This window comes from Streptococcus mitis subsp. hohhotensis (genome assembly GCF_000722775.1).
GTDB lineage: Bacteria > Bacillota > Bacilli > Lactobacillales > Streptococcaceae > Streptococcus > Streptococcus carlssonii.
On sequence record NZ_JPFZ01000007.1, the window covers coordinates 55793 to 113463 of the forward strand.

The 57671-nt window shown below is 41.6% G+C and carries 39 protein-coding genes (1 of these 39 cut by a window edge); 38 read left to right on the top strand and 1 reads right to left on the bottom strand.

Annotated features, from left to right (window positions below):
* The first annotated feature begins 12 nt into the window (after positions 1-12).
* From SK608_RS01330 to SK608_RS12030, 13 genes are all read left to right on the top strand, one after another.
* Complete coding sequence (locus SK608_RS01330; RefSeq protein WP_033675968.1) at positions 13-1830, top strand: acyltransferase family protein; 1818 nt, start codon at positions 13-15, stop codon at positions 1828-1830.
* A gap of 151 nt (positions 1831-1981) precedes the next feature.
* A complete protein-coding gene (gene nagA, locus SK608_RS01335) occupies positions 1982-3133 on the top strand; it encodes an N-acetylglucosamine-6-phosphate deacetylase (RefSeq protein ID WP_033675970.1) in 1152 nt (383 codons plus the stop codon).
* 161 nt (positions 3134-3294) lie between these two features.
* Positions 3295-4353 (top strand): zinc-dependent alcohol dehydrogenase family protein, encoded by a 1059-nt coding sequence (locus SK608_RS01340; protein WP_033675971.1) that lies wholly within the window; start codon positions 3295-3297, stop codon positions 4351-4353.
* Between the two features lie 150 nt (positions 4354-4503).
* Positions 4504-4869, top strand: a complete 366-nt coding sequence (locus tag SK608_RS01345; protein ID WP_004262492.1) for a DUF1033 family protein — start codon at positions 4504-4506, stop codon at positions 4867-4869.
* 75 nt (positions 4870-4944) lie between these two features.
* Entirely contained in the window at positions 4945-5886 is a 942-nt protein-coding gene (gene comGA / locus SK608_RS01350) for a competence type IV pilus ATPase ComGA (RefSeq protein WP_033675975.1), read from the top strand.
* Positions 5834-6850 (top strand): competence type IV pilus assembly protein ComGB, encoded by a 1017-nt coding sequence (gene comGB, locus SK608_RS01355; RefSeq protein WP_082242381.1) that lies wholly within the window; start codon positions 5834-5836, stop codon positions 6848-6850. The genes comGA and comGB overlap by 53 nt, the downstream gene beginning before the upstream one ends.
* Before the next feature lies 1 nt (position 6851).
* The gene (comGC, locus tag SK608_RS01360; protein WP_000738641.1) at positions 6852-7175 is read left to right on the top strand and encodes a comG operon protein ComGC; all 324 of its coding nucleotides are present in this window, start codon (positions 6852-6854) and stop codon (positions 7173-7175) included.
* On the top strand, positions 7138-7572 hold the full coding sequence (gene comGD / locus SK608_RS01365) for a competence type IV pilus minor pilin ComGD (RefSeq protein WP_033675980.1): 435 nt from the start codon (positions 7138-7140) through the stop codon (positions 7570-7572). Before comGC ends, comGD begins: the two co-directional genes overlap by 38 nt.
* On the top strand, positions 7535-7837 hold the full coding sequence (comGE, locus tag SK608_RS01370; RefSeq protein ID WP_000413380.1) for a competence type IV pilus minor pilin ComGE: 303 nt from the start codon (positions 7535-7537) through the stop codon (positions 7835-7837). Before comGD ends, comGE begins: the two co-directional genes overlap by 38 nt.
* Positions 7800-8261 carry a competence type IV pilus minor pilin ComGF gene (gene comGF, locus SK608_RS01375; protein WP_033675982.1) on the top strand — a complete coding sequence of 154 codons (462 nt, stop codon included), beginning with the start codon at positions 7800-7802 and terminating at the stop codon, positions 8259-8261. Before comGE ends, comGF begins: the two co-directional genes overlap by 38 nt.
* Positions 8239-8652 carry a competence type IV pilus minor pilin ComGG gene (comGG, locus tag SK608_RS01380; RefSeq protein ID WP_033675984.1) on the top strand — a complete coding sequence of 138 codons (414 nt, stop codon included), beginning with the start codon at positions 8239-8241 and terminating at the stop codon, positions 8650-8652. Before comGF ends, comGG begins: the two co-directional genes overlap by 23 nt.
* Before the next feature lie 32 nt (positions 8653-8684).
* Positions 8685-9272 carry a class I SAM-dependent methyltransferase gene (locus SK608_RS01385; RefSeq protein ID WP_033675986.1) on the top strand — a complete coding sequence of 196 codons (588 nt, stop codon included), beginning with the start codon at positions 8685-8687 and terminating at the stop codon, positions 9270-9272.
* A gap of 462 nt (positions 9273-9734) precedes the next feature.
* Positions 9735-19508: an accessory Sec-dependent serine-rich glycoprotein adhesin gene (locus SK608_RS12030; protein ID WP_160165260.1), complete on the top strand. Its 9774-nt coding sequence runs from the start codon at positions 9735-9737 to the stop codon at positions 19506-19508.
* Here SK608_RS12030 and SK608_RS12035 read toward each other — a convergent pair.
* Positions 19453-21297, bottom strand: a complete 1845-nt coding sequence (locus SK608_RS12035) for a hypothetical protein (RefSeq protein ID WP_265182485.1) — start codon at positions 21295-21297, stop codon at positions 19453-19455. The two genes, SK608_RS12030 and SK608_RS12035, sit on opposite strands and share 56 nt — an antisense overlap.
* 94 nt (positions 21298-21391) lie before the next feature.
* Between SK608_RS12035 and SK608_RS12040 the strand changes: the two genes are divergently transcribed.
* The 25 genes from SK608_RS12040 to gap all read left to right on the top strand — a co-directional run.
* The gene (locus SK608_RS12040) at positions 21392-21754 is read left to right on the top strand and encodes an LPXTG cell wall anchor domain-containing protein (protein ID WP_265182486.1); all 363 of its coding nucleotides are present in this window, start codon (positions 21392-21394) and stop codon (positions 21752-21754) included.
* Between the two features lie 799 nt (positions 21755-22553).
* Positions 22554-34019, top strand: coding sequence for an accessory Sec-dependent serine-rich glycoprotein adhesin (locus tag SK608_RS11955; protein WP_033675988.1), 11466 nt, complete (start codon positions 22554-22556; stop codon positions 34017-34019).
* 665 nt (positions 34020-34684) lie between these two features.
* Positions 34685-35638, top strand: a complete 954-nt coding sequence (locus SK608_RS01400; RefSeq protein WP_033675990.1) for a class I SAM-dependent methyltransferase — start codon at positions 34685-34687, stop codon at positions 35636-35638.
* Positions 35639-35689: 51 nt separating this feature from the next.
* Positions 35690-36880 (top strand): acetate kinase, encoded by a 1191-nt coding sequence (locus SK608_RS01405; RefSeq protein ID WP_000167762.1) that lies wholly within the window; start codon positions 35690-35692, stop codon positions 36878-36880.
* Between the two features lie 149 nt (positions 36881-37029).
* A complete protein-coding gene (rnpA, locus tag SK608_RS01410; RefSeq protein ID WP_033675993.1) occupies positions 37030-37401 on the top strand; it encodes a ribonuclease P protein component in 372 nt (123 codons plus the stop codon).
* A complete protein-coding gene (locus SK608_RS01415) occupies positions 37376-38200 on the top strand; it encodes a membrane protein insertase YidC (protein WP_004236733.1) in 825 nt (274 codons plus the stop codon). Before rnpA ends, SK608_RS01415 begins: the two co-directional genes overlap by 26 nt.
* 17 nt (positions 38201-38217) lie before the next feature.
* Entirely contained in the window at positions 38218-39207 is a 990-nt protein-coding gene (jag, locus tag SK608_RS01420; RefSeq protein ID WP_000260005.1) for an RNA-binding cell elongation regulator Jag/EloR, read from the top strand.
* 50 nt (positions 39208-39257) lie between these two features.
* The gene (locus tag SK608_RS01425; RefSeq protein WP_000932629.1) at positions 39258-39881 is read left to right on the top strand and encodes a hypothetical protein; all 624 of its coding nucleotides are present in this window, start codon (positions 39258-39260) and stop codon (positions 39879-39881) included.
* 130 nt (positions 39882-40011) lie between these two features.
* Positions 40012-41469, top strand: a complete 1458-nt coding sequence (locus SK608_RS01430; RefSeq protein WP_000452074.1) for a PTS ascorbate transporter subunit IIC — start codon at positions 40012-40014, stop codon at positions 41467-41469.
* Positions 41470-41491: 22 nt separating this feature from the next.
* On the top strand, positions 41492-41773 hold the full coding sequence (locus SK608_RS01435; RefSeq protein ID WP_000241466.1) for a PTS sugar transporter subunit IIB: 282 nt from the start codon (positions 41492-41494) through the stop codon (positions 41771-41773).
* A gap of 76 nt (positions 41774-41849) precedes the next feature.
* Positions 41850-42335 (top strand): PTS sugar transporter subunit IIA, encoded by a 486-nt coding sequence (locus SK608_RS01440; protein WP_001049925.1) that lies wholly within the window; start codon positions 41850-41852, stop codon positions 42333-42335.
* A gap of 16 nt (positions 42336-42351) precedes the next feature.
* Entirely contained in the window at positions 42352-43017 is a 666-nt protein-coding gene (locus SK608_RS01445) for a 3-keto-L-gulonate-6-phosphate decarboxylase UlaD (RefSeq protein ID WP_000166737.1), read from the top strand.
* A gap of 3 nt (positions 43018-43020) precedes the next feature.
* Positions 43021-43884 (top strand): L-ribulose-5-phosphate 3-epimerase, encoded by an 864-nt coding sequence (locus SK608_RS01450; RefSeq protein WP_000113590.1) that lies wholly within the window; start codon positions 43021-43023, stop codon positions 43882-43884.
* Position 43885: 1 nt separating this feature from the next.
* A complete protein-coding gene (locus tag SK608_RS01455; RefSeq protein ID WP_001077564.1) occupies positions 43886-44593 on the top strand; it encodes an L-ribulose-5-phosphate 4-epimerase in 708 nt (235 codons plus the stop codon).
* Positions 44594-44759: 166 nt separating this feature from the next.
* On the top strand, positions 44760-46433 hold the full coding sequence (locus tag SK608_RS01460) for a BglG family transcription antiterminator (protein WP_000242091.1): 1674 nt from the start codon (positions 44760-44762) through the stop codon (positions 46431-46433).
* A 111-nt stretch (positions 46434-46544) separates the two neighbouring features.
* A complete protein-coding gene (ulaG, locus tag SK608_RS01465; protein ID WP_033676001.1) occupies positions 46545-47636 on the top strand; it encodes an L-ascorbate 6-phosphate lactonase in 1092 nt (363 codons plus the stop codon).
* Between the two features lie 113 nt (positions 47637-47749).
* Positions 47750-49726 (top strand): transketolase, encoded by a 1977-nt coding sequence (tkt, locus tag SK608_RS01470; protein ID WP_033676003.1) that lies wholly within the window; start codon positions 47750-47752, stop codon positions 49724-49726.
* 125 nt (positions 49727-49851) lie between these two features.
* The gene (yajC, locus tag SK608_RS01475; RefSeq protein WP_000445811.1) at positions 49852-50151 is read left to right on the top strand and encodes a preprotein translocase subunit YajC; all 300 of its coding nucleotides are present in this window, start codon (positions 49852-49854) and stop codon (positions 50149-50151) included.
* 46 nt (positions 50152-50197) lie between these two features.
* Positions 50198-50641 (top strand): low molecular weight protein-tyrosine-phosphatase, encoded by a 444-nt coding sequence (locus SK608_RS01480; protein ID WP_033676006.1) that lies wholly within the window; start codon positions 50198-50200, stop codon positions 50639-50641.
* Positions 50628-51038 (top strand): MORN repeat-containing protein, encoded by a 411-nt coding sequence (locus tag SK608_RS01485; RefSeq protein ID WP_000429317.1) that lies wholly within the window; start codon positions 50628-50630, stop codon positions 51036-51038. The genes SK608_RS01480 and SK608_RS01485 overlap by 14 nt, the downstream gene beginning before the upstream one ends.
* Positions 51039-51337: 299 nt before the next feature.
* The gene (gene adhE / locus SK608_RS01490; RefSeq protein ID WP_033676009.1) at positions 51338-53989 is read left to right on the top strand and encodes a bifunctional acetaldehyde-CoA/alcohol dehydrogenase; all 2652 of its coding nucleotides are present in this window, start codon (positions 51338-51340) and stop codon (positions 53987-53989) included.
* A 123-nt stretch (positions 53990-54112) separates the two neighbouring features.
* Entirely contained in the window at positions 54113-55033 is a 921-nt protein-coding gene (locus SK608_RS01495) for a helix-turn-helix domain-containing protein (RefSeq protein WP_023945661.1), read from the top strand.
* Between the two features lie 199 nt (positions 55034-55232).
* Positions 55233-55916 (top strand): ABC transporter ATP-binding protein, encoded by a 684-nt coding sequence (locus SK608_RS01500; RefSeq protein WP_033676011.1) that lies wholly within the window; start codon positions 55233-55235, stop codon positions 55914-55916.
* Positions 55885-57186 carry an ABC transporter permease gene (locus SK608_RS01505; protein WP_200872039.1) on the top strand — a complete coding sequence of 434 codons (1302 nt, stop codon included), beginning with the start codon at positions 55885-55887 and terminating at the stop codon, positions 57184-57186. Before SK608_RS01500 ends, SK608_RS01505 begins: the two co-directional genes overlap by 32 nt.
* A 176-nt stretch (positions 57187-57362) precedes the next feature.
* Positions 57363-57671, top strand: the 5' end (the start) of a protein-coding gene (gene gap / locus SK608_RS01510; protein ID WP_000260687.1) for a type I glyceraldehyde-3-phosphate dehydrogenase. Its footprint extends 702 nt past the window's final position; only the first 309 of its 1011 coding nucleotides appear in the window; its start codon is at positions 57363-57365; the stop codon falls past the right edge of the window.

Genomic DNA, 57671 nt, shown 5'->3' on the forward strand with positions numbered 1-57671 from the left:
GAATAAACTCGTATGCGCATTAAATGGTTTTCCTTGATTAGGATTACAGGTTTACTTTTGGTACTCTTGTATCACTTCTTTCAGACCATCTTTCCTGGAGGATTTTTCGGGGTAGATGTCTTTTTCACATTTTCAGGTTTCTTGATTACGGCTCTACTCATCGAAGAATTTTCTAAAAATCATGAAATTGATTTGGTTGGATTTTTTAGGAGACGCTTTTATCGTATCGTGCCACCTGTGGTTTTGATGGTCTTGGTAACCATGCCCTTTACCTTTCTAGTTCGCCAAGATTATGTGGCTGGAATTGGGGGTCAGATTGCGGGTGTTTTAGGCTTCATGACCAACTTCTATGAACTTCTAACAGGTGGGAGTTATGAATCACAGTTCATTCCTCATTTGTTTGTTCATAATTGGAGCTTGGCCGTTGAGGTTCACTACTATATTCTATGGGGATTGGCAGTTTGGTTCTTATCCAAACAGGCTAAATCAAATGGTCAGTTGAAGGGGATGGTCTTTCTTTTATCTGCTGCTGTCTTCTTGATCAGCTTCTTCTCCATGTTTATTGGTAGTTTTCTAGTGACCTCTTATTCCTCTGTTTACTTCTCCAGTTTAACTCATGTCTATCCATTCTTTTTGGGAAGTATCCTAGCAACGATTGTAGGCGTTCGTCAGACGACTTCCCTCGTCAAGCAGTTGGATAGAATCTGGGATTTACGAAAGACCCTGTTGGTTTTTGGAGGAGGTTTTGGCTTCTTACTCATTTTGACCTTCTTTGTCAAATTTACCTATCTCTTTGCCTATCTTATTGGCTTCTTACTTGCCAGCCTTGCAGCCCTTGCTATGATTCTGGCGGCGCGTGTCTTACATGAAAAGACACATCATATACAGGAGCCAAAAATTATCAGCTTTTTAGCGGATACTAGCTATGCGGTTTATCTTTTCCATTGGCCTTTCTATATCATTTTTTCACAGTTGACCTCAAATCTTCTTGCTGTGTTACTGACTCTGATTTTTTCTTATGGATTTGCCAGTTTTTCATTTTATGTATTGGAGCCGTGGATTGCAGGAAAGAGCACACCTATTTTACAAACTCTTCGTCCCCTGCCTTATATTCACACAATCCTTGCAACAAGTACAGGAATCTTGGCCTTCATTGTCCTCTTAGTGACTTTGTTGGCACCACAAGTGGGAGCGTTTGAGACAGACTTAACTGTCAATGGCTTGAAGCAAGCCGCAACAAATATTAGCCAGACCAAGGTGATGACAGAACGAGCAGAAGCTGATAGTTTAGGGATTGCTGATGGTACTATGTTAATTGGTGATTCGGTGGCTTTAAGGGCAAATACAGCCCTGCAGACAGCCCTTCCTGGAGCACAGATTAACGCGCAAGTCAGCAGAACAACCAAGACCGCCAATGAAATCATGCTAAATAATAGCCAGAATAAATTTCTACCAAAGATGGTGGTTATTGCAACAGGTGTGAATAATCCTGAAAATTATAAGGAAGACTGGGACAGTATCGTGAAAAATCTTCCTAAGGGCCACCATATGGTTTTGGTGACTCCTTATGAGGGAGATAAGACAAAAGAGACCTATGCAATCGTTGAGAAGGCGGCTGCCTATATGAGAGAATTGGCAGAGAAGACACCTTATATCACAGTTGCTGATTGGAATCAAGTTGCTAAGGAACATCCAGAAATCTGGGCAGGTACAGACCAAGTCCATTTCGGAAGTGACACTAGTACTATTGAAGCAGGAGCAAAATTGTATGCAGATACCATTGCTACAGCCTTGCAAACAGCTCAAGACAAACCAGTCAAATCAAAATAACTTGTATTAAAAAGAGAAGAGTTGGAGAAATCCAGCTCTTTTAAAATATCTCCAGAAAATAGGTCTATACCATTTACAAATAAAAAAGAAAGGTTTATAATGTAATTGACATAATAAATTGTAGAATAAATCTTTTAAGGAGGTTAACATTATGCCTAACTATATTAAAGCGGATCAGTTTTTCTACCCACACGGAGTTCGTCGTGGTGGTTACTTGGAACTTGTGGACGGCAAGTTTGGAAAACATGTAGAGCAGATTCCTGAAGGAGCAGAGGTAATTGACTATACAGGTTATAGCATTGCTCCAGGACTTGTGGATACCCACATTCATGGATTTGGCGGTGTGGATGTCATGGATAATAACATCGAAGGAACCCTTCATACCATGAGTGAAGGACTACTTAGTACAGGTGTCACCAGCTTCTTGCCAACCACTTTGACATCAACTTATGAGCAATTGCTTGCGGTAACAGAAAATATCGGTGCTCGTTACCAGGAAGCAAGTGGAGCGAAAATTCGTGGAATTTATTTTGAAGGGCCTTATTTCACAGAGAAATACAAGGGAGCTCAAAATCCTGCCTATATGAAAGATCCTCGTATGGATGAGTTTCGTGCTTGGCAAAAAGCAGCCAATGGCTTGCTAAATAAAATTGCCCTTGCGCCAGAACGTGAAGGTGTAGAAGACTTTGTACGTACAGTTACGGGAGAAGGCGTAACAGTTGCTCTAGGACATTCAAATGCAACTTTTGATGAGGCTAAAAAGGCAGTTGATGCTGGAGCTAGTGTATGGGTACATGCCTATAATGGGATGCGTGGTTTAACACATCGCGAACTAGGTATGGTAGGAGCTATGTATGAGCTCCCACATACTTACGCAGAATTGATTTGTGATGGTTATCACGTAGATCCAAAAGCTTGTGAGATTTTACTTAAGCAAAAGGGGACAGAAAACATCGCTCTTATTACGGACTGTATGACAGCTGGTGGGCTTGAAGACGGTGACTATATGTTGGGAGAATTTCCAGTAGTGGTTGCCAATGGAACTGCACGCCTCAAATCGACAGGTAACTTGGCAGGTTCTATCCTCAAACTTAAAGATGGTATGAGAAATGTAGTCGAGTGGGGTATTGCGAATCCACATGAAGCAGTCATGATGGCCAGCCTCAACCCAGCTAAATCCGTTCATATTGACGATGTCTGTGGTCAAATCCGTGAAGGTTATGATGCGGACTTTATCGTACTAGATAAAGATTTGGAATTGGTAGCAACCTACCTAGACGGTGTGAAACGTTATCAAGCATAAGAGAGAAAGCAGAAGTTAGAGACTAGCTTCTGCTTTTTATCTATATTGCTTTACCGGTAAATAAAAAAGTTAAAAAAATCACAAAAAAACTTGAAGAAACAAATGAAAAGGCTTACAATTATGTTATAAATAGTACAAATAAAAAAACGGAGGAGTACTTTATGAAAGCTTATACTTATGTTAAACCAGGACTTGCTTCTTTTGTTGATGTAGACAAACCAGTTATTCGCAAGCCAACAGACGCTATTGTGCGTATCGTAAAAACCACTATTTGTGGAACAGACCTCCATATCATTAAAGGAGATGTTCCTGCTTGTCAAAGTGGTACCATTCTTGGCCACGAAGGAATTGGGATTGTTGAAGAAGTTGGGGAAGGAGTTTCTAACTTCAAAAAAGGCGACAAGGTCTTGATTTCTTGTGTCTGTGCCTGTGGTAAATGCTACTACTGTAAAAAAGGAATTTATGCCCATTGTGAAGACGAAGGGGGCTGGATTTTCGGTCACTTGATTGACGGTATGCAGGCTGAGTATCTACGTGTCCCTCATGCAGATAATACTCTTTATCATACTCCAGAAGACTTGTCAGATGAAGCCTTGGTTATGTTATCAGACATTTTGCCTACAGGATATGAAATTGGTGTCTTGAAAGGAAAAGTAGAACCTGGTTGTAGCGTAGCCATTATTGGTTCAGGTCCAGTTGGATTGGCTGCTCTTTTGACGGCTCAATTCTACTCACCAGCTAAATTGATTATGGTGGACTTAGACGATAACCGCTTGGAAACTGCTGTATCATTTGGTGCGACTCATAAGGTTAATTCTTCAGACCCTGAAAAAGCCATTAAAGAAATTTATGATTTGACAGATGGTCGTGGTGTAGATGTTGCTATCGAAGCTGTTGGTATTCCTGCAACATTTGATTTCTGTCAAAAGATTATCGGTGTAGACGGAACAGTTGCCAACTGCGGTGTGCATGGTAAACCAGTTGAATTCGATTTGGACAAACTTTGGATTCGCAACATCAATGTAACAACTGGTTTGGTATCTACAAATACCACTCCACAATTGTTGAAAGCTCTTGAAACTCATAAGATTGAACCAGAAAAACTGGTAACTCATTATTTCAAACTAAGTGAAATTGAAAAAGCATATGAAGTCTTCAGTAAGGCAGCAGACCACCATGCAATCAAAGTCATTATCGAAAACGATATTTCTGAAGCCTAGGTAGTAAAAAGATTTTGGAACATAAGCAAATAGAAATTCAGTCATCCATCAGATGGCTGGATTTTTTATCTGGAAATTAAGAAATGAGCATATTTCTTTCCTTGTTTGGCGGAATTGGTTATAATATACGGTACAAAGGAATGAATGAATATGTATCGTGTTATAGAAATGTACGGAGATTTTGAACCTTGGTGGTTCTTAGAAGGTTGGGAAGAAGATATTGTAGCAAGTAGAAAATTTGACCAGTATTATGATGCTCTCAAATACTATAAAACTTGCTGGTTTAGATTGGAACAAGAATCCCCTCTTTATAAAAGTAGAAGTGACTTGATGACCATTTTCTGGGATCCGGAAGACCAACGCTGGTGTGATGAATGTGATGACTATTTACAACAATACCATTCTTTGGCTCTTTTGCAGGATGAGCAGGTTATCCCAGATGAAAAATTACGTCCAGGCTATGAAAAACAAACAGGTAAGGAAAGGCACCGTTCTTGCCGTATGAAATTAAAATAGAGAAAAAGTAACTTTTTGGAGTTGCTTTTTTTATTTTTCCAAATCTTTGCGAATAGTATAGGTGAGGAGGTAAGTATGGTTCAAGAAATTGCACAAGAAATCATTCGTTCGGCTCGGAAAAAAGGGGCACAAGACATTTATTTTGTCCCCAAGTTAGACGCCTATGAGCTTCATATGAGGGTGGGAGACGAGCGCTGTAAAATCGGTTGTTATGATTTTGAAAAATTTGCGGCCGTCATCAGTCACTTTAAGTTTGTGGCGGGTATGAATGTGGGAGAAAAGCGACGTAGTCAACTTGGTTCCTGTGATTATGCCTATGACGATAAGATGGTTTCTCTACGTTTATCTACTGTAGGTGATTATCGAGGTCATGAGAGTTTAGTTATTCGTTTGTTGCATGATGAGGAGCAGGATTTGCATTTTTGGTTTCAGGATATTGAAGAACTGGGCAAGCAGTACAGGCAACGGGGACTTTATCTTTTTGCTGGTCCAGTCGGCAGTGGCAAGACGACCCTGATGCACGAATTGGCCAAGTCCCTCTTTAAGGGGCAACAAGTCATGTCCATCGAAGATCCAGTCGAAATCAAGCAGGACGACATGCTTCAGTTGCAGTTGAACGAAGCAATCGGGTTGACGTATGAAAATCTAATCAAACTTTCTTTGCGCCATCGACCAGACCTCCTGATTATCGGAGAAATTCGGGACAGCGAAACGGCGCGTGCAGTAGTTAGAGCTAGTTTGACAGGTGCGACAGTCTTTTCAACCATTCACGCCAAGAGTATTCGAGGTGTTTATGAACGCCTGCTAGAGTTGGGTGTGAGTGAGGAGGAATTGGCAGTAGTTCTGCAAGGAGTCTGCTATCAGAGATTAATCGGGGGAGGAGGAATCGTTGACTTTGCTAACAAAGACTATCAAGAACACCAGCCGACTAGCTGGAATAAACAGATTGACCAGCTTCTTAAAGATGGACATATCACAAGCCTTCAGGCTGAAACGGAAAAAATTAGCTACAGCTAAGCAAAAAAATATCATCACCTTGTTTAACAATCTCTTTTCCAGCGGTTTTCATCTGGTGGAGACCATCTCCTTTTTAGATAGGAGTGCCTTGTTGGACAAGCAGTGTGTGACTCAGATGCGCACGGGCTTGTCTCAGGGGAAATCATTCTCAGAAATGATGGAAAGTTTGGGATTTTCAAGTGTCATTGTCACTCAGTTATCCCTAGCTGAAGTCCATGGGAATCTCCACCTGAGTTTGGGAAAGATAGAAGAGTATCTAGACAATCTGGCCAAGGTCAAGAAAAAACTAATTGAAGTAGCGACCTATCCCTTGATTTTGCTGGGATTTCTTCTCTTAATCATGCTGGGGCTACGTAACTACCTACTACCACAACTGGATAGTAGCAATATTGCCACCCAAATTATCGGCAATCTCCCACAAATCTTTCTAGGCATGGTAGGGTTTGTTTCTCTGCTTGCCCTTTTAGCACTAATTTTTTATAAAAGAAGTTCAAAGATGCGTGTCTTTTCTATCTTGGCCAGAATTCCCTTCTTTGGTATCTTCGTTCAAACTTATCTGACAGCTTATTATGCGCGTGAGTGGGGGAATATGATTTCGCAGGGAATGGAGCTGACGCAGATTTTTCAGATCATGCAGGAACAAGGTTCCCAACTCTTTAAAGAAATCGGTCAAGACCTAGCTCAATCCCTACAAAATGGCTGCGAATTTTCTCAGACGATAGCGACCTGTCCTTTCTTTAAGAAAGAGTTGAGTCTCATTATCGAGTATGGGGAAGTCAAGTCCAAGCTGGGTAGTGAGTTGGAAATCTATGCTGAAAAAACTTGGGAAGCCTTTTTTACCCGAGTCAATCGCACCATGAATCTGGTGCAACCACTGGTCTTTATCCTTGTGGCTCTGATTATCGTTTTACTTTATGCGGCAATGCTCATGCCCATGTATCAAAATATGGAGGTAAATTTTTAAAATGAAAAAAATGATGACATTCTTGAAAAAAGCTAAGGTTAAAGCTTTCACACTTGTGGAAATGTTGGTGGTCTTGCTCATCATCAGCGTGCTTCTCTTGCTCTTTGTACCTAATTTGACCAAGCAAAAAGAAGCAGTCAACGACAAGGGAAAAGCTGCTGTTGTTAAGGTGGTGGAAAGTCAGGCAGAACTTTATAGCTTGGATAAAAATGAAGATGCTAGCCTAAGTAAGTTACAAGCAGATGGGCGAATCACGGAAGAACAGGCTAAAGCTTATAAAGAATACCATGCTAAACAAAATACCAGTCAAACTGTTGCAGATTAAGGCATTTACCATGCTGGAAAGCCTCTTGGTTTTGGGTCTTGTGAGTATCCTTGCCTTGGGCTTGTCCGGCTCTGTTCAGTCCACTTTTGCGGCGGTAGAGGAGCAGATTTTCTTTATGGAGTTTGAAGAACTTTATCGGGAAACCCAAAAACGCAGTGTAGCCAGTCAGCAAAAGACAAGTTTAAGCATAGACGGACAGACCATTAGTAATGGCAGCCAAAAGTTGACCGTTCCTAAAGGAATTCAGGCACCATCAGGCCAAAGCATCACATTTGACCGAGCTGGGGGCAATTCGTCCCTGGCTAAGGTTGAATTTCAGACCAGTAAAGGAGCGATTCGCTATCAATTATATCTAGGAAATGGAAAAATTAAACGCATTAAGGAAACAAAAAATTAGGGCAGTGATTTTACTGGAAGCAGTAGTCGCTCTAGCTATCTTTGCCAGTATTGCAACCCTCCTTTTGGGACAAATTCAGAAAAATAGGCAAGAAGAAGCAAAAATTTTGCAAAAGGAAGAAGTCTTGAGGGTAGCTAAGATGGCCTTGCAGACAGGTCAAAATCAGGTAAACATAAATGGAGTTGAGATTCAGGTGTTTTCTAGTGAAAAGGGATTGGAGGTCTACCATGGTTCAGAACAGTTGTTGGCTATCAAAGAGCCATAAGGTCAAGGCTTTTACCTTGTTGGAATCCTTGATTGCCCTCATTGTCATCAGTGGAAGCTTACTTCTCTTTCAAGTCATGAGTCAGCTCCTCATTTCAGAAGTTCGCTACCAGCAACAAAGCGAGCAAAAAGAGTGGCTCTTGTTTGTGGACCAGTTGGAGGCAGAATTAGACCGTTCGCAGTTTGAAAAAGTGGAAGGCAATCGCATTTATATGAAGCAAGATGGCAAGGACATCGCTATCGGTAAGTCCAAGTCAGACGATTTTCGTAAAACAGATGCCAGTGGACGGGGTTATCAGCCGATGGTTTATGGCCTCAAATCCGCACAGATTACAGAGGACAATCAAGTGGTTCGTTTTCGTTTCCAGTTCCAAAAAGGCTTAGAAAGGGAGTTCATCTATCGTGTGGAAAAAGCAAAAAGTTAAGGCGGGTGTTCTCATCTATGCAGTCACTATGGCAGCCATCTTTAGTCTTTTGTTACAATTTTACTTGAACAGACAAGCTGCCCACTATCAAGACTATGCTTTAAATAAAGAAAGGCTGATTGCTTTTGCCATGGCCAAGCGAACCAAAGATAAGGTTGAGCAAGAAAGTGGGGAACAGGCCTTTAATCTGGGTCAGGTGAGTTATCAAAATAAGAAAACAAACTTGGTGACGACGGTTCGTACGCCTAAGAGTCAATATGAGTTCCTATTTTCTTCAGTCAAAATCAAAGAAGAGAAAAGAGATAAAAAGGAAGAGGTAGCGACTAGTTCAAGCGAAAAAGTGGAGAAGAAAAAATCAGAAGAGAAGCCTGAAAAGAAAGAGAATTTCTAGCCAATCAAACTACTTTGTGCTAAACTAAAAATATGAAACATGATTTTAACCACAAAGCAGAAACTTTCGATTCGCCTAAAAATATCTTCCTTGCAAACTTGGTTTGTCAAGCAGTCGAGAAACAGATTGATCTTCTATCAGACAAAGAAATTTTGGATTTTGGTGGAGGGACGGGTCTGTTAACCTTGCCCCTAGCCAAGCAGGCCAAGTCTGTAACATTGGTGGATATTTCGGAGAGAATGCTGGAGCAAGCTCGCTTGAAAGCGGAGCAGCAAGACATCAAGAATATCCAGTTTTTGGACCAAGATTTACTGGAAAAACCCTTGGAGAAAGAGTTTGATCTCATTGTTGTTTGTCGGGTTCTTCATCATATGCCTGATTTGGATGCGGCTCTCTCACTGTTTCATCAACATTTGAAGGAAGATGGACAACTCCTAATTGCTGATTTTACTAAGACAGAAGCTAACCATCATGGATTTGAATTGCCTGAACTGGAAAACAAGCTAATTCAGCACGGTTTTTCATCTGTGCATAGTCAGATCCTCTATAGCGCTGAAGACCTGTTTCAAGGAAATTACTCAGAGCTCTTTTTAACAGTATCCCAAAAATCACTCGCCTAGTCAGGGAGTGATTTTTTAGGTACGACGGGCATGACGTTCATCTGAGGTGTGAGTCCTCCGTGGGCACCTGCTACCGGTGAACCAAATAGCGATTCCAAAGTCTGATTATCATGAGCTAGTAGAGGGAGGAAGGGATAGCGAAATCGTGGCTCTACGAACAGAAAGAGCATAGAAAGTTGTATACAGTTTTGAAGTCTTTTGCCTGTTTTACTAGTTTTATACCGAAAATATACACACTATCTCCGATATATATATATATATATATCAAATAAAGCAATTTGCTGATTTTATTACTATTTTTGGCGTGGTTCGATTTACGGAAATATCAATGTTATATAGCCTTATACATAGAATTGAATAATAAAAATTTTTTATAATGAGCTTATATTGAGTTGACTTAATATATTCAAAGAAGTAGAATATAATTAGGGAAAAATACCTTTTTAGAAGAAGGAGTTAAATATGTTTTTTAGAAGACAAAAAGGTGAATATAGAGAGACGGATCGTGTGACCCGTTTCAAGTTGATCAAGTCAGGTAAGCATTGGTTGCGTGCCTCGACCTCTCAATTTGGACTCTTTAAAGTTTTGCGTGGTGGTGTAGATGCTGCTCAGGTAACAACTGAAGTTATCGAAGAGCAATCAGCAAATACACTAACAGGATTGGATATCCTGAAAGGGATAGCCGCAGCAGGGACGGTACTTGGAGGAGCAGTTGCAACACAAACAACTGTTTATGCCAACGACGCTCTAGAAAAGACAGTAGAGTCAAATCAAACACTTGCGAATACAGACACAGTAACTTTGGGAACAGTAAAAGATCAGGAGGGGGCTCAAGCCGACAGCTTATCAGTTTCTGTCAGCCAAAGCCAATCCTTGTCTGAGGAAGCTTCCAAGAATGCAAGTAAGCATCTTTCAGAAAGTGAAAGCCAATCAGTAAGTACTTCCACAAGTGCTTCTGTATCTGCAAGTACGTCAGCATCAACAAGTGCTGTAGCCTCTGCATCTGCAAGTACATCAGCTTTAGTAAGTGCTTCTCAATCACAAGCTGGAGTAACTTCTGAACTTGCAAAACCAGTAGCATCAGAAACAGCTTCAAACAAAGAGACATCTGTTCGTAAGGAAGATGCAGCTAATGCGACAGCTGGCGCAGCTCTTTCAAAAGTTATCACTGAAAGCCTCGCATCTCTACAAGCAGTCGAAACTCGTTTGAGTCAAATCACATCAACGACTTCAAGTTTGGTGGATACGACGACAACAGCTGCCGTAGCGACTACAGTATCTGCTGAGAGCAACAAGAAAGCTCAAGAAGACCGCAAACGTCTATCTAAAATCTCAGCGACTATGGGTGAATACCTCGCTAAGTCTATCGGTCTGCCAAATACAGAAGCAGCGGTTGCTAAGGTTAATGCAGCTGTAACAGCTATCGAAGAAGCGCTGAAAAATCCGAATGCTGACTTGACAGATGTTATCAAGCAAGCTACATCTGCGCAAAACTCAATCGTTAACGCTGTTCTCCGTGCTAATAACGGTAAACGTAGCGCCTTAAATGGTAAAGCAATGGAGAGAGGGGCTAATTTTAGGGTTGCACCAGGTGGGGCAACTGAAAATGATCCTACCAGTGCAAATTATGGTTTCTCCACAGCTACAGTTGGATATGTAGTAACGAAAAATGATGCAACTGCCCATTCATCTGCAGCTCGCAATATATATAAAGAAGGAACCTATCTTTATGCTACGCAAGGGAGACAGGCGAATAATGAGCCACCGGGCAGAGCGAATGTTCCTACACGTGTTGAGGTTAGGACAATCAAGGATCAGGTGTATATGACTTCTACCAGACATGGAAATACGACCGATTGGGAAGTTACTTTCAATGATGGTGGTGAACAACACGATAATCCGTTTTTCTACTTTACAGTTCCCAAAGGGCATACTGTTACACATATGGAGGTCCTTAGAAAAGATAGTGCCAATGCTAAATGGCAAACTTTGGCTAATAGTAATGGACATCAAGCATTCTTAGATATAGATAAAGGAAACGGTAACTATCGCCCTGCTATAGGTAATGCTTGGAATAACCAAGGTGGTTATTATTATGACAATGTAGCTGGTGTCGGACCAGGAGGGGTAGGAAGAGGTAATCTTACGAGTCTAAGAGATTTTGCCTTTAATAATCCAGAAGTCTATTATCAGACAGATAAAATATCAGATATTACTAAAGAATCGGGAGATTTTGCCTTTGATAGCATTGAAAATGCTACAGCAAATATTTATGCTCTTCACCCTAAGGGAAGTCTCCAAAGAGGTGGTTATAAAATCAAATACACCACTACGAGTTCGGACGATACCAATGATTTTTATATGGCTGGATTCCGATCTTTGGAAAATTCGCGCCATAAAAATTACCTTCAAATGAATGGCTCGAATGATAGATATGTATTAAAATTGAAAAGTGGTATCAAAAACACTTTTTTGAAACATGGTAGATTGGGAGATTTAGTTAACGGGCCTTATATTGGTAGAATAGCCAATGCTTATGATAGACATACAAAGACAGAGACGGCTATCCCAGAGTTATCACCTGGTGAAACTGTTACTTATTCTATTAAAGGTAGGAGGGATAATTCTACTTGGATTCAATATCGTGGTAATACCAAAAGTGTCCCATTTTCTAAGGGAACAGCCGAATTGACAATATCAGTTCCTAAAGTTGGAACTCGTACGCTTCCATTTAGAATTGTTACTCAGTCTGATGTTTATGAACCTGTGATTGATAAGACAGTGACGACGGCTACTGTTTTAAAGGGAAAAAATATTAATCCTGTATCTGTTATCCAGCGAATTGATGATAAATCTCGAGATATCCAAGGATTTGCACTACCTGATGACATGAATGATTATAATCGGGAGATTAATGGAGGAGGAAACGCTGCTAGAGTTCTTCCAAACACCGAATCAGGAACAGGTAGTAATCTAAGTCGTTTAAACGTTAAGAATGTTGAATGGGTTGGCGGTAGTAACGAAATTGGTTCAGGAATAGGGGAAAATATGGCTGTTAAAGCCAGGGTTGATGGGAAAGACGTTTACTTATCTGTACCTGATAATATGGATATCTCACGACTGGGAGATGAACTGACTAATGCAGATAAGCAGGCGATTCTTAAGTACCATGATTTAGATGGAAAAGCACAAATTACTGGAACTAAAATAGGATTGACTAAGCAACTTAAGACTATTTATAAAGATGATGAGGGTGGCGACTCTGTCGATATCTCAGAAGTTTTCTTTGAAAATGTTGCTAAGGCTACGGCTACAGCTCCTCATGTCGATCCTAAGAGTGATGGTAGTGTAGTTGTTCGTCCTGAAGTAAACAATGATAGGGTAAATATATCCTATACACCGACTACATCGACGACCACTAACACTCCTACTCAAATTACGATTAAAAAATCTGGAACTGCATGGGAAAGTACTGATCCTCTTCCAACTGGGGTGACATTAAATAAAAGTAATGGTCACTTGACTATCTCTGAAGAGGCGGTTAAAGATAAAACAGATGTAACAGCTACATCTTATAACTTCAACTCAGATGGAGCTGTAACCAGAGCTACTGCAAAGGCACCGTATAAAGCCAAAACAGATCGCTTTTATGCCGTGGAAGGTGAGGATAAGAATCAACTCAACGCTCGTGACTTTGTTGTAGATGGTGATGGTGGAGCACTACCTCAAGGGACAAGTGTTAAGTGGAAAGATAGCAGCCTAGATTTATCAACTCCTGGTCAGAGAAAAGCAACCTTGCTCGTTACCAAAGGAAGTGAGACTAAGGAAATTGAGTATGACTATACGGTTCATCCAAAAATTAAAGCGAGAACTGAAAATGAAGTCACAGGTAAGTTCTTTGCATTTAAAGGAACGCAAGGATCAGACCTTGGTAAAGTCGGCGGAGGACAATGGGCTAATCCATATGGTAGAAATATAGAGGGATATACAAATCTCAATGATTTGAAGGCTGAAAGTAGAGAGGTTAAATGGTTCTATAAGTATCGTTTAAATGGTACAGATACGGAGAAAACAACTACTGTTGGCAGAGACACGTTTGGTGAAGTATGGTATACAACCAAGGAGAATAAAAGTTGGCCGGATCCTGTAAGTCACAAGACGACCTATACTGTGACAGCTGTCTATCCAACAGGTCGCTTTGGAGCTGAGTCGGATCCTACTCGTGCTTTGAAGAGCGAAACAACATTTGACTATACGGTAGTTGATCCGGTAGCTAAGAAAGTTTATGAGACAACAGTTGGGAATATAACTCCTTTGAGTGAGATTATTCAGGATCCAGGCAAGGCGATTAAGAATTCTAGGGATGGTGTGCCGATTCCAGATGGTCCGACAGCTGCAACTAAGACCACTTACAGCTGGGTATCTGCACCAGATGCTAGCACAGTAAGTACTCCAGGTATCAAAAAGGCAGATGTCACAGTTACCTTGCCAAAAGGAGCGCAAACTAAGGAAAATAGTCATGAAATCGTTCCTGTAACCATCAAAGTTAGACCAAACCCACCACAAATCGCAAATGATCAAGTGAAACTACAAGGTGGTCTGCCAAATCGTAGTATTACAGTGACAGATGTCATACCAGGAGCAACAGTCGCTTTAACCATTGGTACCGAAATCTTTACTAAAAAATCTACTGGAACAAGTGTGACATTTGAACAGTCTGATTTGAAACGGGTTACTGATACCAATAATGGTTTGTTGCCTACAGGCGATGTAACGGTTAAACAAAGTAAGGAATTTGATAATCCAGTAACAGGTCAAAAGGAAACGTTGGAATCAGATGTAAGAACAGTTGCAATTACAGCTGAAACTGAAAAGCCACATGTAAGCTACAAAGTCACAATCGATGGTAAAGAGCCTAAGAAAGATAGTAAGGATTACTACTTGTTCTACGCAGGTGATAACATCAAGGTTGAATTTAGCGCTACTGACAATAGTGGAAAATTGAAAAAAGTGACCTTTAACCAAGGGGCTAATGAGTTAACGAATTTCTTTAATGACACTACCAATACGTATGGAAGTGGTGATGTACCTAAAATCGAAAGCATTGTAAATCAAGATCAAACAACAAGGGCAACGATAGGTAAAGTTAAAGATGATTTAACATATGATTCAGGGCATAAATGGACGCGACAAATTAAGGCAGTAGATCCAAGTGGTAATGAAAGTGATACCAACCTAGCTGAAGCGAAATTTGGTATTCAACAAGGACGTTTGGCGGATAAATTCCGAGGGGAACAGCCAACAGATGCAGTTGTAGTTGCCAACCCAAACTCCTTGACAGAGCCAGAACGTGCTAAGATTCTTGCGGCAGTGAAGGCAGCTAATCCTAAAGATACGAATCGTATTAAAGATGGAGATGAAGGCTATAGAATATCAACAGATGGTACCGTAACAATCACTTATAAGGATGGTACTTCTACTACGGTTCCACCAAAGGTAAAATATGGTGTTGAGAAAGTAGCAGATAAGTTTTATGCAATTAGTGACGAAACCGTAGCAAGTCTAAATCCAAAGGATTTTGTTCGTGGAGTGGGGAATCAACCTTTACCAGCAGGAACAACTGTTACGTGGAAGAAAGGAAGTGAGCCGACATTTACTGTAGGAGAAAATCGTACTGCGAAGTTGGTAGTTACCTATCCAGATAAGCGTCAACAGCCGGATGAAATTGAGTATAATTATACTGTTTATGAAAAACTGCAAACATTCACAAGAAACGGATTTAAAGGCAAGTTTTATGCTTTTAAAGCCAATCAAGGTAATGAACGTATAACTGGTGGCAACTGGGCAAATAATGTTGGGCGTGATTCTTATTTGTATACCAATGTTGATAAACTTCCTGCAGGTACTAAATGGTCTTATAAATATCAGTTAAATAATACAGGAGAAGAGAAAACAACTCCTATCGCTACTGATAAATTTGGTAATGTATGGCATACCACTGTGGAAACAAATCCGGAAAATCAACCCACAAGCCACCATACGACATATACAGTAAAAGCGGTTTATCCTACAGGCCGTTTTGGAACTGTGTCATCTAGTAATCCAGCATTAACACGTGAGGCAACTTTTGAGTATACGGTAGTTGATCCAGTAGCTAAGAAAATTTATGAGACAACAGTTGGGAATAAGGCTCCATTAGCAGATATTATTGCTACCCCAGGTAATGCAATTGTAAATTCAACAAATAGTGTAACCATACCAAGAGATACAACATATGAGTGGTTAGATTTAGATGCTGATACTATCGTTTCAGCTCCAGGTGTGTATGTAAGAAATGTCAAAATGATTTTGCCTGAAAGTACTACGAAGCCAGAATCTGATCCTCAGTATGTTCCAGGTAGAAATAGTGAACATGTTCCTATAACGATTAAGGTGAAACCAAAAACACCACAAATCGCAGATGATCAAGTGAAACTACAAGGTGGCCTGCCGAATCGTAGTATCACAGTGACAGATGTGACACCAGGTGCGACAGTGACCTTGACGATTGGTAATCAGATAATCAAGAAAGAGGTTCCAGCTGGCGCAACAAGTGTTACATTTACCCCACCTATTAATCCAAGTTCACCGAATAAAAATAATGGTGAAATAGATTACACAGCCTTTCCTAATGGAGTGCTTCCCACAGGTGAGATTACTGTGAAGCAGGAAAAAGAAGTGACTCTCCCAGGTGGCGGTAAGGAAACATTAACTTCTGGAGTAACTACGAAAGAAATCACTAAGGAAACAGAAGCGCCAAAAGTTACTGTTAAGGTTCAAGTTCTTCGTGATGGCAAGTGGGTAGATGCTCCTAAAGATTCACAGGGAAGAAATAAAATCTATGCGGGTGACCAGTTCCGTGTTAGAGTTGAAACTTGGGATAATAGTGGAAAAGTTACTCATATAGAAGCTTGGAACAATGAGACTAATGAACAGTTGAACTATGTTACAAGAAATGTAATTGATCATTCTACAGGAGGGATTGCTAATCAAAGAACAAATAAATTAACAGATGCGTCTCAAGCACAGCCTTATACTCATAATTTAACGAGTGATGGAACTTATAATGCTAATCAAGTATTTAATCCAAGCAAAGATTATACTAATACTGCAACACCAGATAATGATGATACACCCAATATTTGGACACGTTTTGCAAGGGTTAAAGATTTGTCTGGCAATTTAAAGGTTGAAAAGTATGTCATTGTACAAGCTCCGTTGAGTGAGAAATATACTCCGAATTCTCCAGTAATTCAGGTGGAAAATCTTACTACACCAACAGAAGCTGATAAGAAAAAGATTCGTAAGGCGATTGAAGATGCGAATCCTAATATGCAGATAAAAACTGTCTCTGTAGGTAGAGATGGTACGGTCACAGTTACCTATAATGATGATACGACGGATATATTTAAGCCGAAATTATCTGACTCGGATTACAGATCGCAAAGTGCCTCAACAAGCGCGGTAGCATCTACCTCAGCAAGCACAAGCGCAGTAGCCTCTACATCAGCAAGTACTAGCGCCGTAGCGTCTACCTCAGCATCAACAAGTGCGGTAGCATCTACATCAGCAAGCACAAGCGCAGTAGCATCTACATCAGCAAGCACAAGTGCGGTAGCGTCTACCTCAGCAAGCACAAGCGCCGTAGCCTCTACATCAGCATCAACAAGTGCGGTAGCCTCTACATCAGCAAGCACTAGCGCAGTAGCATCTACATCAGCAAGCACAAGTGCGGTAGCGTCTACCTCAGCGTCAACAAGTGCGGTAGCCTCTACCTCAGCAAGCACAAGTGCAGTAGCCTCTACATCAGCGTCAACAAGCGCTGTAGCGTCTACGTCAGCATCAACAAGTGCCGTAGCGTCTACCTCAGCATCAACAAGTGCTGTAGCGTCTACCTCAGCATCAACAAGTGCGGTAGCTTCTACATCAGCAAGTACTAGCGCCGTAGCGTCTACCTCAGCGTCAACAAGTGCCGTAGCCTCTACATCAGCAAGCACAAGTGCGGTAGCCTCTACATCAGCGTCAACAAGTGCAGTAGCGTCTACATCAGCAAGCACAAGTGCAGTAGCGTCTACATCAGCATCAACAAGTGCGGTAGCCTCTACATCAGCAAGCACAAGCGCAGTAGCCTCTACATCAGCATCAACAAGCGCTGTAGCGTCTACCTCAGCGTCAACAAGTGCAGTAGCGTCTACCTCAGCGTCAACAAGTGCCGTAGCATCTACCTCAGCAAGCACAAGTGCCGTAGCCTCTACATCAGCAAGCACAAGCGCCGTAGCGTCTACCTCAGCGTCAACAAGTGCCGTAGCCTCTACCTCAGCAAGCACAAGCGCCGTAGCGTCTACATCAGCATCAACAAGTGCCGTAGCGTCTACCTCAGCAAGCACAAGCGCTGTAGCCTCTACCTCAGCATCAACAAGTGCGGTAGCGTCTACTTCAGCGTCAACAAGTGCCGTAGCGTCTACGTCAGCAAGCACAAGCGCCGTAGCGTCTACATCAGCAAGCACAAGCGCCGTAGCGTCTACCTCAGCGTCAACTAGCGCCGTAGCGTCTACCTCAGCGTCAACAAGCGCGGTAGCATCTACGTCAGCAAGCACAAGCGCCGTAGCGTCTACATCAGCATCAACAAGTGCCGTAGCGTCTACCTCAGCAAGCACAAGCGCTGTAGCCTCTACCTCAGCATCAACAAGTGCGGTAGCGTCTACGTCAGCAAGCACAAGCGCTGTAGCGTCTACCTCAGCAAGCACAAGCGCAGTAGCCTCTACCTCAGCAAGCACAAGTGCGGTAGCGTCTACCTCAGCATCAACAAGTGCCGTAGCATCTACGTCAGCAAGCACAAGCGCTGTAGCGTCTACCTCAGCAAGCACAAGCGCCGTAGCGTCTACCTCAGCGTCAACAAGCGCCGTAGCATCTACGTCAGCAAGTACAAGCGCTGTAGCGTCTACCTCAGCATCAACAAGTGCGGTAGCGTCTACGTCAGCAAGCACAAGCGCGGTAGCGTCTACGTCAGCAAGCACAAGCGCCGTAGCATCTACATCAGCATCGACTAGCGCCGTAGCGTCTACCTCAGCAAGCACAAGCGCGGTAGCCTCTACCTCAGCGTCAACAAGTGCGGTAGCCTCTACCTCAGCGTCAACAAGTGCGGTAGCCTCTACATCAGCGTCAACAAGCGCAGTAGCGTCTACGTCAGCATCAACAAGTGCCGTAGCGTCTACGTCAGCAAGCACAAGTGCTGTAGCGTCTACCTCAGCAAGTACAAGCGCTGTAGCGTCTACGTCAGCAAGCACAAGTGCAGTAGCCTCTACATCAGCAAGCACAAGTGCTGTAGCATCTACCTCAGCATCAACAAGTGCCGTAGCGTCTACCTCAGCGTCAACAAGTGCGGTAGCCTCTACCTCAGCAAGCACAAGCGCAGTAGCATCTACTTCAGCGTCAACAAGTGCTGTAGCGTCTACCTCAGCATCAACAAGTGCCGTAGCGTCTACATCAGCAAGTACAAGTGCCGTAGCCTCTACATCAGCAAGCACAAGCGCAGTAGCCTCTACATCAGCATCAACAAGTGCGGTAGCCTCTACATCAGCAAGCACAAGCGCAGTAGCATCTACATCAGCAAGCACAAGTGCGGTAGCGTCTACCTCAGCGTCAACAAGTGCGGTAGCGTCTACGTCAGCAAGCACAAGCGCCGTAGCCTCTACCTCAGCGTCAACAAGCGCCGTAGCGTCTACATCAGCATCAACAAGTGCGGTAGCCTCTACATCAGCAAGCACTAGCGCCGTAGCCTCTACCTCAGCCAGCACAAGCGCTGTAGCATCTACATCAGCAAGTACTAGCGCCGTAGCCTCTACATCAGCAAGCACAAGCGCCGTAGCGTCTACATCAGCAAGCACAAGCGCTGTAGCGTCTACATCAGCATCAACAAGTGCGGTAGCCTCTACCTCAGCAAGCACAAGCGCAGTAGCGTCTACGTCAGCATCAACAAGTGCGGTAGCGTCTACGTCAGCAAGCACAAGCGCGGTAGCGTCTACGTCAGCAAGCACAAGCGCCGTAGCATCTACATCAGCATCGACTAGCGCCGTAGCGTCTACCTCAGCAAGCACAAGCGCGGTAGCCTCTACCTCAGCGTCAACAAGTGCGGTAGCCTCTACCTCAGCAAGCACAAGTGCAGTAGCCTCACTTCAGCGTCAACAAGTGCCGTAGCCTCTACCTCAGCATCAACAAGTGCGGTAGCCTCTACATCAGCATCAACAAGTGCCGTAGCGTCTACATCAGCAAGCACTAGCGCAGTAGCATCTACATCAGCATCAACAAGTGCGGTAGCGTCTACATCAGCAAGCACAAGCGCTGTAGCATCTACCTCAGCAAGCACAAGCGCTGTAGCATCTACATCAGCAAGCACAAGCGCTGTAGCTTCTACCTCAGCGTCAACAAGTGCGGTAGCCTCTACGTCAGCCTCAACAAGTGCAGTAGCGTCTACCTCAGCATCAACAAGTGCAGTAGCGTCTACCTCAGCGTCAACAAGTGCTGTAGCATCTACCTCAGCGTCAACAAGTGCTGTAGCATCTACCTCAGCGTCAACAAGTGCGGTAGCGTCTACATCAGCAAGCACAAGCGCTGTAGCATCTACTTCAGCGTCAACAAGTGCCGTAGCGTCTACCTCAGCATCAACAAGTGCAGTAGCGTCTACGTCAGCATCAACAAGTGCGGTAGCTTCTACCTCAGCCAGCACAAGCGCAGTAGCGTCTACCTCAGCATCAACAAGTGCTGTAGCGTCTACATCAGCAAGCACAAGCGCTGTAGCATCTACCTCAGCAAGCACAAGCGCTGTAGCATCTACATCAGCAAGCACAAGTGCGGTAGCTTCTACATCAGCATCAACAAGCGCGGTAGCCTCTACATCAGCCTCAACAAGCGCAGTAGCGTCTACATCAGCCTCAACAAGTGCCGTAGCATCTACCTCAGCATCGACTAGCGCCGTAGCATCTACATCAGCAAGCACAAGTGCTGTAGCTTCTACATCAGCAAGCACAAGCGCAGTAGCGTCTACGTCAGCATCAACAAGTGCGGTAGCATCTACGTCAGCGTCAACAAGTGCGGTAGCGTCTACGTCAGCGTCAACAAGTGCGGTAGCGTCTACGTCAGCATCGACTAGCGCAGTAGCGTCTACCTCAGCGTCAACAAGCGCTGTAGCCTCTACCTCAGCATCAACAAGTGCAGTAGCGTCTACCTCAGCATCAACAAGTGCCGTAGCCTCTACATCAGCAAGTACTAGTGCAGTAGCCTCTACATCAGCGTCAACAAGTGCGGTAGCGTCTACGTCAGCATCGACTAGCGCAGTAGCGTCTACCTCAGCGTCAACAAGCGCTGTAGCATCTACATCAGCAAGTACTAGTGCAGTAGCCTCTACATCAGCAAGTACTAGCGCTGTAGCGTCTACATCAGCATCAACAAGTGCCGTAGCGTCTACCTCAGCATCAACAAGCGCTGTAGCGTCTACGTCAGCATCGACTAGCGCTGTAGCGTCTACCTCAGCGTCAACAAGCGCAGTAGCGTCTACGTCAGCATCAACAAGTGCCGTAGCCTCTACATCAGCAAGTACTAGTGCAGTAGCGTCTACCTCAGCGTCAACAAGTGCCGTAGCGTCTACCTCAGCATCAACAAGTGCCGTAGCGTCTACCTCAGCATCAACAAGCGCTGTAGCGTCTACCTCAGCGTCAACAAGTGCCGTAGCCTCTACGTCAGCCAGCACAAGCGCCGTAGCCTCTACCTCAGCCTCAACAAGTGCAGTAGCATCTACATCAGCCAGCACAAGCGCGGTAGCGTCTACCTCAGCCAGCACAAGCGCTGTAGCCTCTACCTCAGCCAGCACAAGCGCAGTAGCGTCTACCTCAGCGTCAACAAGCGCCGTAGCGTCTACATCAGCAAGCACAAGTGCTGTAGCGTCTACCTCAGCAAGTACTAGCGCCGTAGCGTCTACCTCAGCAAGCACAAGTGCCGTAGCATCTACCTCAGCGTCAACAAGTGCCGTAGCGTCTACATCAGCAAGTACTAGCGCTGTAGCATCTACATCAGCATCAACAAGTATGTCAGTTCCGGATAGTACTGATAAACCGAACTTTAGTTTGAGTGACAGTGCTTCGCAATCAACGAGTCTAAGCGTGTCAGTCTCAACATCAGTGTCTATGTCGACTTCGACAAGTACGTCGCTTTCAGGTTTAGCTTCTGAAAGTGCTTCGACGTCAATCTCGCTTGTAGAATCAAATGTTGGTCATTCGACTTCACACGTTGGAAATGGTGCCGGATCGACAGATAAGTCAAGACAGCAGTTGCCAAATACAGGTACAGAAGCTTCCAAATCATCTGTACTCCTAGGTGTTTTGACTGCTGTAACCGGTCTAGGTCTGATTGCGAAACGCCGCAAACGGGATGATGAAGAAGAAATGTAAACAATCTTTCTGTAGCAGACTTCTCTACGGATAGATGTTTGAAAAAGTGGCTGGAACAAAAGTTTGGCCCATAAGAAAAAGTGAACAAAACTAGTTTTCTGGAAATCAGAATTCAGTTTAGTTCACTTTTTTATTTTATGGAAAATTGAAACTACAACAGTACACAAAGGCTACTAAAACATTTCTAGAAATTAATAATCCTTTCCTGATCGGTTTGTTCATATCTTTTTTTCATCCACAATAAATAAGAAATCCTACAATCCCAATAATAAAAATCGAATATCTCATCCTTGCTTCAAAGGTAAGCTAAGGTTGCTATTTTTTAGCTATGTATGGTTCATCTATTCAATAAAAATATACAAACATCTTAGCGATAATGATATGAAACAAAATTAATTTTTTGGATTATGTATTTTTGGAAAATTTTTTGTTTAAAATACAATATAGTTAATATTATATTAAAATCAACCTCAAACAAAATACTTATAAAATAAACTATTTTATAATAATGGTTAGGAAATCGCATCCAACGTCTTGTAACAAAAATTTAATATTTCGGAATCTTGAAACATAAAAACGCTTAAAAATTGGACTTTGTTTCTATGAAAACGTTTAAAATGGTTATTTTTCTAATATTTATAAAAAACGGTATATTTGCCTATAATATCCATATAAAATACTTTTTTTTTAGGTAAAAATGTTTTGAAAGTTATTGAATTAACTGCATTTGAAGTGTATAATATAGATTGGTATTTTATTGATAAATACACATAAATTTAATTGGAAAGGAATCTAAAAAATGTTTTTTAGACGCCAAGAAGGTGAATATAGAGAAACGGATCGTGTGACCCGTTTCAAGTTGATTAAGTCGGGTAAGCATTGGTTGCGTGCCTCGACCTCTCAATTTGGTCTCTTTAAAGTCCTGCGTGGTGGTGTAGATGCTGCTCAGGTAACAACTGAAGTAATCGAAGAGCAATCATCAAATACACTAACAGGATTGGATATCCTGAAAGGGATAGCCGCAGCAGGGACGGTGTTTGGAGGAGCAGTTGCAACACAAACAACTGTTTATGCCAACGACGCTCTTGAAAAGACAGTAGAGTCAAATCAAACACTTGCGAATACAGACACGGTAACTTTGGGAACAGTAAAAGATCAGGAGGGGGCTCAAGCCGACAGCCTATCAGTTTCTGTCAGCCAAAGCCAATCCTTGTCTGAGGAAGCTTCCAAGAATGCAAGTAAGCATCTTTCAGAAAGTGAAAGCCAATCTGTAAGTACTTCAACAAGTGTAAGTACATCGGCAAGCGCATCAGCCTCAACAAGTGCTGTAGCGTCTACATCGGCAAGTACATCGGCTGTAACAAGTGCTTCTCAATCACAAGCTGGAGCAACTTCTGAACTTGCAAAACCAGCAACATCAGAGACAGCTTCAAACAAAGAGACATCTGTTCGTAAGGAAGATGCAGCTAACGCAACAGCTGATGCAGCTCTTTCAAAAGTTATCACTGATAGCCTCGCATCTCTACAAGCAGTTGAAACTCGTTTGAGCCAAATCACATCAACGACTTCAAGTTTGGTGGATACAACGACAACAGCTGCCGTAGCGACTACTGTATCTGCTGAGAGCAACAAGAAAGCACAAGAAGACCGCAAACGTCTATCTAAAATCTCAGCGACTATGGGTGAATACCTCGCTAAGTCTATCGGTCTGCCAAATACAGAAGCAGCGGTTGCTAAGGTGAATGCTGCTGTAACAGCTATCGAAGAAGCATTGAAAACTCCAAATGCTGACTTGACAGATGTTATCAAGCAAGCCACATCTGCGCAAAACTCAATCGTTAACGCTGTGCTACGTGCCCACAATGGTAAACGTAGCCATCTCAATGGTAAGCAAATGGCACGGGGAGTGCATTTGCTAGCTCGTAACCCACAGCTTGGAAGTAATGCTATTAACCATTTTGTAGAGGATCGTGGTAACGGGGAAAAGGTAACCTACTTGACTTCTGGTGAGAGTGACAGTGTGAAGGCTCGTGTTGAACACGAGACCTTTATGAAAGCCACTCCTAAGTTTGATAGCAACGGGAAAGTAACGTCTATCGTCTGGACAGTCATGACCAACCCTGCCCAAACAATGAATAGAACGCAAAATACGCAGTGGTTCCAGATTCCAACTGAAGTCAATATGCCGACTGAAATCTATAGAACGACATATACTAGACGAGTGACAGGACAAGCGAATGCTGATTTTGCAAATCTGCCTGTATCTAACAATCCTGCAGAATTCCCTACTGAGTATAAAAATAATGACAGAAATGGTTCTGTCGAAGTAATCCGTAATTTTGACAAAGTTTCTCTTAACAACGGAGACCAACAATTTAACTTGCTCAAAAAGGTTGCTGCCCACAGTACGCAGGGCTGGGGTGGAGTATATAAAACTCTCTGGGAACAACATGTTAAAGACAAGATTATCTGGAGCAATGACCCTAGAACGATATATAAGCATGTCGATGTAGGGGATCAGGGACGTGTCTCTGTCATGCGTTTTGAAACCACAGTTCCTACTAATGTTACAAATGCTCAGTTGAGAGATATGACCTTCCTCTATGGTCAGGGGACACAAGCCACATCTTGGGCAGGTTCTGCAGCTCATAAGAACCCATTGAAATTGACAGTGCAGCAGGCCTATCCGTTTGCAGCACGTGATGGTGGAACATATATCGTAAATCAGGTTGATGCACCATATAATACATCTGAGTTTAATAAGGCTGGATTGAAATGGTGGTACTCAAATAATGATCCAAACCAAGCCTATGTTGACCCTAACCAGTACTTAGTACATCCAGGTACCCAAGACTATTCTGGTAAAAAAGGACCAGATGGCACTAAGATAGAGTTCTATCAGGGAAATAACCTTGTTGCAAAAAATCAAATTGGTCGTACTCCGGGAGTATTTGAATACAACATCCGTCGTGTCTTCCCTAATAATGAAGGAACGCTAAATACACCAGTTAAGTTTGTTGTGAAACCAAAAACTCCAGAAATCACAACAACTTTACAAGAAAATGTATCGTCTCAAACCATCACGGTAGCAAATGCAACTCCAAACAAAAAAGTTGAACTTTATAAAAATAATACCTTACTAACGAGCACTACTGCCAATGCGCAAGGGGTTGCTACCTTTAGCAATGTCCAAATGGCAAATAATGATAGCTTTAAGGCTAAGGTGAAAATTGAGAACCAACCTTCTTATATTGAAAAAAATACAACGAAGAATTATGTAGAATCTGAGTTTAGTAATGCCGTCACAGCTCGCTTTACAGATACAGAAAAGCCAAAGATTACGACAATCGTAGCCAACAAGGGTGCTAAGGTAGATACTGCTAATCCTCGTAAGATTCTCGTTTATCGTGAAGAAGAGATTGATGTCGATATCAAGTTGACGGATAACCTTAAACGACTAGATAAGATCAAAGTTCGTGGCAATGGAGCCAACGCAACAGCTCCTAGTGGCAAATTTGAGACAAATGATATTGTTGATGATTCAAAACAAACAGTGATGAATTTCACGACAAATCAAAACAGACTTGGTCAAGAAAATAATGCAACGGATACACAACCAAGTGTTGTGAAATTGACAGGTCATGTCGGAAAAGCCTATACAGGTAATTCAGGTTCATGGACTCGTTATGTAGCAGGTTATGACCACGTTGGTTTGACAAATGATGCTGGTACGGACAATGATAGCAATGCTGCCAAAATCATAGTTGAATACCGTGCGCAAGCAGAGAAGTACACACCAACAGCTGCTACTCAAAACGTAGATATTAAAGCAGATGGTCGTGTTCGTTTTGATAATCCTGAAACTTATATCACCAACCGTTCAAGTCTCCCAACTAACGGAACAACAGCTGGGACTAAGACAACCTATGCTTGGGCTGATGCTGAACCAACAAACTGGACAGCAGGTCAACATACACGTGATATTATAGTCACTTACCCAGATGGTTCAACAGATAGAGTTACAGTACAGTTTAACGCTCGTGATAATATTGCACCGAATGTAACAGTTCAAGGGAAAACACTTCCTACAACTCGTCCTACTGAATCGGATGCACCGCTCTTTACAGTCTATCGTGGCGCTACCTTTAACCCAATCGTTAAAGCTTGGGATAACTCAGGTAAGTTGACTAAATTGCAGGTTAAAAATCTACCAGGTGGTGTGACATCAGGAAACTTTACCGAGCAAAATGGTAAAACAGAAAGCAACCAGTATTCTGGACGTCTGATTAATGGAACAGTAAATGATAATCAAGCGCTTGGTACTCACATAGCTGAAGTTGTCGTATCGGATGGAACAACTGAAGTAACTCGTTACATGAAGTACCGTATTGTTGATGTTGTTCCTAAAAACTTGGACACTAATGGTGAAGTCTATAAAAACATGGGTGATAAGCTTGGAGATGCCCACTACTATATTGGAACGACAAGCAATGGTAACCTAGAGGATGATAAATACTTCCCAGGTGGAATGAACTTCGATAAGTGGAAAAATGCTCAAAGGGGAGATGCTACTAGAGAAGACTTAATTAATACAAACCCTGGTAAATGGACTTACAATGCTATCGCTACCTTCCCTGATGATACAAAGGATGAAGCGAGTACAACTCGAACAACCTTTACACCGAGTGAAAAAGAAGTTCGAGTTGGATTTGTATTAAAACCAAGTAGACCAGAGATTACTCCTCTCCTAAACGGTGATGTGACTGTTGCGCCTAAAACATCTGAGACCACAGTCAATCGTATGGAAATTACTTATACACCAACAGGTTCTTCAACGAACAAGACCTTGACTGCTAGAAAAGCATCAAATGGTACCTGGTCCTTGAATGAAACGCCATCAGGTGTGACAATTAACCCTTCAACTGGTGTCGTAAGTCTCCCAGAGAGAGTGACTAAGGATGGTTCAACGCTTAGTGCATTCACTTATACGTCGGATAATCGTGCCAGTGATGAATCCTCAACTCGTTTGGTAGTAGATAAAGAAGCTCCAGTTATCACAGCGACAAATGGTACTGCTACAACAGGTGAGAACGTGGATATTCCATTGACAGTTGTGGATACGGGTGTTGGTCTTGCCGATACAAATGGTGTTGTGATTACAGGTCTTCCTGCAGGTTTGAGCTATTCAAATGGTAAAATCACAGGTACAACAACAGCTCCGGCGGGTAGTTATCCAGTAACAATCGTTGCTAAAGATAAACTAGGAAACTCAAATGCTAAGAATCCGACAAGGATTACCATCACTGTTCAAACTCAAGCAAGTAAGTACAATGTCACAACTAAAAACAATGGTAACTTCTATGCGGTTCAAGATGAAGATGTTGCGAACTTAATTCCGAGAGACTTCGTCAATGGTACTATTCCAGAAACAGCTAAAGTCACATGGAAAACAGCACCAACGACAGGTGATGTTGGTTCAGGGAAAACAGCAGTCCTTACCATCACTTACCCAGATCGTTCTACAAAAGACTTAAACTACACTTACCAAGTCTATCCAAAACTGGAAACTAAGACGAATAACGGTCAAACAGGTAACTTCCATGCCTTCAAGAACTATAACCGTATTGGTGGACATACTTCAGTTTATACAAATATGGGGGTTAACACAGGTTTCAACAACCCTGATATTCCTATGAAATGGGAGTACTCATACCGCCTAAACAATGAGGGTGCTGAACGTAAGTCTACAGGAAACAATCCAACCTTTAGTTCAGTTTGGCATACAGAAGATAAAGATCCTGAAAACCAAACACACAAGACAAGATACACATTGAATGCTACCTATCCAACTGGTCGTTTCGGTGCAGTATCTGCAGACAATCCTGCCTTGACAACTTCAACGCAATGGGATTATGCCGTTTATGAGTATACTAAAGCAAAAGATGTGTTTGAAACAACCCAAGGAGATCTTGCTGGTCTGGGTTCAATAGTGGAAACACCAAAAGATGCTACAAAACCTACAGATGGTCGTACAGAGGTACCAGAGGGTACGACATTCGTGTGGCATAATGGAGAAAAACCAGATAACACAACTGTTGCAAATCCTGGTTTTTCTATCCATCGAATAAGTATGACATTGCCGGGTGACTCAAGTAATACAGTGCATACACTTCCAGTAGATAGAGAAGTGAAGGTTCTAGTGAAAGTCAATCCTAAGACACCGGTTATCGTAGAAAATACAATCTCTGAAAAAGGTGGTTTGCCAAATCAATCTATTCAGATTAATAATGTTGTTCCAGGTGCAACAGTTAACCTTACAATTGCTGGTAAAACAATCACTAAGACAGCTGGACCTAACGCTACAAGTGTAACCTTTGATGCTACTGACTTACAACCAGTCTATGCAGCTAATAATGGTCTTCTTCCTGTAGGGGATATCACTGTTAATCAGGCAGTTACACGTCGTGATCCTAGCGATAATACAGATAAGGTATTGACCTCTGCAACAGCAAGTGGAACGATTACTCGTGAAACGGAAGCTCCAGTAGCTCAGGATACAGTTGTAGAAGTCTGGGATGAAAAGACGAAAACATGGAATGCTGTACCGAAGTCTACAGATGCAAGTGGTCTTGTGACACATACCTTCTATGCAGGTGATAAACTCCGCTTTACAACCAAGTTCACAGATAACAGTAGTAAGATTGCGAATACTGTCGTAAGACAAGGTTCAAACACAGCATCAGCAACAGATAACGTCCTACATAGTACTTGGGGAACTGCTGCGCCAAATAATATTACAACAGTTACACCAGCTACTGCAACATCACCAGCAACAGTTGTACAAGAAGGAACAGTTAGGGCTGATCTTCAACATACTGAAGGTCAACACGTTACTCGTGCCATTGTCGCAGAAGATGTAGTTGGAAACCGTTCTGAGGGAAGCCGCTTCCGTCTGAAACAAGGTAAATTGGCTGAGAAATACCCAGGTGTAGATCCAACGACTAAGTTTGTCGTTGCAGATGCAGCAAACTTGACACCAGAAGAAAAAGCGCAAGTATTTGCAGCGATTAAGGCAGCTAACCCACAAACAGATAGAAAAATTACAAACTACACTCAAAATGAAAATGGTTCTGTAACCATTACTTATGCAGATGGTACGACAAATACAGTTCAACCAAACGTTAAATATGGTGTAGAAAAAGTTTCTGATAGATTCTATGCTATTAGTGATGAAACATTGGCAGACTTGGATCTAAGAAAATTTGTACGTGGAGTAGGAAATAAAGCCTTACCTGATAATACGCAAGTCACTTGGAAAACAGGAAGTGAGCCAACGTTTGATGTGCTTGGAGAACGTACAGCAACCTTATTGGTGACACATCCAGACGGAACAACGGATGAAATTCCTTATAACTACACAATTTATCCAAAAGTTGAGACGCATACAAATAACGGTTTGACAGGTGAGTTTGAAATCAATAAAGGCTGGAACCACATGGGTGGCCATACTCAAGTTTATACAAACTTGAATGATCCTGCCTTCCCTTCAGGAACAAACTGGTCTTATCGTTACAACACAGAACAGGGCGCTACAGAAACAACGGCTAATAGACCAACCTTTAGTGCGATTTGGAATAATGATAAATTAGGTAAAGAAACTTATACTGTGAAAGCGACATACGGTGTCAGTCGTTTTGGAACTATTACACCAGAAAACACAGTGCTTTCTAGTGAGGTTTCCTTTAACTACACTGTATTAGAATATACTGCTAAGCAGGTATTTGAAACAACAGTTGGTGACACAGCCCCTCTTGCAAGCATTATTGCAAATGCCAAGGAAGCTGTTAAGCCAGTTGATGGAAGTCCAGAAGCTCTTGCTCCTACTGGATTTGAATGGAATACTAATCAAACTCCAGATGCAGCAGCGGTGGCGAATCCGGGTTATGTGACAAGAAATGTCAAGATGACTTTGAGAGATTCTAGTGGTAAAACAAGAGATATTAATATCCCTGTAACTATCAAAGTCAACCTAACAACACCACAAATTGCAGATGATCAAGTAACAAATACAGGTGGTCTTCCAAATCGTAGTATTACTGTGACAAATGTGACACCAGGTGCAACAGTAACCTTGAGAATAGGAAGTAAGGAAATTCCGAAGACAGTACCAGCTGGTGCTACAAGTGTCGCATTTGGAGCAGATGAATTAGCAGATAGTAACGGTCTGCTTCCAACAGGAAACGTAACGGTTACACAAACTAAAGTTGTTACAAATCCTGAAGGAAATCCAGAAACTCTTAGCACATCAACGACTAAAGAAATTACTAAGGAAAACGAAAAACCAAAAGTAGAAGTTGTTCTGCAAGTCAAGGATGGGAATAATTGGGTTGATCGACCTAAGACAGCTGTTCGTGATAGTGCTACTGACGAAGAGAGACGTTCTGCTCAAGGATATGAACTTTACGCCGGGGATGAATATCGCTTTGTTGTGAAAGCTACGGATAACAGTGGTAAGGTTCGTAGTCTAGAAGTATGGGATGGTCGTACTGTCCAAGATAACATGACAACACGTAATCATAATTCTAATGGAACGATTAACAATCCCCCTGCTGGAGTTCCGATAACAGCTACTGCTACGGATCCAGCTACGTTGACAATTAATGGTAAGTACAACGAAAACCAACCCTATTTATCAGGTAATCTTTGGACGCGTCAGATTCGTACAAAAGACTTTTCTGAAAATACGAATAATGATACTACATTTAAGGTTGTTCAAGGGAAATTAAGTGAAAAATTCCCAGGTAAAGCGCCAGCACAGGTTCAAGTAAGCAATGCGACAACCTTGTCTCCAGAGGATAAACAAAAGATTCTTGCAGCGGTTAAGGGTTCAAATCCACAAGAAGATAATCGTATTAGTGGTTATGACTTTAAAGATAATGGTGCTGTATCAAATGGTAAAGTAAAAGTAGTTATTACTTACAAAGATGGTACATCGAACGTAGTAGAAGTACCAGTATCGGATTCTGTACATAAATCTGAACAAGCATCTACCTCAGCCTCAACAAGCGCTGTAGCCTCTACATCAGCAAGCACAAGTGCGGTAGCCTCTACCTCAGCATCAACAAGTACTGTAGCGTCTACCTCAGCAAGCACAAGTGCGATAGCTTCTACATCAGCAAGCACAAGCGCTGTAGCCTCTACATCAGCATCAACAAGCGCCGTAGCGTCTACATCAGCAAGCACAAGCGCTGTAGCGTCTACATCAGCATCAACAAGTGCCGTAGCGTCTACATCAGCAAGCACAAGCGCAGTAGCCTCTACTTCAGCGTCAACAAGTGCAGTAGCGTCTACATCAGCAAGCACTAGCGCTGTAGCCTCTACATCAGCATCAACAAGTGCGGTAGCCTCTACATCAGCAAGCACAAGCGCTGTAGCATCTACCTCAGCGTCAACAAGCGCAGTAGCGTCTACCTCAGCAAGTACTAGCGCAGTAGCGTCTACATCAGCAAGCACAAGCGCTGTAGCATCTACGTCAGCAAGTACAAGCGCAGTAGCATCTACGTCAGCAAGTACTAGCGCGGTAGCCTCTACATCAGCGTCAACAAGTGCCGTAGCGTCTACATCAGCAAGCACAAGCGCAGTAGCCTCTACATCAGCATCAACAAGTGCGGTAGCCTCTACATCAGCGTCAACAAGTGCAGTAGCCTCTACATCAGCAAGTACAAGCGCGGTAGCCTCTACATCAGCATCAACAAGTGCGGTAGCCTCTACATCAGCATCAACAAGTGCCGTAGCGTCTACATCAGCAAGTACTAGCGCGGTAGCCTCTACATCAGCAAGTACTAGCGCGGTAGCCTCTACTTCAGCATCAACCAGTGCGGTAGCCTCTACTTCAGCGTCAACAAGTGCGGTAGCCTCTACCTCAGCATCAACAAGTGCGGTAGCGTCTACCTCAGCGTCAACAAGTGCGGTAGCCTCTACATCAGCAAGTACAAGCGCAGTAGCATCTACATCAGCAAGCACAAGTGCGGTAGCGTCTACCTCAGCAAGCACAAGCGCCGTAGCCTCTACATCAGCATCAACAAGTGCGGTAGCCTCTACATCAGCAAGCACTAGCGCAGTAGCATCTACATCAGCAAGCACAAGTGCGGTAGCGTCTACCTCAGCGTCAACAAGTGCTGTAGCGTCTACGTCAGCAAGCACAAGCGCCGTAGCCTCTACCTCAGCGTCAACAAGCGCCGTAGCGTCTACCTCAGCGTCAACAAGTGCGGTAGCCTCTACCTCAGCAAGCACAAGCGCAGTAGCGTCTACATCAGCGTCAACAAGCGCCGTAGCGTCTACATCAGCAAGTACAAGTGCGGTAGCGTCTACATCAGCGTCAACAAGCGCCGTAGCGTCTACCTCAGCAAGTACAAGTGCGGTAGCTTCTACATCAGCAAGTACAAGTGCCGTAGCGTCTACATCAGCCTCAACAAGCGCCGTAGCGTCTACATCAGCCTCAACAAGTGCCGTAGCCTCTACATCAGCCTCAACAAGTGCGGTAGCCTCTACATCAGCAAGCACAAGCGCTGTAGCCTCTACATCAGCAAGCACAAGCGCCGTAGCCTCTACATCAGCATCAACAAGTGCGGTAGCCTCTACATCAGCATCAACAAGTGCGGTAGCCTCTACATCAGCAAGCACTAGCGCCGTAGCCTCTACCTCAGCCAGCACAAGCGCTGTAGCATCTACATCAGCAAGTACTAGCGCAGTAGCCTCTACATCAGCAAGCATAAGCGCCGTAGCGTCTACATCAGCAAGCACAAGCGCTGTAGCGTCTACATCAGCAAGCACAAGCGCCGTAGCGTCTACATCAGCAAGCACAAGCGCAGTAGCGTCTACCTCAGCGTCAACAAGTGCTGTAGCGTCTACGTCAGCAAGCACAAGCGCCGTAGCCTCTACCTCAGCGTCAACAAGCGCCGTAGCGTCTACCTCAGCGTCAACAAGTGCGGTAGCCTCTACCTCAGCAAGCACAAGCGCAGTAGCGTCTACCTCAGCGTCAACAAGTGCCGTAGCGTCTACATCAGCAAGCACAAGCGCAGTAGCATCTACATCAGCATCAACAAGTGCGGTAGCCTCTACATCAGCATCAACAAGTGCGGTAGCCTCTACTTCAGCGTCAACAAGTGCGGTAGCCTCTACCTCAGCAAGCACAAGCGCGGTAGCATCTACCTCAGCAAGCACAAGTGCTGTAGCCTCTACATCAGCGTCAACAAGCGCAGTAGCGTCTACGTCAGCAAGCACAAGCGCAGTAGCGTCTACGTCAGCAAGCACAAGTGCTGTAGCGTCTACCTCAGCAAGTACAAGCGCTGTAGCGTCTACGTCAGCAAGCACAAGTGCTGTAGCGTCTACGTCAGCAAGTACAAGTGCCGTAGCGTCTACGTCAGCAAGTACAAGTGCAGTAGCATCTACCTCAGCAAGCACAAGTGCCGTAGCATCTACATCAGCAAGCACTAGCGCTGTAGCCTCTACATCAGCAAGTACTAGCGCCGTAGCGTCTACCTCATCGTCAACAAGTGCCGTAGCCTCTACTTCAGCAAGCACAAGCGCCGTAGCGTCTACCTCAGCATCAACAAGTGCGGTAGCCTCTACCTCAGCATCAACAAGTGCCGTAGCGTCTACCTCAGCGTCAACAAGTGCCGTAGCATCTACCTCAGCATCAACAAGTGCCGTAGCCTCTACCTCAGCAAGCACAAGTGCCGTAGCCTCTACCTCAGCAAGCACAAGCGCGGTAGCATCTACCTCAGCAAGCACAAGTGCAGTAGCCTCTACATCAGCGTCAACAAGCGCTGTAGCGTCTACCTCAGCGTCAACAAGTGCAAGCACGTCAGCAAGTCAATCGACTTCAACAAGTATGTCAGTTCCGGATAGTACTGATAAACCAGACTTTAGTTTGAGTGATAGTGCTTCGCAGTCAGCAAGTCTAAGCACGTCAGTCTCAACATCGGTATCTATGTCTATTTCAACAAGTACATCAGTCTCAGAATCAGTTTCAACAAGTTCAAGCACACCAGCCTCTGAGTCTGAGTCAACAAGTGCATCTGCATCAATAGACACAGTATCTTCTGAAACACCATCAGAATCAACAGGTAAGTCAAGACAGCAATTGCCAAATACAGGTACAGAAGCTTCCAGAACATCTGCGCTTCTAGGAGCTTTGGCAGCTGTAACTGGTTTAGGTTTATTTGCGAAACGCCGTAAACGTGATAATGAAGAAGAAATGTAAACAATCTGCTTATCTCATATTTGATTGGCGATAGATGTGTCTATCGAGTTTGGACAAAAAAGTCTGTAAAATCATAAAAACGCATATTATCAGGTGTTCAAAAACTTGATAGTATGCGTTTTATTGTGAAAATATTTCCTTTCTTTTCGGATGGAATTGAGTTTCCCAGCCTTGTGTTTGTATAGTCGGTTAAAAAATTGAGTACGAAAAACTACTTCATAAAAGTATTGATAGATTATACACTTCGAAAATCTCTTCAAATCACGTCAACGTCGCCTTGACGTAGGTATGGTTACTGACTTCGTCAGTTCTATCTGCAACCTCAAAGTAGTGCTTTGAGCAACCTGCGGCTAGTTTGCTCTTTGTCATTGAGTATTAGTGGACTTTTCTTGCACTGTTTTGATCTTTTATTTCCTTCGATTATATATTAGAGAGGATTAGTAGAAGAGGGGTGAGTTAATTAGAATGATTATGTGCCATTTTATACCAAGCAATAATCAGACAGCAAGATAAGAGTACAGTTGTAGATAGTAAGAAACGTTTATCTGATCTTGTGTAGATAAGATTGATGTCATCAATAAAAGATTAACGGGCAACCAATGTAGATATAGTGTAATTTTTCTATAAGGATGGAAAAAAGAAGGGAAATTTGATAAGATAGGAATATGGATTTTGAAAAAATTGAACAAGCTTATACCTATTTACTAGAGAATGTCCAAGTCATTCAAAGTGATTTGGCGACCAACTTTTATGACGCCCTGGTGGAGCAAAACAGCATTTATCTGGATGGTGAAACTGAGTTAGAGCAGGTCAAGGAGAACAATCAAGCCCTTAAGCGTTTAGCACTTCGCAAAGAAGAATGGCTCAAGACCTACCAGTTTCTCTTGATGAAGGCTGGGCAGACAGAGCCCCTACAGGCCAATCACCAGTTTACGCCAGATGCCATTGCTTTACTTTTGGTGTTTATTGTGGAAGAATTGTTTAAAGAGGAGGAAATCACTATCCTCGAAATGGGTTCCGGGATGGGGATTCTGGGGGCTACTTTCTTGACCTCGCTTGATAAAAAGGTGGATTACTTGGGAATGGAAGTGGATGATTTGCTGATTGATTTGGCAGCTAGCATGGCAGATGTAATTGGTTTGCAGGCTGGTTTTGTCCAAGGAGATGCTGTTCGTCCACAAATGCTCAAAGAAAGCGATGTGGTCATCAGCGACTTGCCTGTCGGCTATTATCCTGATGATGCCGTTGCGTCGCGCCATCAAGTTGCTTCTAGTCAAGAACATACCTACGCCCATCACTTGCTCATGGAACAAGGGCTTAAGTATCTCAAGTCAGACGGATACGCTATTTTTCTAGCTCCGAGTGATTTGTTGACCAGCCCTCAAAGTGACTTGTTGAAAGGTTGGTTGAAAGAGGAGGCAAGTCTGACTGCCATGATCAGTCTGCCTGAAAATCTCTTTGCTAATGCTAAACAATCCAAGACTATTTTTATCTTGCAGAAGAAAAGTGAACTAGCAGTAGAGCCTTTTGTTTATCCACTTGCTAGCTTGCAAGATGCAAGTGTTTTAATGAAATTTAAAGAAAATTTTCAAAAATGGACTCAAGGTACTGAAATATAAAATAGATTTTGTTATAATAGATGAAAACGCTTAAAAAAGGGGTATCATGTTATGACAAAAACAATTGCAATCAATGCGGGAAGTTCAAGTTTGAAATGGCAATTATACTTAATGCCAGAAGAAAAAGTATTGGCGAAAGGTTTGATTGAACGTATCGGTTTGAAAGATTCAATTTCAACTGTAAAATTTGATGGTCGTTCTGAACAACAAATTTTGGATATTGAAAATCACACACAAGCTGTTAAAATCTTATTGGATGACTTGATTCGTTTCGATATTATCAAGGCTTATGACGAGATTACTGGTGTTGGACACCGTGTTGTGGCTGGTGGAGAATATTTCAAAGAATCAACAGTCGTTGAGGGAGATGTTTTAGAAAAAGTTGAAGAGTTGAGCTTGTTGGCTCCTCTCCACAATCCAGCCAATGCAGCAGGTGTTCGTGCCTTCAAGGAATTGTTGCCAGACATTACCAGTGTAGTTGTTTTTGATACTTCATTCCACACAAGTATGCCAGAGAAAGCTTATCGCTACCCTCTACCAACAAAATATTACACAGAAAACAAGGTTCGTAAATATGGTGCCCACGGTACAAGTCACCAGTTTGTAGCAGGAGAAGCAGCAAAACTCTTGGGCCGTCCATTAGAGGACTTGAAATTGATTACTTGCCACATCGGTAATGGTGCTTCTATTACAGCTGTTAAGGGTGGTCAATCTGTCGATACTTCAATGGGCTTCACTCCACTTGGTGGTGTGATGATGGGAACTCGTACAGGGGATATTGACCCAGCTATCATTCCTTACTTAATGCAATATACAGAGGACTTTAACACGCCTGAAGACATTAGTCGCATCCTTAATCGTGAATCAGGGCTTATGGGGGTTTCAGGTAAATCTAGTGATATGCGTGATGTGATTGCTGCTATGGAAGAAGGGGACCACGATGCCACTTTAGCTTATGAAATGTATGTTGACCGTATCCAAAAACATATCGGCCAATACCTTGCAGTCCTAAATGGAGCAGATGCTATTATCTTTACTGCAGGTATTGGTGAAAATGCTGCAAATGTGCGTGAAGATGTTATCTCAGGTATCTCTTGGTTTGGTTGTGATGTTGACCCAGAAAAGAACGTCTTTGGTGTGACAGGAGACATCTCAACAGAGGCAGCGAAGATCCGTGTATTGGTTATTCCAACAGATGAAGAGCTAGTTATTGCCCGTGACGTTGAACGCTTGAAAAAATAAGTAAAACTAGAAAAAATATTTAGGACAAGGAGTTGGAAAAGAGATTTTTCCAGCTTCTTTTTCTGATGGAAATGTCCAAAACCTTGCTATGATTGGCTTTTTTGAAAAATATGGTATAATAGTAGTAATTTAATAGATGGAGTTGAGTTTTGAAGAAAAACTTTCGTGTAAAAAGAGAGAAAGATTTTAAGGCGATTTTCAAGGAGGGGACAAGTTTTGCTAATCGCAAATTTGTTGTCTACCAATTAGAAAACCATAAAAACCATTTTCGAGTAGGTCTATCAGTTAGCAAAAAACTGGGGAATGCCGTCACTAGAAATCAAATTAAGAGACGGATTCGTCATATTATCCAGAATGCCAAAGGGAGTCTGGTAGAAGATGTCGACTTTGTTGTCATTGCTCGAAAAGGGGTCGAAACCTTGGGATACGCAGAGATGGAGAAAAATCTACTCCACGTATTAAAATTATCAAAGATTTACCAGGAAGGAAATGGGAGTGAAAAAGAAACTACAGTTGACTAGTTTGCTAGGACTGTCCCTATTTATCATGACAGCCTGTGCAACAAATGGGACAACTAGCGATATTACAGCCAATTCGGCTGATTTTTGGAGTAAATTTGTTTACTTCTTTGCGGAAATTATTCGCTTTTTATCGTTTGATATCAGTATCGGAGTGGGGATTATTCTCTTTACGGTCTTGATTCGTACACTGCTTTTGCCAGTCTTTCAAGTGCAAATGGTGGCTTCCAGAAAAATGCAAGAAGCTCAACCACGCATTAAGGCGCTTCGAGAACAATATCCAGGTCGAGATATGGAAAGCAGAACCAAGCTAGAGCAAGAAATGCGTAAAGTCTTTAAAGAAATGGGTGTCAGACAGTCAGATTCTCTTTGGCCGATTTTGATTCAGATGCCGGTTATCTTGGCCTTGTTCCAAGCTCTATCAAGAGTTGACTTTTTAAAGACAGGTCATTTCTTATGGATTAACCTTGGTGGTGTGGATACAACCCTTGTTCTTCCGATTTTAGCAGCAGTATTCACCTTTTTAAGTACTTGGCTGTCCAACAAAGCCTTGTCTGAGCGTAATGGAGCTACGACTGCGATGATGTACGGTATTCCGGTCTTGATTTTTATCTTTGGGGTTTATGCTCCGAGCGGAGTCGCTCTCTACTGGGCAGTGTCCAATGCTTATCAAGTCTTGCAAACCTATTTCTTGAACAATCCATTCAAGATTATTGCAGAGCGCGAGGCTGTAGTACAGGCACAGAAAGATTTGGAAAATAGAAAAAGAAAAGCCAAGAAAAAGGCTCAGAAAACGAAATAATAAGGAGGAATCTGGTAATGGTAGTATTTACAGGTTCAACTGTTGAAGAAGCAATCCAGAAAGGATTGAAAGAATTAGATATTCCAAGAATGAAGGCTCATATCAAAGTCATTTCTCGTGAGAAAAAAGGATTTCTTGGTTTATTTGGTAAAAAACCAGCCCAAGTGGATATTGATGCTATTAGTGAAACGACAGTTGTAAAAGCAAACCAACAAGCTGTAAAGGGAGTTCCGAAGCAAATTAATGATTTGAATGAGCCTGTTAAAACAGTCAGTGAAGCAACTGTTGATTTGGGTCATGTTGTAGAGGCAATTAAAAAGATTGAGGAAGAAGGCCAAGGTATTTCTGATGAAGTCAAGGCTGAAATCTTAAAACATGAAAGACATGCCAGCACTATCTTAGAAGAAACTGGTCACATTGAGATTTTAAATGAATTACAACTTGAAGAAACTGCTCTCGAAGAAGAAGTAGAAACTCCTATTATTGAAAACCAAGCTGAGCAAACTGAAAGTCAAGAACTAGAAGACTTGGGCTTAAAAGTTGAACCGAGCTTTGATATTGAACAAGTAGCTACGGAAGTAACGACTTATGTTCAAACAATTATTGATGACATGGATGTTGAAGCTACACTTTCAAATGACTATAACCGTCGTAGCATCAATTTGCAAATTGATACTAACGAACCAGGTCGTATTATCGGCTACCATGGTAAAGTCTTGAAGGCCTTGCAACTATTGGCTCAAAATTATCTTTACAACCGCTATTCAAGAACCTTCTACATTACTATTAATGTCAATGATTATGTTGAACACCGTGCAGAAGTCTTGCAGACCTATGCGCAAAAATTGGCGACTCGTGTTTTAGAAGAAGGACGCAGTCATCAGACAGATCCAATGTCAAATAGCGAACGCAAGATTATTCATCGTATTATTTCACGTATGGATGGCGTGACCAGTTACTCTGAAGGTGATGAGCCAAATCGTTATGTTGTCGTAGATACAGAATAAGTAAAATCAGGGTTATCCTGATTTTTTGCTAGCTGGAGGAGATTAAATTAATGTTGAATAAGATAAGAGACTATTTAGACTTTGCTGATTTGCAGTACCGTAATCCTGATAAGGCTGGAGCAGAGCGAGAGAAAATGCTGGAATTGCGCCACAAAGGCCAAGAGGCTCGAAAGGCTTTTACAGAACTGGCTAAAGCCTTTCAAGCAAGTCATCCAGAATGGCAACTTCAACAGACTAGCCAGTGGATGAATCAGGCGCAACGTTTACGACCACATTTTTGGGTTTATCTACAGAGAGACGGACAAGTAACAGAACCTATGTTGGCTCTTCGTTTGTATGGGACATCTACTGACTTTGGAATTTCCTTAGAGGTCAGTTTCATCGAGCGTAAGAAAGATGAGCGAACTCTAGGCAAGCAGGCCAAAGTTTTAAAAGTTCCAACCGTTGAAGGTGTTTATTATCTAGTCTACTCTGATGGTCAAAGTCAACGGTGGGAGGCGAACGAAGAAAATCGTCAAATTTTAAGAAATAAACTATCCAATCAGGAAGTCCGAAAAGTGTTAGTTAAAATAGATGTCCCTATAACAGAGAATTCATCTGAAGAAGAAATCGTAGAAGCCCTACTGAAATCTTATGATAAAATTCTTCCATTTTATCTAGCTACGAGAAACTAAGCTAATCATTAAAATATCATAAATCATACAGTCCAAGAGTGAACAGTCCGCTGTGTAATTCTTGGTCTTTTTGTTTACGCTTTCAAATTATATAATAAACCTACAAAAACAATTCAAAAGGAGAACAATTATGGAAGTCATTTCAAGTGTTCTAAATTGGTTTTCTAGCAATATTTTGCAGAATCCCGCATTTTTCGTAGGTTTATTGGTGTTGATAGGATACGCACTTTTGAAAAAACCTGCCCACGACGTTTTCTCAGGGTTTGTTAAAGCAACAGTAGGGTATATGTTGCTCAATGTGGGTGCAGGTGGTTTGGTTACAACCTTCCGTCCGATCTTAGCAGCCCTTAACTACAAATTCCAAATTGGTGCAGCGGTTATCGACCCTTACTTTGGACTTGCTGCAGCAAACAACAAAATTGCAGCAGAGTTTCCAGATTTTGTTGGAACTGCAACTACAGCTCTATTGATTGGTTTCGGAATAAATATCTTGCTCGTAGCTCTTCGCAAGATCACGAAGGTAAGAACCCTCTTTATTACTGGTCACATCATGGTACAACAAGCTGCAACAGTATCTCTTATGGTTCTATTCTTAGTACCACAATTGCGCAATGCTTACGGTACAGCAGCGATTGGTATCATCTGTGGACTTTACTGGGCAGTTAGTTCAAATATGACTGTTGAGGCAACTCAACGCTTGACTGGTGGTGGCGGATTTGCGATTGGTCACCAACAGCAATTTGCAATCTGGTTTGTAGATAAAGTAGCAGGACGCTTTGGTAAGAAAGAAGAAAGTTTAGACAATCTTAAATTACCTAAGTTCCTCTCAATCTTCCACGATACAGTTGTTGCATCTGCTACCTTGATGCTCGTATTCTTCGGAGCCATTCTTTTAATCTTGGGTCCAGACATTATGTCTAATAAAGAAGTCATCACTTCAGGAACTCTATTCAATCCTGCTAAACAAGATTTCTTTATGTACATTATTCAAACAGCCTTTACCTTCTCAGTTTACTTGTTCGTTTTGATGCAAGGTGTCCGCATGTTCGTATCTGAGTTGACAAACGCCTTCCAAGGTATTTCAAACAAATTGTTGCCAGGCTCATTCCCAGCGGTTGACGTTGCAGCTTCTTATGGATTTGGTTCTCCAAACGCTGTCTTGTCAGGATTTGCCTTTGGTTTGATTGGTCAATTGATCACAATTGTCTTGCTCATCGTCTTTAAAAATCCGATTCTTATTATTACAGGATTTGTACCAGTGTTCTTTGACAATGCAGCCATTGCGGTCTACGCTGATAAACGCGGTGGATGGAAAGCGGCTGTTATCCTATCCTTCATCTCAGGTGTTCTCCAAGTTGCTTTAGGAGCTCTCTGTGTAGCTCTTCTTGATTTAGCATCTTATGGTGGTTACCATGGAAATATCGACTTTGAATTCCCATGGCTTGGATTTGGATATATCTTCAAATACCTTGGTATTGTTGGTTATGTACTTGTGTGTCTCTTCTTGCTTGTTATTCCTCAACTTCAATTTGCCAAAGCAAAAGATAAAGAGAAATATTACAACGGTGCAGTTCAAGAAGAAGCTTAGTATCTAGAAAAGGAGAAATAAAATGGTTAAAGTATTAGCAGCGTGCGGAAATGGAATGGGTTCATCAATGGTTATCAAGATGAAGGTTGAAAATGCTCTCCGTAAGCTTAATCAAACAGATTTTACAGTCAATTCATGCAGTGTCGGTGAAGCTAAAGGTTTAGCAGCAGGATATGACATCGTAATCGCTTCTCTTCATTTGATCCAAGAATTGGAAGGGCGAACTAATGGGAAGTTAATTGGGCTTGACAACTTGATGGATGATAAAGAAATCACTGAAAAACTCAGTCAAGCACTACAGTAAAAGGTTGGAGGGGGCTGGATAGAAACTGAGAATCATCGTTTCTGTCCTTCTCCCTCTTTAAATAAAGGAGGCAGATATGAATTTAAAACAAGCTTTAATTGACAATGACTCGATCCGACTAGGTTTAGAAGCTAAAGACTGGAAAGAAGCAGTCAAGGTAGCAGTAGATCCCTTGATTGAAAGTGGGGCAATTTTGCCAGAGTATTACGATGCTATTATCGAATCAACTGAAGAGTATGGCCCTTACTATATCTTAATGCCAGGTATGGCTATGCCCCACGCTAGACCTGAAGCTGGAGTGCAAAGAGATGCCTTTTCATTGATTACCTTACAAAATCCTGTTGTATTTTCAGATGGGAAAGAGGTATCTGTTTTGTTGGCACTAGCAGCAACAAGCTCAAAAATTCACACAAGTGTAGCCATTCCACAAATCATTGCCCTGTTTGAATTAGAAGATTCTATTGCACGTTTACAGGCTTGCCAGACTAAAGAAGATGTCTTGGCTATGATTGAAGAATCTAAGGATAGCCCTTATCTCGAAGGATTGGATTTGGAAAGTTAGAAAGAGGAATAAAGAAATGACAAAAAGAATCCCTAATTTACAAGTTGCATTAGATCATTCAGACTTGCAAGGAGCGATTAAAGCAGCTGTTTCTGTTGGTCAGGAAGTAGATATTATCGAAGCTGGAACTGTTTGCTTGCTTCAAGTTGGAAGTGAACTGGTTGAAGTCTTGCGTAGCCTTTTCCCAGATAAGATTATTGTGGCAGACACAAAATGTGCTGATGCTGGTGGAACAGTTGCTAAAAATAATGCGGTTCGTGGAGCAGACTGGATGACTTGTATCTGTTGTGCAACCATCCCTACTATGGAAGCAGCTTTAAAGGCTATCAAGACTGAACGAGGAGAACGAGGCGAAATCCAGATCGAGCTTTATGGCGATTGGACTTTTGAACAAGCTCAGCTTTGGCTAGATGCAGGTATCTCACAAGCTATTTATCACCAATCTCGTGATGCTCTTCTTGCTGGTGAAACTTGGGGTGAAAAAGACCTTAATAAGGTTAAAAAACTTATCGACATGGGCTTCCGTGTGTCTGTAACAGGTGGTCTAGATGTAGATACTCTCAAACTATTTGAAGGCGTTGATGTCTTTACCTTTATCGCAGGTCGTGGAATTACAGAGGCTGCAGATCCAGCAGGAGCAGCGCGTGCCTTCAAGGATGAAATCAGACGAATTTGGGGGTAAACCATGGCACGTCCAATTGGAATTTATGAAAAGGCAACCCCGACACACTTTACTTGGCTAGAACGTTTAAATTTTGCCAAGGAGTTAGGATTTGATTTTGTCGAGATGTCTATTGATGAACGTGACGAGCGTTTAGCAAGACTGGACTGGAGCAAGGACGAGCGTTTGGAAGTTGTCAAAGCAATCTATAAAACTGGTGTTCGTATTCCTTCTATCTGTTTTTCAGGCCATCGTCGCTACCCATTGGGATCAAATGATCCAGTTCTAGAGGAAAAATCTCTAGAACTCATGAAAAAATGTATTGAATTAGCCCAAGACTTGGGAGTTCGTACTATTCAATTAGCTGGTTACGACGTTTATTATGAGGAAAAGTCACCCCAGACACGCCAACGTTTTATCAAAAATTTGAGAAAAGCTTGTGACTGGGCTGAAGAGGCTCAGGTGGTACTTGCTATTGAAATTATGGATGATCCTTTCATCAATAGCATCGAAAAATACTTGGCTGTAGAAAAAGAGATTGACTCTCCCTACCTCTTTGTATACCCAGATATTGGTAATGTATCTGCATGGCATAATGATGTCTACAGTGAATTTTATCTTGGGCATCATGCCATCGCAGCTCTCCATCTCAAGGATACTTATGCAGTGACAGAAAGTTCAAAGGGCCAGTTCCGAGATGTAACTTTTGGGCAAGGTTGTGTCAAATGGGAAGAAGCTTTCGATATTTTAAAACAAACCAATTATAATGGACCTTTCCTAATCGAAATGTGGTCTGAAAATTGTGAAACTGTAGAAGAAACACGCGCAGCCATTCAAGAGGCGCAAGCTTTTCTCTATCCACTAATTAAGAAAGCAGGTTTGATGTAAGATGAATCAAGTAATAAACGATATACGTAAACGAGTCTGTAATGCCAATCAATCATTACCAAAACATGGACTTGTTAAATTTACCTGGGGAAATGTATCGGAAGTCAATCGCGAACTAGGTATCATTGTTATTAAACCATCAGGCGTAGATTATGACGAATTGACACCTGAAAACATGGTGGTGACGGACTTGGATGGCCAAGTTCTAGAAGGAGATTTAAGACCATCTTCTGACCTCCCAACTCATGTGCAGTTATATAAGGCATGGCAAGAGATTGGTAGTGTGGTACACACCCATTCGACAGAAGCAGTTGGTTGGGCACAGGCTGGACGTGATATTCCTTTCTATGGAACAACCCATGCAGATTATTTCTACGGTTCAATCCCTTGCGCTCGTAGTTTGACCAAAGATGAAGTAGAAGTAGCCTATGAAAAAGATACTGGCTTGGTTATCGTAGAAGAATTTGAGCGTCGTGGTCTCAATCCTGTTGAAGTACCAGGTATTGTTGTACGTAATCACGGTCCATTCACCTGGGGAAAAAATCCAGAGAATGCTGTTTATCACTCTGTCGTACTAGAGGAAGTATCAAAGATGAATCGCTTTACAGAACAAATCAATCCAAGAGTTGAACCTGCTCCTCAGTACATTCTAGAAAAACACTACCAACGTAAGCATGGACCAAATGCTTATTACGGTCAAAAGAAATAAGAAATTGAATTGAAAAGAGGCTAGGACCTTTCGATCCAAGCCTCGCTTTTGTAATTGTAAGTATTCGTTATTAAGAGACTACTGTTGATAATTGAAATGCGTTAGTGAATGTGATACTATTATAAAGTTGTTTTCAAGGCAGTTGATTGATAGAGGAGTATGAAATATGGTACTGGATAAGGCAAGTTGTGATTTGCTTCAATATTTGATGGATCAAGAAACGTCCAAAACGATTATGGCGATTTCAAAAGATTTGAAAGAGTCAAGAAGGAAAATTTATTATCACATTGACAAAATCAATGCTGCTTTGGGTGACGAGGCGCTTCATATCATTAGTATTCCACGAATTGGTATTCACTTAACGGAAGAGCAGAGAGATGCTTGTTGTGAACTATTATCGGAAGTAGATTCGTACGATTATATCATGAGTGCGCATGAACGTATGATGATAATGTTACTATGGATAGGTATTTCTAAAGAACGTATTACGATTGAAAAATTGATGGAGTTAACAGAGGTGTCTAGGAATACTGTTCTCAATGATTTGAATAGTATTCGTTATCAACTAACTTTGGAACAATATCAGGTGACCTTGCAAGTGAGCAAGTCACAGGGATACCATCTTCATGCCCACCCTCTTAATAAAATTCAGTATCTTCAATCGCTTCTATATCATATTTTTATGGAAGAAAATGCCACTTTTGTATCTATTTTAGAAGATAAGATGAAAGAGAGGTTAGATGGTGAGTGTTTGCTTTCTGTTGAAATGAACCAATTTTTTAAGGAACAGGTTCCTTTAGTTGAACAAGATTTAGGGAAGAAAATAAATCATCATGAAGTAACTTTTATGTTGCAGGTTCTACCTTATTTGCTGTTAAGCTGTCATAATGTTGAACAGTATCAAGAAAGACATCAGGATATAGAGAAAGAATTTTCTTTGATAAGAAAAAGAATAGAGTATCAGGTGTCTAAGAAATTAGGAGAACGGTTGTTTCAAAAGTTTGAAATTTCTTTGTCAGAACTTGAAGTTTCTCTTGTAGCTGTTCTTCTCCTCTCCTATCGTAAAGATTTGGATATTCATGCAGAAAGTGATGATTTTCGGCAGTTAAAACTTGCTTTAGAAGAATTCATCTGGTATTTTGAATCACAAATCCGAATGGAGATTGAGAACAAGGATGATTTGTTAAGAAATTTGATGATCCACTGTAAAGCCTTGTTATTTAGAAAGACTTACGGTATTTTTTCTAAAAATCCTCTAACAAAACAAATTCGATCCAAGTATGGAGAATTATTTTTAGTCACTAGAAAATCTGCGGAAATTTTAGAAGGAGCATGGTTTATTCGGCTAACAGACGATGATATTGCCTATTTGACGATTCATATTGGAGGATTTTTAAAGTATACACCATCGTCTCAAAAAAATATGAAAAAAGTTTATCTCGTTTGTGATGAAGGTGTTGCGGTTTCGAGACTTTTGCTGAAACAATGCAAACTTTATTTTCCAAATGAGCAAATTGGCACTGTATTTACAACAGAACAATTTAAGAGTGTGGAAGATATTGCACAAGTTGATGTAGTGATTACTACTAATGATGATTTGGATAGCAGATTTCCGATTTTAAGGGTTAATCCTATCCTTGAAGCAGAAGATATTTTGAAAATGCTAGACTATCTTAAACACAATATATTTCGTAATGAGAGCAAAAGTTTCAGTGAAAATCTTTCTAGTCTTATTTCGTCTTATATTGTAGACAGTAAGTTGGCTAGTAAGTTCCAAGAAGAGGTTCAAACACTTATAAATCAAGAAATAGTAGTTCAAGCTTTTTTGGAAGATATTTGAAGGACAGTCCAATGATGAACACAAACCTGTGTTTTTCTTGGTCTTTTTTAGTGTTTTGAAGGGTGGTATACTAATCTCAAAGATAACAATTATATCCAAAGGAGGCAACATATGCCAAACGTCAAAGAAATTACAAGAGAGTCATGGATTTTAGCTACTTTCCCAGAGTGGGGAACATGGTTGAACGAAGAAATCGAAGAAGAAGTCGTACCTGAAGGCAATTTTGCCATGTGGTGGCTAGGCAACTGTGGTACTTGGATTAAGACACCAGGTGGTGCTAACGTTGTCATGGACCTTTGGTCAAACCGTGGAAAATCAACCAAAAAAGTGAAAGATATGGTTCGTGGGCACCAAATGGCAAATATGGCAGGTGTTCGTAAGTTGCAACCAAACTTACGTGTTCAGCCGATGGTTATCGATCCATTTGCTATCAACGAACTAGATTATTACTTAGTTTCACACTTCCATAGTGATCATATCGACCCATACACAGCTGCAGCAATTCTCAACAATTCTAAGTTAGAGCATGTTAAGTTTATCGGTCCTTACCACTGTGGACGAATCTGGGAAGGATGGGGTGTTCCAAAAGAACGTATCATCGTTGTTAAACCAGGTGACACTATCGAATTAAAAGATATGAAGATTCATGCAGTAGAATCATTTGACCGTACTTGCTTGGTAACTCTCCCAGTGAACGGTGCTGATGAGACAGGCGGTGAACTTGCTGGCTTAGCTGTTACAGATGAAGAAATGGCTCAAAAGGCTGTTAACTATATCTTTGAAACACCAGGTGGAACTATCTATCATGGTGCAGATTCTCACTTCTCAAACTATTTTGCAAAACATGGTAAAGACTTTAAAATTGATGTTGCTTTGAATAACTATGGTGAAAATCCGGTAGGTATCCAAGATAAAATGACATCTATCGACCTTCTTCGTATGGCAGAAAATCTGCGTACCAAAGTCATTATCCCAGTTCACTATGATATCTGGTCTAACTTCATGGCTTCTACTAATGAGATTCTAGAACTTTGGAAAATGAGAAAAGATCGCTTGCAATACGATTTCCATCCATTTATCTGGGAAGTTGGCGGTAAGTACACTTATCCTCAAGATCAACACTTAGTAGAATACCATCATCCACGTGGTTTTGATGATTGTTTTGAACAAGACTCTAACATTCAATTTAAAGCTTTGCTATAATATAAAAATATTCTTTGGAGGTTATCCGTATGTTGCATGATACGGATAATTTTCATATAATAGTAAAATAGAATGTGTGATTCAATAATCACCTCAAATAGAAAGGAAATTCTATGTCAAATCTATCTGTTAATGCAATTCGTTTCCTAGGTATTGACGCCATTAATAAAGCCAACTCAGGTCACCCAGGTGTGGTTATGGGAGCAGCTCCGATGGCTTACAGCCTCTTTACAAAACAACTTCGTATCAATCCAGCTCAACCAAACTGGATTAACCGTGACCGCTTTATTCTTTCAGCAGGCCATGGTTCAATGCTTCTTTATGCCCTTCTTCACCTTTCTGGTTTTGAAGATGTTAGCATGGATGAGATTAAGAGCTTCCGTCAGTGGGGTTCAAAAACACCAGGTCACCCAGAATTTGGTCATACAGCAGGGATTGATGCTACAACAGGTCCTCTAGGGCAAGGTATTTCAACTGCCACTGGTTTTGCCCAGGCAGAACGTTTCTTGGCAGCTAAGTATAACCGTGAAGGCTACAATATCTTTGACCACTATACTTACGTTATCTGTGGAGATGGAGACTTGATGGAAGGTGTCTCAAGCGAGGCAGCTTCATACGCAGGTTTGCAAAAACTAGACAAGTTGGTTGTTCTTTATGATTCAAATGACATCAACTTGGATGGTGAGACAAAGGATTCCTTTACAGAAAGTGTTCGTGACCGTTACAATGCCTACGGTTGGCACACAGCCTTGGTTGAAGATGGAACAGATTTGGAAGCTATCCATGCTGCTATCGAAACAGCAAAAGCTTCAGGCAAACCATCTTTGATTGAAGTGAAGACGGTTATTGGATACGGTTCTCCAAACAAACAAGGAACTAATGCTGTACACGGTGCTCCTCTTGGAGCAGATGAAACTGTAGCAACTCGTCAAGCCCTTGGTTGGGACTATGAACCATTTGAAATTCCAGAACAAGTTTATGCTGATTTCAAAGAACATGTTGCAGACCGTGGCGCATCAGCTTATGAAGCTTGGACAAAATTAGTTGCTGACTATAAAGAAGCGCATCCAGAATTGGCTGCAGAAGTAGAAGCCATTATTGATGGACGCGATCCAGTTGAAGTGACTCCAGCAGACTTCCCAGCATTAGAAAATGGTTTCTCTCAAGCAACTCGTAATTCAAGCCAAGATGCCTTGAATGTTGTGGCAGCTAAGTTACCAACTTTCTTGGGTGGATCAGCTGACCTAGCTCACTCAAACATGACTTATATCAAGACTGACGGACTTCAAGACGATGCTAATCGCTTGAACCGTAACATTCAGTTTGGTGTTCGTGAATTTGCAATGGGAACGATCTTGAACGGGATGGCTCTTCATGGTGGACTTCGTGTATACGGTGGAACTTTCTTCGTTTTCTCAGACTATGTGAAGGCAGCTGTCCGCTTGTCAGCCTTACAAGGACTTCCTGTGACTTATGTCTTTACCCACGATTCAATCGCAGTTGGGGAAGACGGTCCAACGCACGAACCAGTTGAGCATTTGGCAGGTCTTCGTGCTATGCCAAATCTAAACGTTTTCCGTCCAGCAGATGCGCGTGAAACGCAAGCAGCTTGGTACCTTGCAGTGACAAGTGAGAAAACACCAACTGCTCTTGTCTTGACCCGTCAAAACTTGACTGTCGAAGAGGGAACAGACTTCGACAAGGTTGCAAAAGGTGCCTATGTTGTCTATGAAAATGCAGCAGACTTTGATACCATCTTGATTGCAACAGGTTCAGAGGTTAATCTTGCTGTCTCAGCTGCCAAAGAATTGGCTAGTCAAGGAGCAAAAGTCCGCGTAGTCAGCATGCCATCTACAGATGTCTTTGATAAACAAGATGCAGCTTACAAGGAAGAAATCCTTCCAAATGCAGTTCGCCGTCGTGTTGCAGTCGAAATGGGTGCAACTCAAAACTGGTACAAATATGTTGGACTAGATGGTGCTGTTCTTGGTATTGATACCTTCGGAGCCTCTGCCCCAGCACCAAAAGTATTGTCAGAATATGGCTTTACTGTCGAAAATCTTGTAAAAGTCGTTCAAAACTTGAAATAATTATAAAAATCAGGGCGCAAGCTCTGGTTTTTCTGGTTTTTCTTACTAGAAAAGCAAGGTACAATCTTGTAAAAGTAGCTGAAATTTGATATAGTAGTCCTATGTAAAAGACAAAGGAGAATATAATGGAATCACAATATACATTTTTAATCATTCTTGTGGCTATGGTGGGCTTGATGTTCTTTACGCAACGTTCTCAAAAGAAACAAGCACAAAAACGTATGGAAAGCTTAAATAAACTGCAAAAAGGCTATGAAGTGATTACAATCGGTGGACTTTACGGAACAGTCGATGAAGTAGATACGGAGAAGAGAACAATTGTCCTTGATGTAGATGGAGTTTACTTGACTTTTGAACTAGCTGCTATCAAGACAGTATTACCGCTGAAAGAAACAGCTTCACTAGAAGGCGCAATTGAAAAATAAGGCGGGATCACTAACTCCCGTTTTTCTGTAAAAGAAAGGAAATGGGATGAAAAAACTAGTCTTTGTCTGTCTGGGAAATATTTGTCGCAGCCCTATGGCCGAGTTTGTGATGAAATCGATGACAGATAATTATGAAGTCCAAAGTCGAGCGACGTCCTCTTGGGAACATGGCAATCCGATTCATAAGGGAACTCAAGGGATTTTTCAAGAGTATGAGATTCCTTATGAAAAAGGCAAGACATCGCTTCAGATTAGTAAGGAAGATTTTGAAGCCTTTGATTATATTATCGGAATGGACGCTGCAAATGTTTCTGACCTACGTCAGATGTGTCCAGCAGACTGTCAAGATAAGATTTACTCATTTGCATCTGAAAGTGTTCCAGATCCTTGGTATACAGGAGATTTTGAGGAAACCTATCAGCGTGTTCAAGAAGGTTGTCAAGCTTGGTTAGAACGTTTAGAAAAGGAGAGTGAAGGTGGAAAATCTTAAGAATTTTTACGAGAAGTATCGTGTCTATCTGACTCGTCCACGTTTAGAGCTTTTAGCAGTAGTTGCCATTGTTTTCTGTGCTGTACTCGTCTTTTTTCTAAATATTCCCGGAAAAGGTGTTCTAAAGCTTGATAATGGAACGATTGTTTACGATGGCAGTCTTGTACGTGGTAAAATGAATGGACAAGGTACCATTACTTTCCAAAATGGAGACCAATATACAGGTGGTTTCAACAATGGAGCCTTCAACGGAAAAGGTACCTTTCAATCCAAAGAAGGCTGGACCTACGAAGGAGATTTTGTAAATGGTCAGGCTGAAGGGAAAGGGAAACTAACAACAGAACAAGAAGTCGTTTATGAAGGGACTTTTAAACAAGGCGTTTTTCAACAAAAATAAAGCCTCCTTATCAAAGGAGGTATTGTTAGAATGTTAAAGTAAGCGCTTACCTGCAAATCCCTTTCTTTCCAAGTCTCTCTTCCAAGCAAGTTTGTGAAATAAAAAAATATTTGAAATAAATTTCACAAACTTCAAAGATAAAACCTGATAAGCAAAGAAAATGAGAAAGATTTCACAAGGAACTAAAAATTCTTTGTGAAATGTTTATGAAACTGTTTACAAAGTTGAAATAATGCGTTATAATAAACTTGTGAAAAAATTAACAAAGGATTAAATCCTTGAAAGCTATGGAGGAAAATATGGCTGATAAAAAAACTGTGACACCAGAGGAAAAGAAACTCGCTGCTGAAAAGCATGTCGATGGATTGGTGCAAAAAGCTCTAGTTGCTCTTGAAGAAATGCGTAAGTTGGATCAAGAGCAGGTTGACTACATCGTTGCCAAAGCATCAGTAGCAGCTTTGGATGCCCACGGAGAATTGGCTTTACATGCCTTTGAAGAAACAGGACGTGGTGTATTTGAAGATAAAGCAACTAAGAACTTGTTTGCTTGTGAACACGTAGTAAACAACATGCGCCACACTAAAACAGTTGGCGTTATCGAAGAAGACGATGTAACAGGTTTGACTCTTATCGCTGAACCAGTTGGTGTTGTTTGTGGTATCACTCCAACAACAAACCCAACATCAACAGCAATCTTCAAATCATTGATTTCATTGAAGACACGTAACCCAATCGTCTTTGCCTTCCATCCATCAGCACAAGAATCATCTGCTCATGCAGCTCGTATCGTCCGCGATGCAGCTATCGCAGCTGGTGCTCCTGAAAACTGTGTGCAATGGATTACTCAACCATCTATGGAAGCAACAAGTGCCCTTATGAACCACGAAGGTGTTGCGACAATCCTTGCAACAGGTGGTAATGCCATGGTTAAGGCGGCTTATTCATGTGGTAAACCAGCTCTTGGGGTAGGTGCCGGAAACGTTCCAGCTTATGTTGAAAAATCAGCAAACATTCGTCAAGCAGCACACGATATCGTCATGTCTAAATCATTTGATAACGGTATGGTCTGTGCCTCAGAGCAAGCGGTTATCATTGATAAAGAAATTTACGATGAATTTGTAGCAGAGTTCAAATCTTACCACACTTACTTTGTAAACAAAAAAGAAAAAGCACTTCTTGAAGAGTTCTGCTTCGGCGTGAAAGCAAACAGCAAAAACTGTGCTGGTGCGAAATTGAACGCTGACATCGTTGGTAAACCAGCAACTTGGATTGCAGAACAAGCAGGATTTACAGTTCCAGAAGGAACAAACATTCTTGCTGCAGAATGTAAAGAAGTTGGTGAAAATGAGCCATTGACTCGTGAAAAATTGTCACCAGTTATCGCAGTTTTGAAATCTGAAAGCCGTGAAGATGGTATTACTAAGGCTCGTCAAATGGTTGAATTTAACGGTCTTGGGCACTCAGCAGCCATCCACACAGCTGATGAAGAATTGACTAAAGAATTTGGTAAAGCTGTTAAAGCTATTCGTGTTATCTGTAACTCACCTTCTACTTTCGGTGGTATCGGGGACGTTTACAATGCCTTCTTGCCATCATTGACACTTGGATGTGGTTCTTACGGACGCAACTCAGTTGGGGATAACGTTAGTGCCATTAACCTCTTGAATATCAAAAAAGTCGGAAGACGGAGAAATAACATGCAATGGATGAAACTTCCTTCAAAAACATACTTTGAACGTGATTCAATTCAATACCTTCAAAAATGTCGTGACGTTGAACGTGTCATGATCGTTACTGACCATGCCATGGTAGAACTTGGTTTCCTTGATCGTATCATCGAACAACTTGACCTTCGTCGCAATAAGGTTGTTTATCAAATCTTTGCTGATGTAGAACCAGATCCAGATATCACAACTGTAAATCGTGGTACTGAGATTATGCGCGCCTTCAAACCAGATACAATCATCGCTCTCGGTGGTGGATCTCCAATGGACGCTGCTAAAGTAATGTGGCTCTTCTACGAACAACCAGAAGTAGACTTCCGTGACCTTGTTCAAAAATTCATGGATATCCGTAAACGTGCCTTCAAATTCCCATTGCTTGGTAAGAAGACTAAATTCATCGCAATCCCAACAACATCTGGTACAGGATCTGAAGTAACTCCATTTGCCGTTATCTCTGATAAAGCAAACAACCGTAAATACCCAATCGCTGACTACTCATTGACACCAACTGTGGCAATCGTAGACCCTGCCTTGGTATTGACAATTCCTGGATTTGTTGCTGCGGACACTGGTATGGACGTATTGACCCACGCGACTGAAGCTTACGTATCACAAATGGCTAGCGACTACACTGACGGTCTTGCACTTCAAGCCATCAAGCTTGTATTTGAAAACCTTGAAAGCTCAGTTAAGAATGCAGACTTCCACTCACGTGAGAAAATGCATAACGCTTCAACAATCGCTGGTATGGCCTTTGCCAATGCCTTCCTAGGTATTTCTCACTCAATGGCTCATAAGATTGGTGCGCAATTCCACACAATTCACGGTCGTACAAATGCTATCTTGCTTCCATACGTCATCCGCTACAACGGTACACGTCCAGCTAAGACAGCAACATGGCCTAAGTACAACTACTACCGTGCAGATGAAAAATACCAAGATATCGCACGCATGCTTGGACTTCCAGCTTCTACTCCAGAAGAAGGTGTGGAATCTTACGCAAAAGCTGTCTACGAACTTGGTGAGCGCGTAGGTATCCAAATGAACTTCAAAGCACAAGGAATTGATGAAAAAGAATGGAAAGAACATTCTCGTGAATTGGCCTTCCTTGCTTATGAAGATCAATGTTCGCCTGCAAATCCACGCCTTCCAATGGTTGACCACATGCAAGAAATCATCGAAGATTCTTACTATGGCTACAAAGAAAGACCAGGACGCCGTAAATAATTGTTATCAGCCTAGAGGCAGGAGAAATCCTGTCTCTTTTTTTGTAATTCTATTTGAAAAATGGTATAATCATCGCATATATTTGTTTGAAAATCAAATCTTTAATAATCATGCGAGGGGCAAATGAACAAGATAAATGAGTTAGGGGATAAAGTGCGACTTTTAAGAGAGGAGAAAGGACTTAGTCGTCCAGTTTTTTGCGGGGATGAGTCTGAATTATCAGTGCGTCAGTTGGTGCGGATTGAAAAAGGAGAATTTCGCCCGACGATAAAAACACTAGAATATATTGCAGAACGATTAGAAATTCCGTCCTACGTCTTGATGCCAGATTATAAGGAATTACCCAAGCGTTACCAAGAATTAAAGTACTTTCTTTTACATCATCCTGACTATGGAGACGAGGAGTTGCAGGAACAAAAGGAAGAATATTTTGATGAGATTTTTGAGTGTTTTTATGATGACCTGCCCCGTGATGAGAAAGTGCTAGTGGATTGTCTTCAAGCTATAGATGCAGTGAGAGCGACTAGTAATTCCTTATACGGAAGTGGTGTGATTGAAGACGGTCTTCAAGATTTACTATCCAGAGATGTATATAAAGCCGAGGACTTGTTGAAACTGAGACTGTATTTCAACTGTCAGTTAATGGATGGTTTAAATGTGGGTGAGATAAAAGAATCTGAGCATGAAACCATTCTTTGTTTTCATGACAAACTAAGTTCTCAGGTTGATAAGATAGAGTTCGATTGTTTGGACTTACTTAGAGATTCCTTGTTAGCTTCTTTAGCTTGTATAGAAATTATGGGGCTGTTTCATTATTTTAAGAGGGCAGTCGAGACCTTAAATAAAATAGGACAAAAAACACGAGATTTCCAAAAGCAACCGATTGTCTTGATGGTGGAGTGGAAATATTATATTCATACCGATTATGATACAGCCAAACAAAAGTATGAAGAAGCAAAAATGATGGCGAGGATGTTTGGTAATGAGAAGTTACTCGTTAGTTTAGATAAGGAATGGAGCGAAGACTTAGAAAGGTATTATTAAATGATTTATAGGAGTGACATTTCTGTCATTGGGGAAATGTCGCTTTTTTGTTACAATGAATTTTACTTGATATACATCCAGAAGCAAACTAGGCAATAGAGAGAAAATTTTAAGTAGTAGGCCTATAGGGTCAATCAACTTGAAGGATTTTCTATCAGTACGATGTATGACGATAACGGTTTTAAATAAGGGGGAAAGAATGTCCATTTTATCCATTAAAAATATTTCAAAATTTTACACTTTGGACGGTAAACATCAAGAGCAGGCTCTAAGAAATATTAATCTGCAGATTGCAAAAGGTAAAATTACAGCGATTTACGGTCCATCAGGCTGTGGCAAAACCAGTCTACTAAACATCATCAGCGGTTTAGATAGACAATATGAAGGAGATTTAGAGTTTAAAGGGGAATCCCTCCGTGACTTATCAGAGATTGAACTAACTCAATTTCGTAAAGATAAGATTGGATTTGTGTTTCAAAACTTTAACCTCATTCCACATCAGTCTGTCTTGGACAATGTCAAGCTACCTCTCTATGTCAAAGATTTATCTGACAGGGAGATGACAATGATTGCAAAGGAGCAATTAAGTAGCTTGGGAATGGAACCTTTTATGGCTAAAAATGTTAAACAGCTTTCTGGCGGGCAAAAGCAACGTGTAGCAATCGCGCGAGCCTTGGTAAATCAGCCTGATATGATTGTAGCAGATGAGCCAACGGGTTCGCTGGATTCTCAATCCCAAGAAATGGTATTGGAAGTGTTTAAAAATTTAGCCCAAACAGGGAAAACAGTATTGATTGTAACCCATAATCCAGAGGTTGCCGAATATGCAGATGTGATTATCAAAATGAAGGATGGTGAAGTCGTTGAAGAAGTCAAAAAATAAAGGATTATCATTGAAAAATAAATTCAAACTTTCTTTAAATAACTTTCTGGAAAGAAAGTGGCGTAACCTATTGATTGCGCTAGCAACCTCAATCGGTTTTGTAGGAGTCTTAATTTCTTTCGGCTTGGGAAATGCATTGATTTCGATGATTGATGAAAATACGAATGGAGGTCAAATTCCTTCTCAAGTTCAGATTGCTTTAAACACAAAAAATGTTGGACGAGGCTTTTTGAACCAAGATGATAAGAACTATATCACGGATACAGTTGGGAAAGAAGCTATTAAATATTTGGAGAGTCCTTTTGGGATGACCATGTCAAATATTACTATAGATGGGCAAGAAATGGATCTGAGTCAAACGATGCCTTCTTATGCTCAAGTAGTGAGTCTCTATGAGGATACAAGTATTTCTGTTAGTAGTAATGAAAAGGACAAAGTGGTAGCTGGATCCCTCTATACTGATACAAATGAACAGGGCTTGACGATTCCAAGCAGTTTACTAAAAAATTGGAATGAACAGACAGGAAACAATCTGACAGCTACTGATGTTATTGGCAAATCAGTCTCAGCAAGTATTGTAGAAAATGCTGCTGAAGCTAGCAAAACTGCTCAATTTCAAACGAAGATTGTACGTGTGATTAATGATGAAGATGACATGGAGGACAGTAACAGTTTCATGCCGTCTAGTCAAATGGAAACAATTTTGAAAGAAGCTGGATTTACAAAAGCTGTATCTTATTTTATCTTGGAACTCAAAGATCCATCACAGACAAAAGTGGTAACAGAAGAATTACAGAAAAATAAGAAGTATACTGTTCTTTCTCAACAGAAGGTTCTTGATATTGTGATTACTTTTATTCTTGTTATTCAGGGATTGTTGATTGTACTTTCATCACAAGCTATTGTGGTAGCAGCGGTCATGATTGGTATCATTATTTACATCAATATCATGCAACGTTCTAAGGAAATAGGTGTCATGAAGGCAGTTGGTTATCAAAATCGTGATGTCAAAGGAATTTTTATTTACGAGGCTATCTGGATTGTAAGCATCGCCTTGTTACTGGCCTTTTTGGTTGCACAAGGGGTGGGAAGTTTGGCGAATGCGGTTGTAAATCACTTTTACCCATCCATCACGAAGGTTTTTGAATTAAATTTGTTATCTGTTTTAGGAACTCTAGCTTTCGCTCTCTTACTTGGTTATGTCTCAGCTTACTTCCCGGCGCGTAAAATTAGTAAAATGGATCCTGTAGAATCGCTACGATATGAATAGTAAGGGATTCCTTGATTTATAGTCTTGAAAAGAAACTAACATAGAAAAACAATGCCCGTACTTGCAATTAAACTTAAATAGTTATATAATAGGTTTGTTGAAAGGTGATTTGTAGTGATTCAAGTTACTCTTTTCACAATAAAAATTTCATGATTTTCATAAGGAGGAAATCACTAATGGTAGTTAAAGTTGGTATTAACGGTTTCGGACGTATCGGTCGTCTTGCTTTCCGTCGTATCCAAAACGTAGAAGGTGTTGAAGTTACTCGTATCAACGACCTTACAGATCCAGTTATGCTTGCACACTTGTTGAAATACGACACAACTCAAGGTCGTTTCGACGGTACTGTTGAAGTTAGAGAAGGTGGATTTGAAGTTAACGGTAAATTCATCAAAGTTTCTGCTGAACGTGATCCAGAACAAATCGACTGGGCTAACGACGGTGTAGAAATCGTTCTTGAAGCTACTGGTTTCTTTGCTAAGAAA

Coding starts and splice junctions, on each gene's coding strand:
- SK608_RS01495 (WP_023945661.1), top strand. CDS start 54,113: ATGAACAAGATAAATGAGTTAGGGGATAAAGTGCGACTTTTAAGAGAG.
- SK608_RS11955 (WP_033675988.1), top strand. CDS start 22,554: ATGTTTTTTAGACGCCAAGAAGGTGAATATAGAGAAACGGATCGTGTG.
- SK608_RS01330 (WP_033675968.1), top strand. CDS start 13: ATGCGCATTAAATGGTTTTCCTTGATTAGGATTACAGGTTTACTTTTG.
- tkt (WP_033676003.1), top strand. CDS start 47,750: ATGTCAAATCTATCTGTTAATGCAATTCGTTTCCTAGGTATTGACGCC.
- SK608_RS01480 (WP_033676006.1), top strand. CDS start 50,198: ATGAAAAAACTAGTCTTTGTCTGTCTGGGAAATATTTGTCGCAGCCCT.
- SK608_RS01340 (WP_033675971.1), top strand. CDS start 3,295: ATGAAAGCTTATACTTATGTTAAACCAGGACTTGCTTCTTTTGTTGAT.
- SK608_RS01405 (WP_000167762.1), top strand. CDS start 35,690: ATGACAAAAACAATTGCAATCAATGCGGGAAGTTCAAGTTTGAAATGG.
- SK608_RS01450 (WP_000113590.1), top strand. CDS start 43,021: ATGGCACGTCCAATTGGAATTTATGAAAAGGCAACCCCGACACACTTT.
- SK608_RS01425 (WP_000932629.1), top strand. CDS start 39,258: ATGTTGAATAAGATAAGAGACTATTTAGACTTTGCTGATTTGCAGTAC.
- SK608_RS12030 (WP_160165260.1), top strand. CDS start 9,735: ATGTTTTTTAGAAGACAAAAAGGTGAATATAGAGAGACGGATCGTGTG.
- jag (WP_000260005.1), top strand. CDS start 38,218: ATGGTAGTATTTACAGGTTCAACTGTTGAAGAAGCAATCCAGAAAGGA.
- comGF (WP_033675982.1), top strand. CDS start 7,800: ATGGTTCAGAACAGTTGTTGGCTATCAAAGAGCCATAAGGTCAAGGCT.
- nagA (WP_033675970.1), top strand. CDS start 1,982: ATGCCTAACTATATTAAAGCGGATCAGTTTTTCTACCCACACGGAGTT.
- comGC (WP_000738641.1), top strand. CDS start 6,852: ATGAAAAAAATGATGACATTCTTGAAAAAAGCTAAGGTTAAAGCTTTC.
- SK608_RS01400 (WP_033675990.1), top strand. CDS start 34,685: ATGGATTTTGAAAAAATTGAACAAGCTTATACCTATTTACTAGAGAAT.
- SK608_RS01435 (WP_000241466.1), top strand. CDS start 41,492: ATGGTTAAAGTATTAGCAGCGTGCGGAAATGGAATGGGTTCATCAATG.
- comGB (WP_082242381.1), top strand. CDS start 5,834: ATGGACATATCACAAGCCTTCAGGCTGAAACGGAAAAAATTAGCTACA.
- SK608_RS12040 (WP_265182486.1), top strand. CDS start 21,392: ATGTCAGTTCCGGATAGTACTGATAAACCGAACTTTAGTTTGAGTGAC.
- SK608_RS01440 (WP_001049925.1), top strand. CDS start 41,850: ATGAATTTAAAACAAGCTTTAATTGACAATGACTCGATCCGACTAGGT.
- SK608_RS01345 (WP_004262492.1), top strand. CDS start 4,504: ATGTATCGTGTTATAGAAATGTACGGAGATTTTGAACCTTGGTGGTTC.
- comGE (WP_000413380.1), top strand. CDS start 7,535: ATGGAAAAATTAAACGCATTAAGGAAACAAAAAATTAGGGCAGTGATT.
- SK608_RS01455 (WP_001077564.1), top strand. CDS start 43,886: ATGAATCAAGTAATAAACGATATACGTAAACGAGTCTGTAATGCCAAT.
- SK608_RS01505 (WP_200872039.1), top strand. CDS start 55,885: ATGGTGAAGTCGTTGAAGAAGTCAAAAAATAAAGGATTATCATTGAAA.
- SK608_RS01445 (WP_000166737.1), top strand. CDS start 42,352: ATGACAAAAAGAATCCCTAATTTACAAGTTGCATTAGATCATTCAGAC.
- SK608_RS01460 (WP_000242091.1), top strand. CDS start 44,760: ATGGTACTGGATAAGGCAAGTTGTGATTTGCTTCAATATTTGATGGAT.
- comGA (WP_033675975.1), top strand. CDS start 4,945: ATGGTTCAAGAAATTGCACAAGAAATCATTCGTTCGGCTCGGAAAAAA.
- SK608_RS01500 (WP_033676011.1), top strand. CDS start 55,233: ATGTCCATTTTATCCATTAAAAATATTTCAAAATTTTACACTTTGGAC.
- SK608_RS01385 (WP_033675986.1), top strand. CDS start 8,685: ATGAAACATGATTTTAACCACAAAGCAGAAACTTTCGATTCGCCTAAA.
- comGD (WP_033675980.1), top strand. CDS start 7,138: ATGCTAAACAAAATACCAGTCAAACTGTTGCAGATTAAGGCATTTACC.
- yajC (WP_000445811.1), top strand. CDS start 49,852: ATGGAATCACAATATACATTTTTAATCATTCTTGTGGCTATGGTGGGC.
- SK608_RS01430 (WP_000452074.1), top strand. CDS start 40,012: ATGGAAGTCATTTCAAGTGTTCTAAATTGGTTTTCTAGCAATATTTTG.
- ulaG (WP_033676001.1), top strand. CDS start 46,545: ATGCCAAACGTCAAAGAAATTACAAGAGAGTCATGGATTTTAGCTACT.
- adhE (WP_033676009.1), top strand. CDS start 51,338: ATGGCTGATAAAAAAACTGTGACACCAGAGGAAAAGAAACTCGCTGCT.